Raw genomic sequence first — 55,066 nt, 5'->3', positions numbered from 1 at the left:
AGCTCGGGCTGCGTCGCGCGCAGCTTTACCGCAGCAGCCGCCTTTTCGCTGGCGATTCGGGCGGCGTAGGCGCGCGGCGATTCCCCGCGGTGCGGCGTCTCGTCGATGTCCGCCGGCAGCAGGGCGTCGGCGTCGAGCCCGGCCTGCTGCAACAGCGCCAGGCGCCGGGGCGAGGCGGAGGCGAGAACGAGCTTGGGACGGGCGATTGGAGGATTGGCTGTCAAGAATGTCGCTCCGCCAAAAGAAAATTACCGGAAACGATATGTTATACGCCCTTTGGTCAAATCATAAGGGGTCATCTCGACAAGCACCTTATCGCCGGTCAATACGCGGATGCGGTTCTTGCGCATCTTGCCGGCGGTATGGGCGATGATTTCGTGGTCGTTTTCGAGCTTGACGCGAAACATCGCGCTCGGCAGCAGTTCGGTGACGACGCCGGGAAATTCGAGCAGTTCTTCCTTGGCCATGTGGTTCCTTGTGAGGCGCTCTCCGCCGCGCGTTTTGCCGCGCGGCTTAGATAGCGCGTGAAATGCGAAAAACCCGCTGCCCCGGCCGGGGAGCGGACTTGGGCGCGGACCCTAGTCGAGAACGAAGGATTTGTGAACCGGGGAGTTGGGGGCGCGATTCCTTCTCCCGTTTACGGGAGAAGGTGGCCCGGCGAAGCCGGGTCGGATGAGGGCTCATCCAACACGCGCGAAATGTCATCAAGCGCCGCGCCTCCGATCACACGCTCATTCGACAAGCGCAACACACGCCACCCGTTGCTCAAGAACCAATCATCGCGCCTCTGGTCCCGCTTTCGCCGTTCGGTACTTTCGTGCGGCGGCCCGTCGAGCTCAATGATCAGGCGCTCAGACACACAGGCGAAATCCGCGATGTAAGGACCAATGGAACTTGGCGCCGAAACTTCATGCCGAGCAGCCCGCGCCCACGCAGATGTTTCCATAGAATCGCTTCCGCTATGGTCATTTCCTGACGAAGCGTGCGCGCTTGCCGGAGCCTTTCCCTTGGCGTGTCGTCACGCATTCGCGCCCTCATCCGACCCTCGCTGACGCGAGGGCCACCTTCTCCCGCAAGCGGGAGAAGGAAAAAACCGCGTCACTTCGGCTTGCCCTTCACCGTGCGCGTGCCAGGCTTGCCGCCCGAAGAACGTGGCGAGACGCGCGGCGGCGGCGTGAGCCGACCCAGAGGCCGCGCTTCGCCGCCGCCGAAATTATGCGGTCCCATGTCGGCGTCGGTCGGCTTATGGGCGCGGGTCGCGAGCTTTTCCTCTTCGTCACGGCGTATGGCGCCGCGCCCTCCCCGACCGAAGGAGGCGCGAAATTGCGGGCTCGCCTCGGCGAGCAATTCGGCGCGTTGCAGCCGCTGGATTTCATCGCGCATGCGCGCCGCCTCCTCGAAGGCGAGATCGGCCGCCGCCGCCTTCATGCGCTTTTCGAGATCGGCGATCGTCGCCGCGAGATTATGCCCCGGCGCGATGTCATAGCCGGTGTCGATGGTCACATGATCCTGCTCGGCGACCGAGCCGAGAATGTCGGCGATGCCGCGCTTGATCGACGCCGGCGTGATGTTGTTCTCGAGATTGTAGGCTTCCTGCTTGGCGCGGCGACGGTCGGTTTCGCCCATCGCGCGCTTCATCGAGCCGGTGATCTGATCGGCATAGAGGATGACGCGGCCGTCGACATTGCGCGCCGCGCGGCCGATCGTCTGCACGAGCGACGTTTCCGAGCGCAGAAAGCCTTCCTTGTCAGCGTCGAGAATGGCGACGAGGCCGCATTCGGGAATGTCGAGGCCCTCGCGCAGCAGATTGATGCCGACGAGCACGTCGAAGGCGCCGAGCCGCAGATCGCGGATGATCTCGATCCGCTCGATCGTGTCGATGTCGGAATGCATGTAGCGCACGCGCACGCCGTTCTCATGCAGATATTCGGTCAGATCTTCCGCCATGCGCTTGGTGAGCACGGTGACAAGCGAGCGATAGCCGATCTGTGCGGTCGCCCGCGCTTCGTCGAGAAGATCGTCGACCTGAGCGCGCGCCGGACGCACCTCGACGAGCGGATCGATCAATCCCGTCGGGCGAATCACCTGTTCGACGAAGACGCCGCCTGTCTGATTGAGCTCCCAGTTTCCCGGCGTCGCCGAAACCGAAACGGTCTGCGGCCGCATCGCGTCCCATTCCTCGAAGCGCAGCGGGCGATTGTCCATGCAGGACGGCAGACGGAAGCCATATTCCGCGAGCGTCGCCTTACGGCGGAAGTCGCCCTTGTACATCGCGCCGATCTGCGGAATGCTGACATGACTCTCGTCGGCGAAGACCAGCGCGTTGTCGGGAAGATATTCGAACAGCGTCGGCGGCGGCTCGCCCGGCCTGCGGCCGGTGAGATAGCGCGAATAATTCTCGACGCCGGCGCAGGAGCCGGTAGCCTCCATCATCTCGAGATCGAAGCGGGTGCGTTGCTCGAGCCGCTGCGCCTCCACCAGACGCCCGGAACGGTGCAATTCATCGAGCCGCGCGCGCAATTCTTCCTTGATCGCCTTGATCGACTGCAGCAGCGTCGGCCTCGGCGTCACATAATGCGAATTGGCGTAGACTTTGACGAATTCGAGGTCGACCGTTTTCTTGCCGGTCAGCGGATCGAATTCGGAAATCGACTCGACCTCGTCGCCGAAGAAGCTGATGCGCCAGGCGCGGTCCTCATAGTGGGCCGGGAAGATGTCGACGGTGTCGCCGCGCACGCGGAAGGTTCCGCGGGTGAAATCGGCGCCGGTGCGGCGGTAGTGCAGCGCGACGAGGTCGGTGACGAGCTGCCGCTGCTCCAGCTTCTCGCCGAGCGTCACCGAGAAGGTCATCGCCGTGTAGGTTTCGACCGATCCGATGCCGTAGATGCAGGAGACCGACGCGACGATGATGACGTCGTCGCGCTCCAGCAGCGCGCGCGTCGCGGCGTGGCGCATGCGATCGATCTGCTCGTTCACCGAGGATTCTTTCTCGATATAGGTGTCCGAGCGCGGCACATAGGCTTCGGGCTGATAGTAGTCGTAATAGGAGACGAAATATTCGACGGCGTTGTTGGGAAAGAAGCTCTTGAACTCGCCGTACAGCTGCGCGGCGAGCGTCTTGTTCGGCGCGAGAATAAGCGCCGGCCGCTGCACGCGTTCGATCACGCTCGCCATGGTGAAGGTCTTGCCGGAGCCGGTGACGCCGAGCAGCACCTGATCGCGTTCCTGCGCCGCGATGCCGTTGACCAGTTCCTCGATCGCCGCAGGTTGGTCGCCCTTGGGCGTGTATTCGGAGACGAGGTCGAACCTTACGCCGCCTTCGGACTTGGCCGGCCGCTCGGGCCGATGCGGCGTCCAGGGCTTTTGGTCGCGAATGTTCGGATCGCCAAGGCGCAGCAATTGCGCAAGACTGTCGGCGGTGGCCTCGACGCCGCCCCCGGCCTGAAACCCCTCGCCGAGCCCGTATTTCTCGATGTCTTCCTCATCGAGGCCCTGGATCGACGAGGCGTCATAGGCGGCCTGCGGCGCCTCGCCGAACCCGGGCGCGAGCGCCGGATTGAGGAGCTGCACGAGATGCGGCGCGAGCGGCGCGACCTCCGGCTTCGCCGCCTTGCCGCGCGTCGGCCGCGCCGGGTCTCTGGGCTTTCCGGGTGGTTTGGCCATGGCCGCAATATGGGTGAGACGGCGTCGGGATGGAAGCGGGAAGGCTCTACGCCCCCTCCCTGTCCCTCCCCCGCTGCGCGGGAGAGGGGACGCTAGCGATCGGCTTTAGCGAGTTCCCGATAAAACGCCGAATCTACTCCCTCTCCCGCTTCAGCGGGGGAGGGCTGGGGAGGGGGCAACCGCTCCGCCGCGCGCATCCAGACCGTTTCCAGCACGCCCTCGAATTGCTCGTAAACCTCCGCATTCGTCACACGCAAAACCGCATAGCCGTGCGCGGCGAACCAAGCGTCGCGTTTTGCATCGCGAGAGCGCTCCGCCTCGGTCGAATGAGTCGCGCCGTCGACCTCGACGACGAGCCTTGCGCCGTGACAGAGAAAATCCGCGATGTAGGGTCCGCACGGCGCCTGCCGACGGAACTGCGCCCCGGCGAGGCCGTGGCGGCGCAGCGCGCTCCAGAGTTTCCGCTCGGCGTGGGTCATCTCGCGCCGCAGTTTTCGTGCGTAAGCCGTTGTTCGGCGAGATTGCCGCATGAGCTTCGCCCCCTCCCCAACCCTCCCCCGCTAAAGCGGGAGAGGGAGTCCGACTCGGCGCCTTGTCAAGATTCCGCCAATGCCGATCGTTGGCTGACGCCCAATGTTTCGCAATCCCCCTCCCCGCTTCCCGAATCTGCTCCCTCCCCCGCGAAGCGAAGCGACGCGGGGGAGGGCTGGGGAGGGGGCTACTCAAACGCGCTCATTGCTCTTGAAGGCAGCGCCACAGGCGTAGTATGTGTACACTAATGGAGTTTTATACACATGCGCACCAATATCGTCATCGACGACAAATTGATGCAGGAAACGCTAAAGGCGACGGGCCTCAAGACCAAAAAGGAAGCCGTCGAACTCGCGCTGCGGACGCTGCTGCGCCTTCAGCGGCAAAAGCAAATCCGAAGCCTGCGCGGAAAGCTCGACTGGCGCGGCGATCTCGACGCTATGCGCACGGATAAGAAAACCGAAAAATGATCCTCGTCGATTCCAGCGTTTGGATCGACTATTTTCGTGGCGTCGCCTCGCCTCAGACCGACCGTCTGGATGAGCTGCTGGACGAGGAGTTGATCGCGATCGGCGATTTAATCTTGACCGAAGTGCTGCAAGGCTTCGATCGGGACCGCGATTTCAACCGCGCCCAGAAATTCCTGACCACACTGACGATCATAGAACTCGGCGGCAAGGAAATCGCCCTGCGCGCGGCAAAAAACTATCGCAAGCTGCGCGGTCTCGGCGTCACGCCGAGGAAAACCATCGACACGATCATCGCCACGCGCTGCATCGAAAGCGATCTGCCGCTGCTCTACAGCGACAGGGATTTCGATCCCTTCGTCGAGCGCCTCGGTTTGCGCTCGGCGATGGCGTAGCGACGCAGCGCCCGTTACTTGCGATGCTTAACGGTGACAGTTGGACAACGCCGTGGCTGCGCTATTTGCCTTGACGGGAGGCTGCGATGCGCCGAGGTCGATCGGGAATGAACAAGCTTTTCTTCGACACGCTCAAGATGAGCTTCGTCGCCAATCAGGTGATCGGCTTGCGGCTGATGAAGATCGCCACGGGCGGCGCGCGCGGCAGACGCGAGAGCAAGCTGATGGTCGTGGAAAAGATCAAAGCCGCCGCCGACGCCAGCATAGAGGCGGCGATGAGCGTCGCCGCCGGCCAGCCGCATCGCGCCGCCGACCGCGCCCTTGCGGTTTACGCCAAGCGCGTCAATCGCAATCTCTGGCGATTGTCGAAGCGCTGAGCGGCTACTCCGCTTCCTCCAATTCTTCCCGCTCCGCCTCCAGCAATTTGGCGCGCGCCTCCGCCGCCTCGCGCTGGCGGTTCCACATGCCGGCGTAATGGCCGCCAAGCGCCAGCAGCGCCTTATGCGTGCCGCGTTCGACGATGCGGCCATGATCCAGAAACAGGATTTCGTCGGCGTCAACGATGGTCGACAGGCGATGCGCGATGACGAGCGTGGTGCGGCCTTTGGCGACGCGCCTCAACGCCTCCTGAATTTCATGTTCCGTCAAGCTGTCGAGCGCCGACGTCGCTTCGTCGAGGATGAGGATCGGCGGACCTTTGAGAATTGTGCGGGCGATCGCCACGCGCTGCTTCTCGCCGCCGGAAAGCTTCAGCCCGCGCTCGCCGACCTGCGCCTCATAAGCTTCCGGCACGCTCTCGATGAAGCGGTCGATCTGCGCGAGCCGGGCCGCTTCGCGAACCTCTTCGTCGCTCGCGTCCCATCGTCCATAGCGGATGTTGTAGCCGATCGAATCGTTAAACAGCACGGTGTCCTGCGGCACCATGCCGATCGCCGCCCTCAGGCTTTCCTGCGTGACATCCAGTATGTTCTGCCCGTCGATGGCAATGCGGCCGCCTTGCGGCTCGTAGAAACGATACATCAGGCGCGAGATCGTCGATTTTCCGGCGCCGGACGGCCCGACGATCGCGATGGTTTGTCCGGGCTCGGCTTCAAAGCTCACGCCCTTGAGGATCGGCCGGTTCGGCTCGTAGTGGAACGAAACATTGTCGAAAACGATCCGCCCTTCGCGCACGACAAGCGGAGCCGCGCCGGGCGTGTCCAAGATCTCGGGGCTCTGCGCCAGAATCGAGAACATCGTCTCGATGTCGATGATCGCCTGCCGCACCTCGCGATAGAAGGTGCCCATGAAATTCAAGGGCTGCGCCAGCTGCCCCATCATCAGGTTGATCAGGACGAAATCGCCGACCGTATTGCGGCCTGCCTCGATGCCATAGACGCACATCACCATCATGGTGGTGAGTCCGATGATAAAGATCACTGTCTGGCCGGCGTTGAGCACCGCAAGCGAGACATAGGACTGCGTGCTCGCCTGCTCGTAGCGGATCATCGATTTGTCGTAGCGCTCAGCCTCACGCCTTTCCGCGCCGAAATATTTGACCGTTTCATAGTTCAGCAGGCTGTCGATCGCCTTCTGATTGGCGTCGGTGTCGCTGTCGTTCATCCTGCGCCGAATGGCGATCCGCCAGTTTGTCGCGAGCGTCGTATAGAGAAAATATCCGGCGAGAGTCGCGACCAGGACGAGCCCGTAACGCCAACCGAACTGGTAGAGAAATATGCCGAGCACCAGCGCCACCTCGAGCACTGTCGGGGCGCCCGTCGACATGATGAGACGCGACAGCGTCTCGATGCCGTTGCGCCCGCGCTCGAGCACGCGCGTCAGCCCGCCGGTTTTTCTGCCGATATGAAACCGCAGCGACAGCTCATGCATATGCACGAAGAGATCGGTCGCCAGCCGGCGTACGGCGTGCATCGCCACCGCGGCGAAAATGCCGTCGCGCAGCTGCATCAGCACGACGGTGACGATGCGCATGGCGCCCATCAGCAGCGTGAAATAGATCGCGGCGGCCGCCACCTTTCCCCAGGCGCCGACGCCGCCCTCGGCGAGCGCGTCCGTCGCCCATTTGAAGGCGTAAGGCGTCGCGGCGTTGAACAGCTTGCTGACGACGAGCAGCGCAAACACGGCGGCGACCCGAAGCTCGAGATCGCGGCGCCCGCGCGGCCAAATATAGGGCCACAAATGCCGTATCGTCTTGAAAAGAGAGGATTCCGACAATTGTTGCTCAGGAACAGGCGGAGGCGCGGCGTCGTCCGGATCGAGCGCGTGGGGATCGCTCGATTCGCCTTGATCGGGTCTAATCATATGTCTCCGAATGAATGGGCCGTCGTCGCGGCCTTTGGCGTCATGGCTGGCTTGGCGTCATATATGACGTTTAGAAGCAATGCGCACCCCGCGCGAGGCGCCGTCGAACGCTGCATGAGAATGCACATGCGAGAAATCAAGAATGTTTGCGTCTATTGCGGCTCCTCGATCGGCGCCGATCCGCGTCACACGGCGGCGGCGCGCGCGTTGGGCGTCGCCCTGGCGCGCGCTGGGGTCGGCCTCGTTTATGGCGGCGGGGCGATCGGCTTAATGGGCGTTCTGGCGAAGGCCACGGTCGCCGCCGGGGGCGTTGTCACGGGAATCATTCCCGAGTTCTTGGACCGAAGGGAGATTCCCTTTACGGGCGCGACGGAACTCGTCGTCGTCGACGACATGCACACGCGCAAGCGCCTGATGTTCGAGCGATCCGACGCCTTCATCGCGCTGCCTGGAGGCATCGGCACTTTGGAGGAGCTGACCGAGCAGCTGACCTGGATCCAGCTCGGCCGTCACACCAAGCCTCTGGTCATCGCCGACATCGGCGGCTTCTGGCGGCCGCTGCTGTCGCTTTTCGCTCATATGCGGAACGAGGAATTCTTCGGCGAAGTCGATAACGTGCGCTATCTCGTGGCCGAACGCGTCGAAGACATCCTGCCGATGATTTTCGCAGCGGTCCGCCATTCGCCTGACATCAGCGAGACAGCTATCACCGAACGGCTTTAGCGGTTTCACGGTCGTTGCGCTCGACCGACACCAGCAGCTTGTAGTTGATCGCGTCGACGAGCGCCTCGAAGGACGCGTCGATGACGTTGGCCGAAACGCCGACGGTGGACCACCGCTCGCCCTCGCCGTCGGCGCATTCGACGAGAACGCGCGTCACCGCGTCTGTGCCGCCCTGGAACACGCGAACGCGATAGTCGACGAGCCGAACGTCCTCGATGAAGCGCTGATAGGCGCCGAGATCCTTGCGCAGCGCGAGATCGAGGGCGTTGACGGGGCCGTTGCCTTCGGCGGCGGAAATGCGGCTCTCGCCATCCACATTGATCTTGACGATCGCCTCGGCGCCCTGGTCCTCGAAGCCGCCATTCCGGGCGAAGCGCCGATCGACCGCGACGCTGTAGCGTTCGATGTCGAAGAAATGCGGCGCCTCGCCGAGCACGCGCTTCGCCAGAAGAAAGAACGAGGCGTCGGCGCCCTCATAGGCGTAGCCTTGCGCTTCCTTCTCCTTCACCTCGTCGAGAAGCCGCGCCAGACGCGGATCGTCCTTGTCGAGGACGACGCCCAATCGGCCAAGCTCGGCCGCGATGTTGGAGCGTCCCGCCTGATCGGATACGAGCACGCGCCGCACATTGCCGACCGATTCCGGCGTGACATGTTCGTACGTGCGCGGATCGGTCAGCACCGCCGAGGCGTGAATGCCGGCCTTGGTCGCGAAGGCGCTGGCGCCGACATAGGGCGCATGGCGGTTCGGCGCGCGGTTGAGAAGCTCATCGAGCGCATGGCTCACGCGCGTCAGATGCGTCAGCTTCTCTTGCGTCACGCCGATCTCGAAGCGCTCGGCAAATTCGCTCTTCAGCAATAGCGTCGGAATGATCGTCGTGAGATTGGCGTTACCGCAGCGTTCGCCAAGACCGTTGAGCGTGCCTTGAATCTGCCGCGCGCCGGCGCGCACGGCGGCAAGCGAATTCGCCACCGCCTGTCCGGTGTCGTCATGGCAATGCACACCGACGCGGTCTCCTGGAATCTGCTTGACCACCTCCGCGACGATGCTTTCAACCTCGTGCGGCAGCGTGCCGCCGTTGGTGTCGCAGAGGACGACCCAGCGCGCGCCAGCCGCATGCGCGGCCCTCGCGCAGGCCAGCGCATAGTCGGGGTTGGCCTCGAAGCCGTCGAAGAAATGCTCGCAATCGACCGCGACTTCCTTGCCGCGCGCGACGGCGGCTTTTACGGATTGCGTAACGCTCTCGAGATTGTCCTCTTCCGTGGAACGTAAGGCGACGCGGACCTGAAAGTCCCAGCTCTTGGCGACGAAAGTGACGACGTCGGCGCTGCTGTCGAGGAGCGCCGCGACGCCCGGATCATTCTCTACCGAGCGGCCCTGCCGCCGCGTCATGCCGAAGGCGGCGAAGCGCGCGCGTAGTTTCGGACGCCGCGCAAAAAACTCGGTGTCGAGCGGATTGGCGCCGGGATAGCCGCCTTCAATATAGTCGATTCCGAGTTCGTCCAGCATGGCGGCGATCTGACGCTTGTCGTCGAGCGAGAAATCGACGCCCGTCGTCTGCGCGCCGTCGCGCAGCGTCGTGTCGTATAGCGTCAGCCGTTCCTTGGCCCGTTCCTTGGCCATCAATGCGCTCTCCCGGCGGCGGGCGCCGCCAGCTCCTTGGTCATCGTCGTATTGCCGAGCCATTGGCCGCCGATCTCGATCATATTGCGGGTCGTGGCCACATAGCCGCGCGCCGCGAAAAAGTCCTGCGCCGCGTCGGAGGCCTCGACCGTCAGCAGTGTCGTGCCGCGCGCGGCGGCGAGTTTTTCGATCGCCTCGGCGAGCGCCGACCCGACCCCCTTGCGCGCGATGTCGGGCCGCACATAGAGCATGTCGAACATCTTGTTGTCGCGCAGCGAAGCGAAGCCGGCGATGTCCCCGTCAACAAGCGCGACGATGCTCAGCGCGTCGGCGAGGCGCGACGCGAAGGCCGCTTCGTCGTCAGCCGCAGCCGCCCAGGCTTCGCGCTGCGCTTCATCATAGTCATCGGCTGCAAGCGCCTCGACGCTGGCGCGAAAGAGCGCCGCGAGCGTCGCGGCGTCTGCGGGCAGAAACGGCCGCAGACCGGGCGTTTGCGCGCTGCGCGCCATCACACGATCTCGAAGGCGCGCAGCAGATGCCAGGCGATGAACGCCGCGAGCGCCAGCACGATCAGCTTGAACGCGAGATAGAGCGCCCAGTGGCGCTTGAAGGGAAGCGTCTTTTTCCAGTCATCGTTGGACATATCGCGACCTCGCGGAACGAACCCTCTCCCGATGGGAGAGGGTGGCCGCGGCGCGGCCGGGAGAGGGGTTTCCCGCTATCGAATTTTGCGATTTGATCGATAAATGGCGGGCAAGAACATTTCCATCGCGCGCAGACTGCGGCGCGAGAGCACGGGTCCCGAGGAAATCCTCTGGCGTGAACTGCGCGCCTCGCGTTTCCATGGGCTCAAGTTTCGCCGTCAAGCTCCGATTGCGGGGTATATCGCAGACTTCTGCTGCTACAGCCTCGGACTCACCATCGAACTCGATGGCGGCCATCATGCAGATCAACCGCTTTCTGACGCCGCGCGCCGCGCTGCGATCGAAAGTCACGGTTATCTGGAATTGCGCTTCACGAATGACGAGGTGAAAGAACGATTGGATTGGGTTCTGCAGGAAATCCTTCGCGCCGTCGATATTGCTCGCGCACGCATGCCGCGAACGCCCCTGCCCCGCCTCGACTGAAAAAAGGTTCGCGTCACCCTCTCCCAGAGGGAGAGGGTCGGTCCAAAGGACCGGGGTGAGAGGCAACGATCCGGGGCGCAAAGGCGCGCGCAAACGAGCGGCGCGGCAACCCCTCTCCCGGCCGCTCCGCGGCTGCGCTCTCCCAATGGGAGAGGGTTGCGCGCCTTTTATTGAGAGAGAAGGCGCTGCCCGGCGACGCAGGTTACGCGCAGCGCCACCCTCTCCCATGGGGAGAGGGTCGGACCGGAGGTCCGGGGTGAGGGGCAACGATCCGGGACGCAAAGGCGCGCGCAAACGACCGGCGCGGCAACCCCTCTCCCGGCCGCTCCGCGGCCACCCTCTCCCCAGGGGAGAGGGTGGCGCGCGCTTGATTGAGAGAGAAGGGCTTGCCCGGCGACGCAGGTTACGCGCGGCCCCACCCTCTCCCAGAGGGAGAGGGTCGGTCCGAAGGACCGGGGTGAGGGGCAACGATGTTGGGCGCAAAGGCGCGCGCAAACGACCGGCGCGGCAACCCCTCTCCCGGCCGCTCCGCGGCCACCCTCTCCCAATGGGAGAGGGTTGCGCGCGCTTGATTGAGAGAGGAGCGCTCATCGCTTCACCTCCCAGGTCGTCGCGCCATCCTTGTGATCCTTGAGAATAATGCCCATGGCGGCGAGTTCGTCGCGGATGCGGTCTGACTCGGCCCAATTTTTTGAGGCGCGGGCGGCATTGCGCGCCGATACACGGTTGTTGATAACTTGCTTAAATTCGGTTTCAACACCCAATGCGGCGGACATGGTATCGGGGGCTTCAGATGCGCGCATTGTCCCGAATATTGTATTAATTGCGCTTCCCTTTCCCGTGAATCCGATTAGCTGAAGCGCGCCCAACAGCTCAGGATACGATCCGCGCTTGCCCAATGAGTGCAATTCAGCGAGTAGCTGCGCGGTATTCAAATCATCCGACAAGGCATTAACTGCCGACACCGGAGCGGCGAATTGATCGTCCGTATCCAATCCAAGTTCAAATATTCGTCCATACCACGACGAAAGCGCCTGTTCCGCCTCCTCCAGCGCCTTCACTGTCCAATCGATCGGCTGGCGGTAATGCGTCTTCAACATCGCAAGCCGCAGCACTTCGCCCGGCCACTTCCGCCCCCCAAACTTCTCCGTATGCAGCAGTTCGTGGATCGTCACGAAATTCCCCAGGCTCTTGGACATTTTCTCGCCCTCGACCTGCAGGAAGCCATTATGCATCCAGTAATTCGCCATCACGTCCTGACCGAAGGCGCAGCAACTTTGCGCGATTTCGTTTTCGTGATGCGGAAAGACGAGGTCGATGCCGCCGCCGTGGATGTCGAAGGTTTCGCCCAAGTGCGCCCAGGACATCGCCGAACATTCGATATGCCAGCCGGGACGTCCCCTGCCCCACGGGCTGTCCCAGCCCGGCTCGTTCTCCTTTGACGGCTTCCACAGCACGAAATCCATGTCGCCGCGCTTATAGGGCGCGACGTCGACGCGCGCGCCGGCGATCATTTCATCGAGCGAGCGCCGCGACAGGCGCCCGTAGCTCGGCATGGACGGCACGTCGAAGAGCACATGGCCGTCGGCCGCATAGGCGTGGCCAGAGGCGATCAACCGCTCGATGATCGCGACCATCTGCGCGATGTGCTCGGTCGCGCGCGGCTGCACGGTCGGCTCGAGACAGCCCAGCGCCTTCACGTCCTGCTGAAAGACCTTGTTGGTCTCTTCCGTCAGTTCGCGAATGGTGATTCCGCGCTCAGCGGCCCGCGCGTTGATCTTATCGTCGACGTCGGTGATGTTGCGAACGTACGTGACATGCTCGGCGCCGTAGAGATGGCGCAGCAGACGAAACAACACGTCGAAAACGATGAGCGGCCTGGAGTTGCCGATATGGGCGTAGTCGTAGACCGTCGGCCCGCAGACATACATGCGCACATGCGCGGGATCGATCGGACGGAATTCCTCCTTCGTCCGGGTCAGCGTATTGTAAATTTTCAGCGCAGGCGTCGACATGAATTTCCCCGCAAGGCCGCCGGCCGGGGCGTCGCTTCATGTCGTTTTGAGAGACGTGACGGCTCCGGCCAGCGTGATCGCTAGCTGATAATGGTCTTCCGACAAATGGTGAGCCGAGGCGTCATGGCGGCGACCATGCGCCAAAGCGCGCCGCCGCGTCAAGCGCGACACCGATTCGAGCCGCGGAGGTTTAACTCGGGTTTTACCGCTTTGCGCTAGCTCTGACGAGGGCCGTCTCGGTCATTTGGGACTCGTTCATTATGTGGAAATATGAGGCGCCGATCGCGCGGCGCGCGCTTGCGCCGCTGCTCGCGGGCGCGCTGTTCGGCGCCGGCTACGCCTGCGACGCACAGGCCGAGGCGAGCGCTGGCGCCGCCTATGTCATCTCCGATCAGGAGGGCTACGGCCTGACGGAATGCCTCACGCACAAGGCCGATTGCGGCAAGATCGTCGCCGACTCCTGGTGCGCGGCGCACGGGCATGGCGCGGCCAGAACTTTCGGCCGCGCCAACGATGTGACCGCCTCGGTCGACGTCCACGCTGCGCGCGCCTCTATCGAGCCGGATGCGGCGGTCGTCGCCTGCTTCGATTAGCGTCAGCGCAGAAACTCTCCGCATCGCGGGACTTCGTTCTGGCCGGCCCAGGGCTGAATGGCGACGGTCGAGGTCGAACTCTCGGGCGAGCCTTCGACGAGCTTGTCGGAATAGACCATATAGATCAGCACATTGCGCTTTGCATCGCAGCCGCGAACGATATGCATGCGCTTGAACAGCAGCGAACGCCGCTCGCTGAACGCCGTATCGCCCTGGCCGAACTTCTCCTTGAATTTGATCGGGGCGTATTGCCGGCAGGCGAGCGAAACCTCCGACGACTGCTCTGCGACCCCGAACAGGCCGGCGACGCCGCCTCTTTCATGCGCCGTATAGTAGCAGACAACGCCATCGATCATCGGATCGTCGATTCCGTAGGTCGCGAGCTTGTCGTTTGGCGTGAGAAGCTTGAAATCCACCGATTTGCGGAAGATGAGATCCGGTCCATTCTGCGCGAAGGCCGTCGCGGCGCCGAAACAAAGAAAGGCCGTCGAAATCAGAGCCAGCAATTTGGAACGCTTCATGTCGGCAACCTCCTAGATCACGCCGCCTTTGGGCGAAATCGCCCCAGACGGACAACGTGACCGATTTCGAAAGCTTAGAGCGCGCTCTAGGCGAAAAACCTCAATTCCACTTTTTCGCGCGCCGCGCTCGAGCGACGCCGTTGCCGATATGGGCGAAGCACCGCGGCAAGGGAAGGGCTTCGACCCTGGGCGCGGCAAAAAATTCAACGCGCGCCAAGCGGGTTGGCGGCGTCGGCCGGGCGCCTTGTTGCCGACATGATGGACGCGATTAATCGAGCGACATTTGCTCCGCGGCCTGGTTTGGTGAAAATGACGCGATTCGTCGCAAGCGACGCGCGCCGGAACATCCGTCATTAAGCGACCGCGCGAGCGTTTCTCGGCTTCTTGCCAGAATGTGAAGAGAGCCAAAAACTTCAATGAGGCCGCGACCATAAAGCTCTTTTTGACGAAAAGCGCCTTGAGGCGAACGAAACTCGCCGCCGCCGTCGGCGTCGCTTTCGGCCTCCTCGCCGTTTCGCCGGCAGCAGGGGAAAGTCCCTACTGTACGGAGTTGCGCGCGCAGATCGCCCGCGCCAGCGCCGGCAGCCGGGTTGGTCGATTCCAGGCCGCGGCGGCGAAGCAGCGCGGCGAATACGCCCGCGTCGCCGCGCGCGCTCGCGCGCTGGGCTGCGACCGGGGCCAGTTCCTCTTCTTCGGCGATCCGCCGCCGCCCCAGTGCGGACAAATCAACGCGCAACTGAATCAGCTGTCGGGCGCCGTGGCCGCCTATGAGCGGGCCAGCGCCGACGACGGCGGCCAGCGTCAGGCGCTTGCCGCTCGTTATGAGGCGGAGTGCCGCAATCCTCAGGCGGCGCAGGCGCGCGTCGCACGGCCACGCAATTTCTTCGAGGAGCTGTTCGGCGTCATGCCCGACGACAGCTCGGGAATGCGCGAAGCTCCGGTCGGTCCAGACCTGGATCAGGAGCCTTCGGACGGAACGCCGCGCGGGGGCCCAATGGCGATCTGCGTGCGCGCATGCGACGGCGGCTTTTTCCCGATCAACTATTCGGCGCGCAGCTCCAATCTCGACGATCTCGCGACGATGTGCCGGGCGCTGTGTCCCAACGCCGAGGTGAAACTCTACACGGCGTCGCAATGGAAGGGTCTCAGTTCCGCGCTTTCGATCGACGGCGAAGCTTATTCGAACCATCCCAACGCGCATAAATTCGAGACGACCTATGATCCGTCCTGCGGCTGCAAGCCGCCGGGGCGGTCTTGGGCCGAGGCGCTCGCCGACGCCGAGCGGCTTATCGCCGAGCGCAATGCGAAGGATCAGGTCGTCACCGCGGAGCAGGCCGAGCAATTGTCGCGCGCGCTGCCGCCCGGCGTTGCACGCGGTCGGAAAGCGAAGGGCTCCGCGCCGGCGGCGCCAGAATCGACGGCGACGGTGGAACCGGCGGCCCAGGCGCAGCCCAGCGCCGCGGACGGCGCGGCCGCTACGCCGGAAACCTATCGCGAAATCGTTGGAGCTGATGGAATTAAGCGCCGCGTGCGAGTCGTCGCGCCGGCATTGTGAGCTGATTTCTGCGCCGCGTCAGGGCATATGCGCCTTGACCGTCTCGATCAGCTGTTTGATCGAGAACGGCTTCGCCAGGAAGCCGAAATCGCCTTCGGGAAGGTTTTTGGCGAAGGCCTCTTCGGCATAGCCGGAAACGAAGATCACCTTCGCGACGACGCCGCGCTTGCGCAATTCGGCAAACATCGCGGGACCATCCATCTCCGGCATCACCACGTCGGAGACGATGAGATCGATCTTGCCGTCGACGCGCTCGACGACCTCGAGCGCCTCCATGCCCGTGGCCGCTTCGAGCACCGTGAATCCGCGCGAACTTAAGGCTCGCGCGCCGATCGAGCGCACGGCGTCCTCGTCTTCGACGAGGAGAACCACGCCCTGTCCCGTGTAGTCCGCAGCGACCTTGGGCGTATCGGCCTTCTGCGACGTCTCCTTCTCCTCCGGCGCGTAGCGCGGCAGGAAAATGCGGAACACCGCGCCCCGCCCGACCTCGCTGTCGACGAAGATGAAGCCGCCCGACTGCTTGACGATGCCGAAGACCGTCGAAAGGCCAAGCCCCGTGCCTTTGCCGACCTCCTTCGTCGTGAAGAAGGGTTCGAAGATCTTTTCCTTCACATCGGCGGGAATGCCGCTGCCCGAGTCCTCGACCTCAACCAGCACATAATCCGCCGCCGGCAGAGCCGCCTCATTAAAGGCGGCGCACTCCGAGGCGGCGACATTGCGCGTGCGGATCTGCACCCGTCCGCCTGTCTCCAGCATGGCGTCGCGCGCGTTGACGACGAGATTGATGATCACCTGTTCGAACTGGGTGATATCGGCCTTCACGAACCAGAGATCGCGACCCAGACGCAGTTCGAGCTCGTTCTTTTCGCCGACGACGCGGCGCAGCAAATTCTGCACTTCGGAGAGCGCGTCGCCGAGCTGCAGGACTTGCGGGCGCAACGTCTGCCGGCGAGAGAAGGCGAGCAGCTGCCGCGTCAGGCCTGCCGCGCGATTGGCGGTTTCCTTGATCTGGCGGATATCGCGGAAGGCGGGGTCGGTCGGCCTATGGCTGGAGAGCAGCAGATCCGAATAGCCGATGATCGCCGTCAGCATATTGTTGAAGTCATGCGCGATGCCGCCGGCGAGCTGGCCGACCGCATTCATCTTCTGCGACTGCGCGAACTCCTCCTGCAGCTTGCGCTGCTCGGTCGTGTCGAGCGCATAGACCATCGCGCCTTTCTTGCCGGCGTCCTCGGCGGAAGAGACGAAGAAACGCGCCGAACGGGTCGCCGCGCCGGCGGCGTCTTCCTCGAACACCACGTTGATCGGGCGCACTTCGCCTTTGCCTTCGATCGCGTCTTCGATCGCGGCGCGCAGGGCGGCACCGTCGCGTTCACCGAGCCCCGTCAGCACCGACCATGGCGCCGCGGCTGCGCCCTGGCCCGACTTCAGCGCTTGGGGCAGCAATTTCGCGAAGGCCGCGTTCGACGTCAGCACGCGGCCCTCGCCGTCGAGCGTCGCCATCGCCATCGGCGTCGAGTTGAAGAAGCGCGCGAAACGCACCTCCGCCGCGCGCAAATTCTCTTCCGGCTGCTCGCCGGAGGCGCGGTTGAGCACCAAGGTGCGCGAAGGGCCGGCTTCGCCGTTCTGGCCAAACGCGACCTGATGCAGCAGCCTCACCGGCAGCGACTTGCCGTTGCGGCATCGCAGGTCGAGGTCGATCTGCTCGGCGCGCACGTCGCCCGGCGCGCCCGAGATGGCGGCGAGAAGCGCCGCGCCGCTATGCGCGACGATGGAGGACAGCGTCGCGCCGCCAGATCCAACTTGCGTGAGATCGTAGCCCAGCCATCCGGCGAGCGTTTTGTTCATATAAGAGACGGCGCCGTCCGGACTGGCGGAAAAAAAGCCCGCCGGCGCGTGATCGAGAAAATCGATCGCGTGCTGCAGCTCCTGGAAGACGTTCTCCTGCCGCTGTCGATCGGCGGTCACGTCGGCCACCGCCCATAGACAGCACCGCCCGCTCGACGTCGTCGGCAGCGGCCGAACGCGAATCCGGTACCAGCCGACCGGCCCCTGCCCCGAGAGCGGCGGCGAAAGCCGCAGATCTTCGCTATGCGAAACGCCGGCGCGCGCCGCCTGGGCCAGTCGGTAGATCGCCTCCGAGACCTCAGGCGGCCCTGAGAACAGCCGCTCGACCGGCTGAACGCCGGAAGCGTCTTTCGCGTCGCACATCGCCGTATAGGCTTCATTGGCGTAAACGATGCGCGCGTCGCCTCTGGTGACGAGTAGCCCTTCTCCGGAAGCGTCGGCGATGAGCTTCGTCACGTCGTTGCCCGCGACTCGGCCGGAGAAGTGAATCAATCCGACCGCATAGGCGAAAAGAAAGAAGATTCCGGCGACGCCGAAAACCGCGAGCGCCAGAATGGTGACGCGCGGCGCGAGGTCCGAAGGCGTCAGGTAATAGGCGGCGACGCCCGCGACCAACGCGATGACGAGGGCGAGCGTCAATCCCACATTGGCGGGCCGCTCGCTGCGTCCCAAGTCGGACGCTTCGGTCCTGTCGCTCATTTCTTAACCACCCGCGTCATATATCGCCGATCGCGACGGCCATGCTGACGCCGGCGCGCCGATTATTAGTCTGCCGACGCCTACAGAATCATCTAAAACAATGGCCGTGAACGCCAATAATAGCAACGCCGGACGTGGGAAGGGCGCTGATTAGCCAAACATTAACCAATCATTAACCTTTTTTCGGCGCTTGCCAGGAAAGCTGTTAATTTGGCAAGGTTCACGCGCGTTCGAACGAGAGACTAGCCGTTCATGCCCGATAAATTCACTCAACTGCTGCCGGCGCTTGGAGCGCTCGTTGCGTTCCTCGTCGCTGCGGTGCTCGTGCTTTATATTTTCCGTCTGTTGTTCGGACGCCGCATCCGTTCGCCCGGCGGCCGCAATCGCGCGCGCCGGCTGGACGTCGTCGATGTCTACGACCTCGACCGCGAGCGCCAGCTCGTCATTGTGCGGCGCGACAACGTTGAACATCTGCTCCTGATCGGCGGCCCTACCGACATCCTCGTCGAAGCGACGATCAGCCGGCTTGAAGGCGCTGTCAGCCGCGGGCCGGAGCAGCGCCCGGGACCGCCGGCGGCGGCGAACTGGCCCGCCGGGCCCCCGACTCCGCCACGAGAGCTCGAAACGCCGCTGCCGAAGCCCGCGGCGGCGGGCCCCGTCAATCTGCCGCCTGACCTCTTCGCGCCGGCGCCTCCGAGGCCTGCTGCGCCGCCGCCTCCCCCGCCGCCGCCGCCAGCCGGACCGAGAGTTTCGAGTCCGGCCGCGCCGCAGCGCCCGGCTCCGCCCCGCTCGCCGACGCCGCCTTTCCTGGCGCGCGCTCAGCAGCGGCTGGCCCCGCGTCCGAAGGAGCCGCCGCCAGAAGCCGCGGCCCCGCCTCCGCCTCCTCTGCCGCCCGCGGCTCCTCCAAGGCCGGCAGAACCGCCGCCGGCGCCAAGGCCCGCAGCGCCGCCGTCGCCGGCCGCCGCCAGGCCTGCAGCGCCACCGCCTGCGCCGCCACCGCCGCCAAAGCCTGCGGCGCCACCGCCTCCTCCACCGCCGTCGGCGGCTCCGGCCGACGTGGATCCGCTGGACTCGCTTGAAGCGGAGATGGCGCGACTGCTCGGCCGCTCGGATCAGAAGGAATGAAAAAGGGCGTCGCCAACGGCGACGCCCTCACTTTTTCCCCAAGGCTTTCGGACTCAATCGTCTCGATAGACTTTTTCGCGCCGTTCGTGACGCTCCTGCGCCTCGATCGACAGGGTCGCGATTGGACGCGCGTCGAGGCGCTTGAGGGAGATCGGCTCCCCCGTTTCCTCGCAATAGCCGTAACTGCCGTCGTCGAGGCGCGTCAGCGCCGCGTCGATTTTGGCGATGAGCTTGCGCTGCCGGTCGCGCGCGCGCAGTTCGATGGCGCGATCGGTTTCGGACGACGCGCGATCTGCCAGATCAGGATGGTTTTCGTTTTCATTCTGCAGAGTGGCCAGCGTTTCGCGACTCTCTTGCAGAATGTCCTCCTTCCAAGCCAGCAGTTTGCGCCGGAAATATTCGCGCTGCCGATCGCACATGAAGGGTTCGTCTTCGGAAGGCTTATACGTTTCTTCCAGATCCACCGCCATCTCGCGAATCCTTAATTGGCCTATAGGCGACGCCTATATAGCCGCGACGGGCGCCACATACAATCATTCCCCGCGCCGCCCTCACTCCATGGCTCTGCGCAGATTTTCGTCGATCTTGTCCAGGAAGCCTGTCGTCGACAGCCATTTCTGATTGCAGCCGACAAGCAGGGCCAGATCCTTGGTCATGAAGCCCGACTCGACGGTCGCGACGCACACTTCCTCGAGGGTGCGGGCGAAGCGGATCAGCTCGTCGTTCCCATCGAGCTTGCCGCGATGCCCGAGCGCGCGCGTCCAGGCGAAAATCGAGGCGATCGAGTTGGTCGAGGTCTCATGCCCCTTCTGGTGCTCGCGATAATGGCGCGTGACCGTGCCGTGGGCGGCTTCGGCCTCGACGGTCTTGCCGTCGGGCGTCATGAGCACGCTCGTCATCAGACCGAGCGAACCGAAGCCCTGCGCCACCGTGTCGGACTGGACGTCGCCGTCGTAATTCTTGCACGCCCAGATGTAGCCCCCCGACCATTTGAGCGCCGAGGCGACCATGTCGTCGATCAGACGATGCTCGTAGGTGAGGCCGAGCGCCTGGAATTTCGATTTGAACTCGGCGTCGTAAATCTCCTGGAACAAATCTTTGAAACGGCCGTCATAGGCTTTCAGGATCGTGTTTTTGGTCGACAGATACACCGGATATCTGCGTGTGAGCCCGTAGTTGAACGTGGCGCGCGCGAATTCGCCGATTGACTCGTCAAGATTGTACATCGCCAGCGCGACGCCGGAGCCGGGGAAGTTGAAGACTTCCTTCTCGATGACGTCGCCGTCGACGCCTTCGAATTTGATCGTCAGACGACCCTTGCCCGGCACTTGGAAGTCAGTGGCCTTATACTGATCGCCGAATGCATGGCGCCCGATGATGATCGGCTGCGTCCATCCTGGGACCAATCGCGGCACATTTCTGCAGATGATCGGCTCGCGAAAGATGACGCCGCCCAAGATGTTGCGGATGGTGCCGTTCGGCGATTTCCACATCTCCTTGAGATGGAATTCCTTCACCCGCGCTTCATCGGGCGTGATCGTCGCGCATTTCACGCCGACGCCATGCTTTTTGATGGCGTAGGCCGCGTCGATCGTCACCTGATCATTGGTGGCGTCGCGATTTTGAATCGAGAGATCGTAATAAAGGAGATCGACGTCGAGATAGGGCCGAATGAACTTTTCTTTGATGGCGGCCCAGATGATGCGGGTCATTTCGTCGCCGTCAAGTTCGACGACAGGGCTTGCAACCTTGATCTTCCGCATGCGCCGGCTCCTCCTGTGCCGCGCGCCTTATAGCGTCGGCTAGAAGTTTTGGGTAGCAATTGGGAGGCCTTTCTCTAAGCGCCGAAGCGCCCTTCCCCCCGCGCGCTTTCCGCCCTAATTTGCCGCCGCTCGGGGCGAGGAGGAGAATTGGTCGGGGCCGGAACGGATCGCAGCAAGACGGCCCTTTGCGGGGGGCCGGCGATTGTGCTCGTGCGTCCGCAGCTCGCCGTCAACATCGGCATGTGCGCACGCGCCATGGCCAACTTCGGCCTCTCCGATTTGCGCCTCGTCTCGCCGCGCGAAGGCTGGCCGCGCACCGGCGCCTATCGCAAGGGCGCCTATGCGGCGGCGGCCGGCGCCGTGCATCTCCTCGAAAGCGCGAAACTCTACGAGAGCGTCCGCGATGCGATCGAGGATCTGTCCTTCGTCTACGCCGCGACGGCGCGCGGACGCGGCCAGATGAAGCCGGTGCTGACGCCGGCCCAGGCCATGCCGGGCACGGCGGCGCGCGTGACGGCGGGCGAGAAACATGGCGTGCTGTTTGGCCCCGAGCGCACCGGCCTCGACAATGACGACGTCGCGCTCGCCGACGCCATCCTCACCTTTCCGGTCAATCCCGCCTACGCCTCGCTCAATCTCGCGCAGGCGGTGCTGCTCACCGGCTATGAATGGTTCCGCGCCGCGCATGGCGACGCCATTCCCTTTGAGATCGAAGAACGCTCGCCCCCGGCGACGCGCGAAATGACGCTGGCCTTTTTCGATTTCCTCGAAGGCGAACTCGACAAGCGCGGCTTCTTCCGTCCGCTGACGAAAAAGCCCGTCATGTCGCGCAACCTGCGCAATATGTTCCACCGCATGGGCCTCACCCAGCAGGACGTGCGCACGCTGTGGGGCATGGTCGTGCGGCTCGTGGAGGGCCCGCGCCGGGAGCCGAAGAAGACGAGCCGGAAGAAGCAGGCGGAAGGCGCGGACTCCTGAGCCGCGTCCCCTGTGACGACGACCGCCCTAGTGAAGCGACCGCTTGCCTTCCCGCCGCGTGGGCGGCGGGGCGAGCGGGCTCGCCTGATGGTGCACGAGCCGCCAGCGCTCCCCGCTCCAACGAAACCAGTTGGTCGCGAGCAGCAACCCGCCGCCGACCTCCTCAATGCAAAAGACCCGGCCGTCGGCGCCCTCGATGAGCGTCTGTGGATCTCGCGTCGTGACCGCTTCCTGCGCCGGATTACGAAAAATATCGCGGTAGGAGGCCAGCACCGGCATGCGCCCGACGAGCGCCGGCCAGCCAGGGTGAACGCAGGAACAGCCCTCCTCCGCCCACAGATCGTTCAAAGCGCCAAGGTCACGTGCGGCGAAGGCCCGATAATAAGCAGCGTTGGCGTCGAGTAGCGAGGATTCATCCATCGGGTGACACGGCGAGATTCGATTGGGCATGGCAAATGCAAGACGGGGCCCAGAGAGATTGAACGATGGATGCGCTGACATGGTTCGGGCTTTTCGCCGTGAGCGCGATGCTGCTGGCCTATACTCTGGAAGAACGCAGCCATTGGTTCGTGCTGTGTTTCGCCGCCGCCTGCGCTTTGGGGTCAGTCTATGGATTTCTTCAAGGCGCTTGGCCCTTCGGCCTGGTCGAGGCGGTGTGGGCGGGGGTCGCGCTCAAGCGGTGGCGGTCGCGCCGAAGAGTCTCGCAAGACTGCGGCGAAGCGCTTAAATGTAATGTCGACGATGTCACAGAAGGCCCAATTTGTGATATCGCGCACTTCGCGCCGGCCTTGAACCGGACGCAGGAGACTCCCGATGTTCATCCAGACTGAAGCTACCCCCAATCCCGCGACGCTCAAGTTTTTGCCCGGCCAGGACGTTCTTGGCCAGGGCGCGATGGAATTCCGCTCGCGCGACGACGCCGCCCACGCGCCGCTCGCCGAGGCGCTGCTCTCCATCGACGGCGTCGAGGCGGTGATGTATGGCGCGGATTTCGTCTCGGTGACGAAGAACGGCGCCGAATGGCCGCATCTGAAGCCCGCCATTCTTGGCACGATCATGGAGCATTTCGCCTCCGGCGCGCCGCTCCTGACCGAAGGCGCGGCGCCGGCGCAGTCCAGCGGCGAGTTCTATGACTCGGCCGACGCGGAGACGGTCGCCACGATCAAGGAGCTGATCGAGACGCGCGTGCGCCCGGCGGTCGCCGGCGACGGCGGCGACATTGTCTTTCGCGGCTTCAAGGATGGCGTCGTCTACCTTGCGATGAAGGGCGCCTGCTCCGGATGCCCCTCGTCCACCGCGACGTTGCGGCACGGCATCGAGAACCTGCTCAAGCATTTCCTGCCGCAAGTGAAGGCGGTCGAGCCCGCGTAGGGGCGGCGTCTCCGGAGGCGACGTTGATCGCGCCTCGAAAAGCGTCATAATCAACGAATCATGCGAATCCTTGCGATTGACACCGCTCTGCCAGCCGTCTCGGCCTGCGTGCTGGACCATGACGCGGCGGCGCCGATCGCCGCCGAATCTGTGGACATGGAGCGCGGCCACGCCGAGGCGCTGCTGCCGCTGATCCGGCGAATCATGAGCAAAGTCGAGGGGGGCTTCGCCTCGCTCGACCGCGTCGCCGTGACGGTCGGCCCCGGCTCCTTCACCGGCATTCGTATCGGCCTCGCCGCCGGTCAGGCGATCGCGCTCGCCTGCAAAGCCGAGATCGTCGGCGTCTCGACGCTGGCCGCGCTTGCGGCGCCGCTGATTATCGATCCTTTCGACGGCGTCGTCGCGGCGGCGATCGACGCGCGCCACGACAAAGTCTACATCGCCGCCTTTGGCCCGGGCGGCCGCCCGCTGCTTACCGCGCGCCGCATGAACGCCCCTGAAGCGCTACGCGCGCTCGGGACCGGCCCGCTGCTTCTGACCGGCTCCGGCGCGCCGCTCCTTGCGAAGGAGGCGCGCGCCCGCGGCATTCCGGTCCGAATCGTGAGCGAGCGGCCTGCGCCCGAAATCGCCCTCGTGGCGCGTCTGGGCCTTGCCGCGCAGCCTGACACCGCGCCCGCGCGGCCGCTTTATCTTAAAGAGCCCGACGTCACCATGCCGGCCGCGCGCCCCGACGCCCAAAAGGACGCCGCGGGCTTGGGCGATGCGGCCGCCCGAGCCCGGGCCGCCGCCACGGCCCAAGCGTGAGCTAGCGCCATGACGCTGCTTTCGTCTTTCTTCGCCAAGCCGACTTTCGTCATCGAACCCATCGGGGCGGAGCGCGCCGATGACTGCGAACGTCTGCACGGGGCGTCCTTCGCATTTGGCTGGTCGAAAATCGACTTCGAGAATTATCTGACCGACGCCCATATCATCGCCGATGGCGCGGTCGCGGAGGGCCGCAAGGGTGAGCTTGGGGGCTTCATCCTCTCGCGGCTGACGCCGCCCGACGCCGAAGTCCTCACTTTCGCCGTGAACCCCGCGAGACGCGGCGCGGGACTGGGCCGGCGCATTCTCGAAAAACATCTCGAAAATCTCGAGCGCGGCGGCGCCCGGCTCGTCTTTCTGGAGGTGGCCGACGACAATGAGGCCGCGCTGAAGCTCTACGCACGCGAGGGCTTCAAAGAGATCGGCCGGCGGGAGAATTACTATCAGCGCGCCGACGGCGAACGGCGCGCGGCGATCGCTCTGCGGCTGGAGATCTGAGCGCGCGCGGCTTGCAGGACGCCTCTCGGTAAACTAGACTAACTTGGTTTAGTCCAGCCGAGACGCTCATGCGCATCGTCAACATTCACGAAGCCAAGACCCAGCTCTCCAAACTGGTCGATCTTGCCTCTAAGGGAAAGCCTTTCATCATTGCGAAGGCCGGAAAACCTTTGGTGAAGGTCACGCCGCTCGAGGCGGCAGCTCAGTCCAAGATCCAGCGGCTCGGCTTCATGGCCGGACAGGGAGTTATCCCAGAAGATTTCGACCGTATGGGCGAGATCGAGATCGGACGGCTATTCGAAGGCGACGCGTGAGACTGCTGCTTGATACCCAGATCATCCTATGGGCCGCAGTGTCGCCTGATCGCCTCTCAAAAAAGGCTCAAGCGGTCCTGCTCGAAGAGGCAAATGAACTCGTCTACAGCGTCGCAAGCCTGTGGGAAGTCGCCATCAAACGCAGCCTCAATCGGGCCGACTTTCAAGTCGACCCGCGTGCGCTGCGTCAGGGTCTCCTGAACAATGGATACGACGAGTTGCCCGTGCTCGGTCAACACGCGCTCGCGACGGATGCGCTGCCGTTGATTCATCGGGATCCGTTCGATCGACTGCTTATTGCTCAGGCGGTCGTCGAAGGCGTCACGCTGCTCACGGCGGATGCGCTGCTCCTGCGCTATGGCGGGCCGGTTCAGAAAATATGAGTGCAAGGCGCCTCTTGCGGCGCTAAGGGGCAAAAAAAGTCGTATACTGCGTCTGCTCGGATGGCGCGCCGAGTCGCCCGGGCGAACGATGGAGCCGAAAAATAGTCACAGACGTCAAAGAACTGATTGAGGCGCGATCCAACCCTCAGCGGTCCGAAGCTGCACGACTCTCCAAAGTTCTGGTCAAGTCATACGGCTGCCAGATGAACGTCTATGACGCGACGCGCATGGCTGACCTGCTCAGCCGCGAGGGCTACGCCGAGACCAAGAGCGAAGAAGACGCCGATCTCGTCATCCTCAACACATGCCATATTCGCGAAAAGGCTGCGGAAAAAATCTATTCTGAACTCGGCAAGCTTGCGATCGCCAAACGCGCGCTGAACGCGCAAGGCCGCGACATGAAAATCGTCGTCGCCGGCTGCGTCGCCCAGGCTGAGGGCGAAGAGGTGCTCAAGCGCCAGCGCGCCGTCGATGTCGTCGTCGGTCCGCAGAGCTATCACCGGCTGCCGGAGCTTCTGCGCCGGGCCAGGGAAGGCGCCCGCCTCGCCGATACGGATTTCGCCGTCGAGGACAAATTTCGTACCCTGCCCGCCCCGAACCGCGCGCAGATTCGCGCGCGCGGCGTTTCGGCATTCGTCACCGTGCAGGAAGGCTGCGACAAGTTCTGCTCGTTCTGCGTCGTGCCCTATACGCGCGGCGCCGAAGCGTCGCGTCCCGTCGCCGAGATCATCGCCGAGACCCTGCGGCTCGTCGACGCCGGCGTGCGCGAGATCACGCTCATCGGCCAAAACGTCAATGCCTATCGCGGTCCGGATGGAGACGGCGGGGAGGCAAGCCTTGCGCAGCTTCTCGACCGGCTGGCGCGGATCGAAGGGTTGGCGCGGCTACGCTACACCACAAGTCATCCGGTCGACATGGCGCAGGAGTTGATTGACGCGCATCGCGCGATTCCAAAGCTCATGCCCTATGTGCATCTGCCGGTTCAATCGGGCTCGGACCGCATTCTGAAAGCCATGAACCGCAAGCACGGCGCAGACGCGTATCTCTCGATCGTCGAGAGCCTGCGAAAGGCCCGCTCGGACATCGCCATGTCGTCGGACTTCATCGTTGGCTTCCCCGGCGAAAGCGACGCGGATTTCGAGGCGACGATGACGCTCGCCCGTACTGTGGGCTTCGCTTCAAGCTTTTCGTTCAAATATTCGCCTCGGCCCGGCACGCCCGCCGCCGACCGGGACGATCAAATCGACGAGACGGTGAAAAGCGAACGCCTCGCCGCGCTACAGGCTCTGCTTGACGAACAGCGGCACGCCTTCAACGCGGCGACCGTCGGCCGAGAGTTCGACGTGCTCTTTGAAAAGGCCGGTCGGCACGCGGGGCAAATTGGGGGCAAGAGTCCCTATATGCAGGCTGTGCATGTTGAAGGCCCGATGGAGCTTATCGGCCGCGAAGCCAGAGTGAAGATCATCGCGGCGGGCTCGAATTCCTTGGGCGGACGGCTCATGAGCGAGGAGGCGAAGGCTTGACGACGATCGACGACCCGTTGCTCGCCGCACGGGGACCGGAGCCTGTTGACCCGGAAGCGGAAATCACGCTCGCCTTTGAAAACAACCGTCACGCCTCGCTCGTTTTCGGCCTCTACGACCAGAATCTCGCCAAGATCGAACGACGCTTGCGGGTCGCCTCCTTCGCCAATGGCAATCACGTCACGCTCAAAGGCAAGTCCGAGGCCTGCGAACATGCGCGACGCGTGCTGGAGGCCCTTTATGAGCGCGTTGCGCTGGGTCAGACGATCACGCTGGGCGACGTCGACGGCGCCATAGAAGAATCAGCGCGCCAACGCAGCCTGTTTCCGGATTCGGAGCCGTCACGCGGCGCTTTCGAGCAGATCCTGACCCGCAAACGCGGGTCGGTGCGCGCGCGCAACGCGGCGCAGGACCAGTATTTGCGCGCGCTCAAGCGCTACGAGCTGGTCTTCGCGGAGGGACCTGCGGGCACCGGCAAGACCTGGCTCGCGGTCGGACACGCCGTGCAGCTGATGGAGCAAGGCGCGGTCGAACGGCTCATTTTGTCGCGTCCCGCCGTCGAAGCTGGCGAGCGTCTCGGCTTTTTGCCCGGCGACATGCGCGATAAGGTCGATCCTTATCTCCGCCCGATCTACGACGCGCTGCATGATTTCATGGATGCGCGGATGGTCGAGCGTGGCATGCAGACCGGACTCATCGAAGTCGCGCCGCTCGCGTTCATGCGCGGCCGCACGCTGACGCGGAGCTGCATCCTGCTCGACGAGGCGCAGAACGCCAGCTCGATGCAGATGAAGATGTTTCTCACCCGGCTCGGCGAAGGCTCGCGGATGATCGTCACCGGCGATCCGTCGCAGACCGATCTGCCTCCCGGGCAGAAATCCGGCCTCTCGGAAGCCGTAAGCCTGCTCGCCAATCTCGACGTCGTCGGTCGCGTGAGATTTTCGGAAGGCGACGTGGTGCGTCACGATCTTGTGCGGCAAATCGTTGGAGCCTATGAGCGCGCCGCGCGCGCCAACAAGCAGACGCGCGGGGAACCCTGACTTTGGAGATCGACGTGAATGTCGCGGCGCCTGCATGGCGGCGCGTCGGGGATCTGGAAAATTTGACGAAAGAATGCGTTCGTCAGAGTCTCGCCATAAGCGGGGCTGCGCTCGCTCCCGAATGTGAAATCAGCGTCACATTTTGCAACGACGCGGCGATTCAGCAGCTCAACGCCGAGTGGCGCGGCAAGGATCAACCCACGAATGTCCTGTCTTTTCCGACGCCTGGCGCGCTCGAGCGCAAGCCTCTCCTTGGCGACGTGATCGTCGCCTTCGAAACCGTCGCCAAAGAGGCGGAGCAACAGGGCAAGCTTTTGCGCGCCCACACGGCGCATATGGTCGCACATGGATTTCTGCATCTGATCGGATATGATCACGAGACCGCCGCCGAGGCCGAGCGGATGGAAGCGCTGGAGCGTAAGATCGCGACGGCGCTTGGATTTCCCGACCCCTATGCGGATGATGCAGACGGGCCGGCCGGCGGAGCGAATTGAACAAAGCGCATGTCGACGCGATACGATAACGCCGACGATCCCCTTCCATTAAGACGCACTGGCGATGGACCGCGCCTGAGCCTCGTCGACAGGCTGCGCGGGCTGCTCGGTCTTGCGCCGGCCTCGGTGCGCGAGGACATCGAAGACAGGCTTGAAGAGTCGGCGTGCGACGTGACCCCGCATGAGCGGGCGCTCTTGAAGAACGTCCTCGGTCTGCACGACATGCGCGTCGACGACGCGATGATCCCCCGCGCCGACATCGTCGCCATCTCGCTGGATGCGCCGTTGCGCGAAGCCTTGGAGCTGTTTCGCACCGCCGCCCATTCGCGCCTGCCGGTTTACGCCGATACGCTCGACGATCCGCGCGGGATGATCCATATCCGCGATTTCGTCAATCATATCGCCTGCTGCGCCGATCGGCGCGAAGACTCCGACGCGACGACCGTCGAACCGAGAAAGATCGATTTCGACACGCCGCTGTCGCAGGCGAATTTGCTCAAGCCGGTGCTCTTCGTGCCGCGCTCCATGCCGGCGCTCGATCTTTTGATCCGTATGCAGGCGACGCGCACGCATCTAGCGCTCGTCATCGACGAATATGGCGGCACCGACGGCCTCGTCACCATCGAGGACATCATGGAAATGATCGTCGGCGACATCGAGGACGAACATGACGTCATCGACGAGTCCGGCTTCGTCGAGCTTGAGAACGGCGATTTCATCATCGACGGGCGCGCCGATCTTGATGAAGTGACGGCGCGGCTCGGCGTCGACTTCCGACTTGAAGATACGCCCGCCGAGGTGACGACGCTCGGCGGTATGGTCGCGTGGCTCGCCGGCCGCGTCCCGATGCGCGGCGAGATCATCGCGACGCCGGTCGACTCCCACGAGTTTGAGATCGTCGACGCCGATCCGCGGCGCGTCGGCAAGCTGCGCGTGCGGTCGCGCCGGCCGGCGTGAGACATCCTTCGCACGCGCACAAAATTGTCTGCTAAATCCGCTGTAAAGTCGGTCTGCCGATTCGCGGCGGTTCGAGGATCGATGGCGCAGATAGCCGAAATCGCCAGCGCGCGCGCGTCGGCGCCGACTCTTTTGCAGCGCATTGTCCTTGCCCGCGGCTGGACGCGCCGCGCGATCGCCTTCTGCGCCGGCGCGGCCGGCGCGCTGGCGCTGGCGCCTTTTGATTTCATCCCGGCCATGTTCGTCCCGCTCACCCTCGCCGTCTGGCTCATCGACGGCGCGGCGGACGGCGAAGATGCGCCGCGCTTTGCCCTTGCGCCGATCGTCTCGGCGGCCGGCGCCGGCTGGTGGCTGGGCTTCGGCTATTTCGTCGCGGGCCTCTGGTGGATGGGCGCCGCGATGCTCGTCGAAGCCGACCAATTCGCCTGGGCGCTGCCGCTCGCCGTGCTCGGTTTGCCGGCGGTTCTCGCGATTTTTCCGGCCGCGGGTTTCGCGCTCGCGCGCCTCTTGTGGTCGCCCGGCGGCGCCCGCGTCTTCGCGCTGGCCGCGGGACTGGGCGCCGCGGAGTGGCTGCGCGGGCATCTGTTCACCGGCTTTCCCTGGAATGATTTCGGCATGGCGCTCACAAGCGCCGGGCCGATGGCGCAAACGGCCTCTCTCGTCGGCCTGCACGGGCTCGACATTATCGCGATCGTGATTTTCGCCGCGCCCGCGACGCTCATCGATCGCGCGCCCCGCGGCGCGCGCCGCATTGGCGGGACGATGCTCGCCGCGGCGGCGCTCGCCATGCTGATGTTCGCCTATGGCGTGTTTCGGCTGGGCGCCAACGAAACGGAATATGTCGACGGCGTTGCGTTGCGACTGATGCAGCCCAATCTCTCTCAGGATGCGAAATTTCGTCCCGAGAACGGCGCGAAAATCTTGCGTCACTATCTCGACCTCTCGGAACGCGCGACAAACGCGCGGCCGTCCGGCCTCGCCGAGGTCACCCATCTCATCTGGCCGGAATCGGCGTTTCCCTATGTCATTTCACGCCACCCGGAAGCGCTGGCGGCGATCGCCCGCGCGCTCAAGGGCGGCGTTCTTCTGACCGGCGCGGCGCGGGCCGAACGCGATGACGACGGAGGGCGGAGCAGAATCTTCAATTCGATCGAGGCGCTAAAGGGAGAGTCGATCGTCGCCTTTTACGACAAGGTGCATCTCGTCCCCTTCGGAGAATATCTGCCGCTGGAGGATTTGCTGCGGCCGCTTGGAATCAATCACCTCGTTCCGGGGATATGGGACCGCGGCGCGGGGCCACGCCTTCTCGCGGCGCCCGGTCTGCCGCCAATTGCGCCGCTCATCTGCTACGAAGCGATTTTCCCGGGCGAAACGATCCCGCGCGGGGCCGCCGATCGCCCCCTTCTGTTCCTCAACGTCACCAATGACGGATGGTTCGGCCGCACGACCGGCCCCTATCAGCATCTGGCCCAGGCCCGCCTGCGCGCGATCGAAGAAGGGCTGCCAATGATCCGCGTCGCCAATACCGGCGTTTCGGCGATCATCGATGCCTATGGGCGCATCCTCCAGTCGCTGCCGCTCGGCGAAGAAGGCCTCATTGACGGACGTCTGCCGAGGGAGGCGGCGCCCACCGTCTTCGCCACCTATGGCGCGCTGGCGTTCCCAGCGCTCCTCGCCGCAGCGACGGCCTTGGCCTTGCTCGGCGTCGCGCGGCGCTGGCCATAAAGTCGCTCTGCTTCGTCGGGCGTTCGATGATTCGCCCGCGGCGAAAAGACGCCGCTTGCATGGGGGCGACGCTGGCCTCGGCGCCTGGACCTTGCACTTTTCACGGTTCTACGGGCCACGCAGCTATCGGAGCAGGCCGGGAAATGTAGACTGTCCTTGCCGGGAAGATCGCCGCCCGACCGCGCTTAGCTGAAATCTTCTTGAAATTCATGCACCTACCTGCGATGTAGCTTGCGCGCCCGACGACAATTCGGCTACAACTGAGCAGGAGGCGGTAAAGTTGAAGAAGGCGCCAGATCCGATCGATCGTCACGTCGGCAGCCGCGTTCGCATGCAGCGCATTCTCATGAAAATGAGTCAGGAGAAGCTTGGAGAAGCGCTCGGAATCACTTTTCAGCAAGTGCAGAAATACGAGAAAGGCGCCAATCGTATCGGCGCGAGCCGCCTGCAACAGATTTCGAAGACGCTGAACGTGCCGCCGTCCTTTTTCTTCGAAGGCGCGCCAGCGAGCGGCGCGCCAGCGCCGACCGGCGGATTCGCAGAGGAGTCCTCGTCGCAATATGTCGTCGATTTTTTATCGACGACGGAAGGCCTGCATCTCAATCGCGCCTTCGCCCGCATCCGCGATCCCAAGGTGCGAAAGCGCGTGCTCGATCTGGTGACGACGCTCGCAGAGCAGTCGGAGCCGGCGCGGGAATAAGAGAATGTCGTTCTCCAAAACGAACGATTTGGCCTTTTCGGCTTGACGCACCGAACGCGCGCTGGCAGATGACTCCCCCTGCTCCGCAGTTGTTCAACTCTTCCTCAAAGCCATCGGAGATTTGGAAGTGACCCGGAAAAATTATCTTTTCACGAGCGAGTCCGTTTCCGAAGGCCATCCGGACAAGGTTTGCGACCGTATTTCAGATGAAATCGTTGACGAGTTTTTCCGTGAAGGTTCCAAGGCGGGCATCGACCCCTACGCCATTCGCGTGGCCGCGGAGACTCTCGCGACCACAAACCGCGTGGTCATCGCCGGAGAAGTGCGCGGGCCGCATATTCCCTTCGATCGCATCATCGAGATCACGCGCGGCGCGATTCGCGCCATCGGCTATGAGCAGCGTGGGTTCCATTGGAACACCGCCAATGTGGAAGTGCTGCTGCACGAGCAGTCCGTCGATATCGCACAGGGCGTGGACGCCGCCGGCAACAAGGACGAAGGCGCGGGCGACCAGGGCATCATGTTCGGCTACGCGGTGCGCGAAACGCCCGAACTGATGCCGGCGCCGATCTATTATTCGCATAAGATTCTGGAGCTGCTCGCCCAGGCCCGCCATAGCGGCAAGGAAAAAGGCCTCGGTCCCGACGCCAAGAGCCAGGTCACGGTGCGCTACGCCGACGGCAAGCCTGTCGAGGCGACGCAGATCGTGCTGTCGCATCAGCACGTCGACGAGACCCTGTCGCCGGCCGACATTCGCAGCCTCGCCGAGCCTTATATCCGCGACGCGCTGCCCGACGGCTGGATCACCAACACGACCGTCTGGCACGTCAATCCGACTGGTAAATTTTACATTGGCGGGCCCGACGGCGACGCCGGCCTCACCGGCCGCAAGATCATCGTCGACACCTATGGCGGCGCCGCGCCGCACGGCGGCGGCGCCTTCTCCGGCAAGGATCCGACCAAGGTCGATCGTTCGGCCGCTTACGCCGCCCGCTATCTCGCCAAGAACGTCGTCGCGGCGGGGCTCGCCGACCGCTGCACGCTGCAACTGTCCTACGCGATCGGCGTCGCCGAGCCGCTCTCGATCTATGTCGATCTGCATGGCACCGGCCATGTGTGCGAGGAGAAGGTGGAAGAGCTGCTGCCTCAGCTCATTCGCCTCTCGCCGCGGGGGATTCGCGAGCATCTTCAGCTGAACCGACCGATCTATGCGCGCACCTCCGCCTACGGCCACTTCGGCCGGACGCCTGACGCGGACGGCGGCTTCTCCTGGGAGAAGACCGATCTCGTCGACCAGCTCAAGTCGCATTTCGCCTAAGTTCGGCCGGTTCGAGCGGCTCGGAAGGCGAACGCCGCAGCGGGAAATTTCCGTCACGACATGGCTCTGTTTGTGGCGCGGGCGTGCAAGCCAGCGCCACAAAATTGGGCGACGTTTCTAGTGATCGCGGCCATTTAGCGCTTATGAGCGAGACCTCTCAGCAACGCGGCGCTCACGCCCGTCTCTATGGCCGCTCGAAAGGCAAGGCGCTCCGAAAGCGTCAGGCGGCGCTGATCGATGAGCTCTTGCCGCGTCTGTCGCTCGACCTTGCGCAGCCGCCGGAGTCTACGGCCCGCGAAAGGCGCCTCGAGATCGGCTTTGGCGGCGGCGAGCATCTGATTGCGGCGGCGAGCGACAGCCCGCAGGTTGAATTCATCGGCTGCGAGCCCTTCCTCAACGGCGTGGCGAAGCTCCTCGCCCGGATCGACGAGCGTGGACTGACGAATATCCGCCTGCATCAGGGCGACGCCGCAGATGTGCTCGACTGGCTGCCGGAGGACAGCCTGTCGCGCGTATATCTTTTCTATCCTGACCCCTGGCCCAAACGACGCCATCACAAGAGGCGTTTCGTGGCGCGTGAAAATCTCGACCGTCTGGCGCGGGCGATGCATGGGGGCGCGGAGCTGCGCTTTGCGACGGACATTGACGACTATGCCGCCTGGACCCTGGCGCGGCTGCGCGCGCACCCAGCCTTCCGCTGGCGCGCGCAGCGCGCCGAGGACTGGCGAACGCCTTGGTCAGGCTGGACCCGAACCAAATATGAAGCCAAAGCCATGGCCGAAGGCCGCGATCCGGTCTATCTGACCTTCGTCCGGGCGCTGCGCTAAGCCGCCTCCAAGCTGCAAAGCCTCAAAAATCACACGGCAGACGATGACGACAGGGGGAGAATCGCATGGTTGAGACGGCGGGAATGGCTAACGCGCCGACGACGCCGGTCGAAACGACCACGGATCGTTTCCGCGCCGACGTCCTCGACGCTTCGATGCGGCAGATCGTGCTCGTCGATTTTTGGGCGCCATGGTGTGGCCCCTGTCGCCAGCTCGCGCCCGTCATCGAGCGTCTGGTGGCCGCCTCGGGCGGCAAGATCGCGCTCGTCAAAATGAATATCGACGCCGATCCGCTGATCGCCGATCAGCTTGGCGTCAAGTCAATTCCGGCCGTCGTGGCGTTTCAGCGCGCACGACCGATCGATGGTTTCGTCGGCGCGCTGCCCGAAAGTCAAATCAAGGGCTTTCTGGAGCGGCTGATCGGCCCGATCGAGGACGAGGGCGATGCGCTCGAAGCGGCGCAGGCGATGATCGCGGACGGCGATCTCGCCGGCGCGGAGTCGCTGCTGAGCGAACTCGCCGGCGGCGAACCGCCCAACGCCAGGGCCGCCGCCACCTTGCTGCGTCTTTACATCGACTCGGGACGCTTCGATGAGGCCGGGGCGCTCTTTGAGGCCCTTCCTGACGCCATTCGCCGCGACAGCGGCGTCGCGGCGGCTGGGGCGACGCTACAGATCGCCCAGCAGGCCCAAGATCTCGGCGAGATCGAGGAACTGAGAAATCGCGTCAATTTCGATCCCAACGACCTGCAGGCCTATTTCGATCTCGCGCTCGCGCTCAACGCCAAAGGACTGCGCGAGGAAGCGACGGATGCGCTGCTTGAAATCATCCGCCGCGACCGTAGTTGGAATGACGATGGCGCAAGAAGGCAGCTCATCCAGTTTTTTGAGGCGTGGGGACCGATGGACAAGGCGGCCGTGAACGCACGGCGGCGACTGTCCACGCTGCTCTACTCCTAGGGAGGCGTTCGCCGATATGAGCCTGAACCGTCCCTACGCCGACATCGACGAATTGCCGAAGGTTCTGCCGCTTTTCCCGCTTTCAGGCGCCATATTGCTGCCGCGCGGCGAACTGCCGCTCAATGTTTTTGAGCCGCGCTATCTCGCGATGGTCGACGACGCGATCGCCAGCACGCGGCTGATCGGCATGATCCAGCCGCTGCCGGGCGACGAGACGGTCGCCGAAGCGACGCAGCTCTATGATGTCGGCTGCGCCGGACGGATCACGCGCCTGGCCGAGACCGGAGACGGCCGCTATCTCATTACCCTCACCGGCGTCGCGCGGTTTCGCGTTCTCGAGGAGCTTAGGGTTCGGACGCAGTACCGGCAGTGTCAGGTCGGATATGATGAATTCTTGGAGGATTTGACGACGGGCGCCGGCGCCGACGCGGTCGACCGCGAAAGCATGGTGTCAATGTTGCGCAACTTCGCCGAATGTTCGAAACTTGAAGTCGACTGGGCGAGCATAGACGCGGCGCCGACGGAGACGCTCGTCAATGCGCTCGCGATGATGTGTCCGTTCGGCGCCAACGACAAACAGGCGCTGATCGAAGCCATCGATCTGAAAACCCGCGCGGAAACGCTTATCGCGCTCGCGAAGCTCGATCTCGCGCAACGAACCGGCGACCGGCCGCAGTGGCATTAAGGGAAATTGACGACCATGACTGACGAACGCGATTCCGGCGCCGAGAGATTTGAATCCGCTGTGGAGCCGACGCGGATTGATCCGCGCCTGCTCGAAATCCTCGTCTGCCCGCTGACGAAGACGACGCTCGAATATGACAGCGCGCGCCAGGAGCTCATCTCGCGCTCGGCGCGGCTTGCCTATCCGATCCGCGACGGCATTCCGATCATGCTACCCGAAGAGGCGCGCCAGATCGACTGACCGGCTCGTCCGCTATGGACGAAACCGCGCCATCCAAGCTTCTGGCGCTTCTCGATCTCGAGGAGGTCGGACCAGACCTCTTCCGCGGCCATAGCCCGGCCTCGTCCGGCCGTCAGGTCTATGGCGGTCAGGCCGTGGCTCAGGCGCTCGTCGCCGCGACGCGGACGACCCCTGCGGACCGCCCCGTTCATTCGCTGCACGGCTATTTCGTCCTCGCCGGCGATCCGTCGATCCCCATCGACTTCGCCGTTGAACGCGTGCGCGACGGCAAGAGCTTCACGACGCGGCGCTGTAACGCCACGCAGCGCGGACACACGATTTTTTCAATGGAGGCGTCGTTCCAGCGGCGCGAAGAAGGTCTTACGCACGCCGCCCACATGCCGGACGCCCCGGACCCGGAGAGTCTCGACGACGTGCACGCGCTCGTCGAGCGTTTTCGCGCCTTCCTTCCGGAACAGGCCGAGAGCTGGCTGCAGCGGCGAAGCGCGCTCGACATGCGCGTCGTCGCGCCCGACGACGTATTTTTTCCCGAACGTCGCGCGGCCGGCCAGATGATCTGGTTTCGCGTGCGCGGCGCGGCGCCAGACGACCCCGCCATTCACACGGCGCTGCTCGCCTATCTTTCCGATATGACGCTGCTCAATACGGCGCTGCTGGTTCACGGCCTTACGATCTTCGATCCGAAGATCCAGGTCGCGAGCCTCGACCATGCACTATGGATACACGGGCCGATGCGAGTCGACGAATGGCTGCTCTATGCGCAGCAAAGCCCGTGGGCCGGCGGCGCGCGCGCCTTGACGCGCGGCCAGATCTTCACCCGCGAGGGACGCCTCGTCGCCTCGGTGAGCCAGGAAGGCCTGGTGCGCCAGCGCGACTCGACGCGATCCTGAGCAGCTGCCTACACTGTAGGCAGCTAAAGGAAGACTGCGTAATATCTAGGCATATAGCCGGGCGGCGGCGCCCTCAGCGAGAGCGCGCGGGCGCACCAGGGCCGCCACTGACTCGAGCGCATAGCCTAGGCCCGCAAAGGCGATAGCCAACCCGCTGCTAGCTGCGGCATAGCCTGTGTCACGGCAGATACGCTTCCGGTCAGTAGATTTCAGTCGTCAGCGCGGCTGGCACGGCATTTGAAAGCGGCAAGTCGCCGACGCGGCGGCGTCCTCCCGCGAATTGCAATCAAGAGACGCCGCCGTCACGCGAGCGAACGCTCGCCAACGAGGTCGATAACCAACAGGATTGGCAGATGAAAATCGTGACAGCGATCATCAAGCCGTTCAAGCTCGATGAGGTCCGCGACGCGCTGACCAACATCGGCGTGCACGGCCTTACCGTGACTGAGGTCAAGGGCTACGGACGTCAGAAGGGACATACGGAAATTTATCGCGGTGCCGAGTATGCGATCAGTTTCTTGCCAAAGCTAAAAATCGAAGTCGCTGTCGACGCCGCCCTCGTCGAACAGGTGATCCAGGCAATCTCCAACACCGCGCGCACCGGACAGATCGGCGACGGAAAGATTTTCGTCACGCCGCTCGAGCGCGCCATCCGCATCCGCACCGGCGAAACCGACGCCGACGCGCTTTGATCGCCTCCCCGCAACATCAGGAGCTCTCACACATGAAACTTCCTTCGCCTCGAAGCGCTTCTGTCGCTTCGGTCATCGCGGGAGCGGCGATTTCGGCATCCTTGGCGTTTCCGGCCTTCGCCGCCAACGACCCGACCCCCAATCCCGGCGACACCGCCTGGATGCTGACGTCGTCGCTCTTGGTGCTGATGATGTCGATTCCGGGCCTTGCGCTGTTCTACGGCGGCTTGGTGCGCGCCAAGAACATGCTGTCGATCCTGTCGCAAACTTTCGCGATCGTCGCGCTCGTCGGCGTGATCTACACGGTTTATGGCTATTCGCTCGCCTTCGGCGACGGCGGTTCGCTCAGCAACTATATCGGCGGCTTCGACAAGCTGTTTCTCAAGGGCGTGACGGCCGCTTCCAATGTGGCGACCTTCACTCCCGGCACCGTCATTCCGGAATATGCCTATTTCGTCTTCCAGATGACCTTCGCGATGATCACCCCGGCGCTGATCATCGGCGCCTTCGCCGAGCGCATGAAATTTTCGGCCGTTCTGCTGTTCGTCGCCTTTTGGGTGACGGTCATCTACTTCCCCATCGCGCATTGGGTGTGGGGCGTCGCCGATCCGAACGCGCTCGTCGACGCGGCGACCCAACTCGCCGCAGCCGGCGACGAGGCGGCGAAAGCGGCCGCCCAGACGAAGATCGATGAGATCAACGACGCCGTGGGCTGGCTCGCTGGCAAGGGCGCGCTGGACTTCGCGGGCGGCACCGTGGTGCATATCAACGCCGGAATCGCGGGCCTCGTGGGCGCGATCATCGTCGGCAAGCGCATCGGCTACGGCAAAGAGGCTTTGCCGCCGCATTCGCTGACCCTGTCGATGGTCGGCGCCTCATTACTGTGGGTCGGCTGGTTCGGCTTCAACGCCGGCTCGAATCTCGAGGCGAACGGCGCGACCGCGCTCGCATTCGTCAACACCATGGTGGCGACGGCGGCTGCGGCGCTCTCCTGGATGATCGTCGAGTGGCTGGTGAAGGGCAAACCGTCGATGCTCGGCCTCATCACCGGCGCGGTCGCCGGCCTCGTCGCCGTGACGCCCGCGTCGGGTTATGCTGGTCCGGTCGGCGCCATTGTCCTTGGCCTCGCCGTTTCGCCGATCTGCCTCTTCTTCGTTGACTTCGTGAAGAAGATGGCGGGCTACGACGACGCGCTCGATGTCTTCGGCGTGCACTGCATCGGGGGCATCACCGGCGCCTTGGCGACCGGAATTCTGGTCAGTCCCGATCTCGGCGGCGTCGGCATCACCGACTACACCAATCTGGAATCCTTCGCCGGAACTTATGACATGGTCGCGCAGATGAAGGCCCAGGGAATCGCCGTCATCGCGACGCTTCTGTGGTCCGGCATCGGTTCGGCGATCCTCTTCAAGCTCGTCGACATCATCATCGGTCTGCGGCCGACGCCCGATCAAGAGCGCGAAGGCCTCGACATCAGCGATCACGGCGAGCGCGCTTACAACTACTAAGTCTAGTCTCCTGGCACGATGCGAAACGGCGCCCACGGGCGCCGTTTCATTTTGTAAGTTGGCGAAGCGCAAACCTACTCGAGAAAGAGCGCGCTTCCCTTCTCCCATAGGGAGAAGGTGGCCCGGCGAAGCCGGGTCGGATGAGGGGTAGAACCTTTCGATACATGTGTTCGCAGGCGACCACGCGATCCGGCGACTCAAGAAGGCGCCAAAGTTTCAAACCCCTCTCCCGGTCGCCTCCGGCGACCACCCTCCCACAGGGAGAGGGTTTGCGCGCGTGTTGCCCTTGTCATTGCGCCGATGCAACATGCGCCCATCAGTCGATAGGGGCCAGGACGGATGTTTTTTGAAATGCGGCGCGCGGGTCTGGCGTTTCTTGTTCTCCTCGCGGCTTTCGCCTTTCCCGCGCGCGCGGCCGAGCGCGTCGTCAATCTCACCTTCGTCGTCTTCAGCGACATCTACGAAATGGCTGAGAGAGACGGACGCGGCGGGTTCGCCCGGATCGCCGGCGGGCTGAAAGCCGAGCGCGCCAAAAGGAAGAACGTCATCGTCGCGCACGCCGGCGACACGCTGTCCCCTTCGCTCACCTCGAGCGTCGACAAGGGCGCGCATATCATGGACCTTCTCAACCGCATCGGCCTTGACGTCTTCACGCCCGGCAATCACGAGTTCGATTTCGGCGAAGCGGTTTTTCGCCAGCGCATGGGCGAAGCGAAGTTCCCTCTGCTCGCCGCGAATCTGCGGGACGCCTCCGGCCGCTCCGCGCCGGGCTTCGCCGACAGCAAGATCATCGACGTCGACGGGGTGAAGGTCGGAATCTTCGGTCTGACCGACGACGAGGCGGCGAGACGGTCCAGTCCCGGTAGCCTGAAACTTCTGCCCGCGATCGAGACCGCGAAACGCCAGGCCAAGGCGCTTCGCGACGCCGGCGCCGATCTGGTCGTCGTCGTCACGCATTCCGAATGGCAGGACGATCTGCGCCTCGCGAAACTCGGGCCGATCGACATCGTTCTGTCCGGGCATGACCACAATCTTCTGGTCGCCTATGACGGCCGCGCCGCCATCGGCGAGACCCAGGCGGACGGCGTCAATCTCGTCGCGATCGATGTTGAGATTCGGATCGCCGACGATGGCGTAAAGCGCTGGACGCCCAGGTTCCGCATCATCGACACGGCCGACGTGACGCCAGACGCCGCGATTGCAGAACGCGTCGCGCAATATGAAGCCGAGGTCGACAAGGCGCTCGACGTCGACATCGGGCGCACAAAGACGCCGCTCGACAGCCGAAAGGCGAGCGTGCGCAGTGAAGAGACCGCGATCGGCGACTTTTTCGCCGACGCGATGCGCGCCGCCGCCGGCGCCGACGTTGCAATCATCAACGGCGGCGGCATTCGCGGCAACCGCAGCTACGCTCCCGGGACAACGCTGACGCGCAAGGACATCGCCAAGGAGCTGCCGTTCAACAATCAGCTTGTGACTCTGGAGCTTTCAGGCGCCGATCTGCGCGCCGCGCTGGAAAACGCCGTCTGGCTGATCGGCAAGGACGCCGGCCGCTTCGCTCAGATCTCCGGCGCCCGCATCGTCGTGCGGCGCAACGCGGTTCCTGGCTCGCGGCTCGTTTCAATCGAGGTCGGCGGCAAGCCGCTCGACGACACGAAGCTCTACAAGGTCGCGACGATCGACTTCCTGGCGCGCGGCAAGGACGGCTATGCCGCGCTTGCGCGGGGGAAACCGCTGGTCAGCGACCTCGAGGGTCCGCTGCTGACGAACGTCATCATCGGCGCCATCGAAAAAGCCGGTGCGATTGCGCCCGTCGTCGACGGCCGCATCAGGATCGAATGATCAAAATCCACCGAGGCAGACATATTTGATCTCGATGTAATCGTCGACGCCGTAGCGCGATCCTTCGCGTCCAAGGCCCGAATGTTTCACACCGCCAAATGGCGCCGCTTCGGTCGAGATCAGCGTCTCGTTGACGCCCACCATGCCGAATTCCAACTGCTCGGCGACGCGGATGACGCGGGCGACGTCGCGACTGTAGAAGTAGGCGGCGAGACCGTAAGGCGTGGCGTTGGCGAGACGCACCGCTTCAGCCTCGCTTTCAAAGGAAATCAGCGGCGCGACGGGACCGAAGGTCTCTTCGTTGAAGATGAGCGCGTCGGCCGGCACATTGGCGAGCACCGTGGGTTGAAAGAAAGAGCCGCCGAGCGCGTGGCGGGCGCCCCCGGTGAGAACCTTTGCGCCGCGGGAGACGGCGTCGGCGACGTGACGCTCGACCTTTTCGACCGCTGCTTCTTCAATCAGCGGACCGATGGCGACGCCCTCCTCCGTCCCTTCGCCGACTTTCAGCGCGGCGGCCGCCGCCGCGAGTTTTTCGGCGAAGGCGTCGATGATCGACACATGCACGAGGATGCGGTTCGCCGAAACGCAGGTCTGACCGCTGTTGCGGTATTTGGTGGCGACGGCGCCCTCGACGGCGCGCTCGAGATCGGCGTCTTCAAAGATGATCAGTGGCGCGTTGCCGCCAAGCTCCATCGAGCATTTCTGGATGTTCTCGGCCGCTTGCCGCAGGAGAACTCTGCCCACTTCGGTCGAACCGGTGAAGGTCAGCTTGCGCACGAGGGGATTTTGCGTGAATTCGAGCCCGACCGGCGCGGGGTCTTTCGCCGTGACCACATTGATCACGCCGGAAGGCACGCCGGCGCGTTCGGCAAGCTCCGCCAGCGCCAGCGCGGAGAAGGGCGTCAGCTCGGCAGGCTTCACCGCCATGGCGCAGCCGGCGCCAAGCGCCGCGCCAACCTTGCGCGCGAACATGGCGGAGGGGAAGTTCCACGGCGTAATCGCCGCGGTGACGCCAATCGCCTGTTTGAAGACGAGCAGGCGACGATCGGTCGGACCCGGTATCACGTCGCCATAGATGCGCCGGCCCTCCTCCGCGAACCACTCGATGAAGCTGGCGGCGTAGGCGATTTCTCCGCGCGCCTCGCCGAGCGGCTTGCCCATTTCCGCGGTGATGATGCGCGTCAGCCGCTCCTGATCGGCCATGATCAGCTCGAACCAGCGGCGCATGATATGCGCGCGCTCCTTGGCGGCGCGATCGCGCCAGCCCGGCAGCGCCCGCGCGCAAGACTCGATCGCCCGGCGTGTCTCGGCCACGCCCATGTCGGGAACTTGGCCGAGGACCGCGCCCGTCGCCGGATTGTTGACGGCGAAGGTTACGCCGCTGTCGGCGCCGACCCAAAGCCCGCCGATGAATGCTTGCTCGCGAAGGCCTAGGCTGACAGAGTTCATTTCGACTTCCCCCTGGGCGCGCGTCGCGCATTTTTGCTACAAAGGGCCAAAGCGGCGTGACGGTCCTTAACGGGCCGCTCGCGAACCCGCAAAAAAACCGACATAATCGCGGCTCATGGGCAAGCGCCCTTCCTCCGCCTGAGGTCACATTTGGCTCGTTCCACAATCGTCGATCTGACGCGCATTCGCCTGTCCCGTCGCTCTGTTATCGGCGCCGCCGCCGCCGCATTGGTCGCGCCGCGCGTTCTGGCCAAGCCCGGCGCGCCGACCGGCGCCCCCAACCGCTTCGGTCCTCTCGCCCAGGGCGAAGTCGAGAGCCACGGCCTTTCGACCTTCGGCGACCTTGGCGAGCCAGCCGACTTCAAATATTTCGGCTACGTGAATCCAAAAGCCCCCAAGGGAGGGACTTTGGCGCTGTCGCCGGCAAGCTCGACTTACGACAGTTTCAACGCCTATGTGCTGCGGGGCAATCCGGCGACGGGCATGACGCTCGTCTTCGACAGTCTGATGAATCAGAGCCTCGACGAGCGCGACGCCTACTATGGCCTCGTCGCCAAAAAGGTGCGCATCTCGCCTGACAAGCTCACTTACGCTTTTCTGTTGCGTAAAGAGGCGCGGTTCCACGACGGCTCGCCGCTCACGGCGCATGACGCGGCCTTTTCGCTCAACATTCTCAAGAGCAAGGGCCATCCTGTCATCAGCCAGATGCTGCGTGACCTCGAAAGCGCCGAAGCCGAGGCGGACGACGTTCTGGTGCTGCGCTTCGCGCCTGACCGCACGCGCGATCTGCCGCTCAGCGTCGTGGGTCAGCCGATCTTTTCGCGCGCCTATTACAAGGACCGCGACTTCGCAGCGACGACGATGGAGCCGCCGCTCGGCTCCGGGCCGTACAAGGTCGGCGCCTTCGAGCAGGGTCGTTACATCGCCTATCATCGGATGCCTGGCTATTGGGCGAAGGACCTGCCGATCGCAACAGGCCAGGCAAATTTCGACGTCGTGCGCTTCGAATATTTCGGCGACAGCCAGGTCGCCTTCGAAGCCTTCAAGGCCGGCGCATTCACCGAGCGAGAGGAAAACATCGCGCGCGTTTGGGCGACGGGCTATGATTTTCCGGCGTTCAAGGACGGGCGCGTCAAGCGAACGACGACGCCCAACAACAATATTCCGCAGATCCAGGGATGGTTCTTCAACACGCGCCGCAAGATTTTCAAGGATCCGCGGGTGCGCGAAGCGATCGGCTACGCCTTCGATTACGAATGGACAAGCCGCAACCTGATGTATGACGCCTATAAGCGCATCTCGTCCTATTTCGAGAACTCCGAGCTTGAAGCGAAAGGCTTGCCGAGCGAACAGGAAAAGGCGCTGCTGGAGCCCTATCGCGCTGATCTGCCAGCGGAAGTTTTTGGCGAGCCCTTCGTCGCGCCGGTTTCTGACGGCACGGGTCAGGATCGCGTCCTGCTCAAAAAGGCGAATGATCTGTTCGTTGCGGCCGGCTGCACGCGCAAGGATGGCGTTCTATGCTTGCCCGACGGAACGCCGCTGGAATTCGAGTTTCTCGACAATTCCAATGTCTTCGAGCGGCACACCCAGCCCTTCATCAAGAATTTGAAGCTTCTCGGAGTCAACGCCCACATCCGCGTCGTCGACGCCGCGCAGTACAAGCAGCGACTTGAAAACTTTGACTTCGACGTCGTTCATGACGTGCTGATGATGAGCTGGAACCCCGGAGAGGAGCTTCGCGCTTATTTCAGCTCGAAGACCGCCAATGTGCCCGGCTCGCGAAACCTGCCGGGCGTCTCCAATCCGGCGATCGATTCGCTCGTTGAAAAGGCGCTCCAGGCGCAAACGCGCGAAGAGCTCGTCACCTGCAGCCGTGCGCTCGACCGCGCTTTGCGCGCGGAACGCTATTGGGTTCCGCACTGGTATAATCCGGTGCATCGCTTCGCCTATTGGGATCTCTTCGGCCAGCCCGAGCGCCCGCCGAAGTTCGACACCGGCGTGCTGTGGACCTGGTGGTGGGACGAGGATAAGGCGCAAAAAATCAACTTCACGGGACGCTAAGAGGATTTCCCGGCGCAGTCCGTCGGGAGCCGAAATGCGGCCGATGCAAAAGAACGCGAGACGTTAATGGGAGCCTATATCGCCCGCCGCGTGCTGCTGATGATCCCGACGATCCTCGGCATCATGCTCATCTCTTTCGTCATCGTGCAGTTCGCGCCGGGCGGTCCTGTGGAGCGCATCATCGCGCAACTGCAAGGCTTCGATGTCGGCGCGACCGGACGCTTTTCCGGCGGGGGCGGCGACGTCGGACAGGGCGGCGCGAGCCAAACCGGAACGATGGCCGCTGAAACCGCCTCAAAATATCGTGGCGCGCAGGGGCTCGACCCGAAATTCATCGCGGAACTCGAAAAGCAGTTCGGCTTCGACAAGCCGGCGTGGGAGCGATTCCTGCTGATGGTGAAGAATTATGCGATGTTCGATTTCGGGCGCAGCTACTTTCGCGACGAGAGCGTCCTCAAGCTGATCGGCGAAAAGCTTCCCGTCTCGATTTCACTCGGCCTCTGGATGACGCTTCTGTCTTATTCGATTTCAATTCCGCTCGGCATCGCCAAGGCGGTGCGCGATGGAACGAAATTCGACATGTGGACGTCCAACGCCATCATCGTCGGCTACGCCATTCCGAGCTTTCTTTTTGCGATGCTGCTGATCGTGCTCTTCGCCGGCGGCTCCTTCTGGCAGATATTCCCGCTGCGCGGCCTGACCTCGGACGATTTCTGGCAGCTGTCGCTGTTCGACAAGGTGAAGGACTATCTGTGGCACATCATTCTGCCCGTCTCCGCGATGACGCTGGGGGCCTTCGCAACGCAGACGTTTCTGACAAAGAACTCTTTCCTCGACGAGATCCGCAAGCAATATGTGCAGACGGCGCGCATGAAGGGCCTGACCGAGCGGCGCGTGCTCTATGGACATGTGTTTCGCAACGCCATGCTGATCGTCATCGCCGGCTTTCCCGGCGCCTTCGTGCATGCCTTTCTCACCGGCTCGGTGCTGATCGAGACGATCTTTTCGCTTGATGGGCTCGGCTACCTGTCTTTCGAGAGCATCGTCAATCGCGACTATCCGGTCGTCTTCGCCAACCTCTACATCTTTGCGCTGCTCGGACTCGTGGTGAATCTCCTTTCCGATCTCACCTATACCTGGATCGATCCGCGCATCGATTTCGAAACGCGCGAGGTGTGACGGTGAGCGCAGCAGCCGACGCCGAAACTCACCTCGCCCCGCCCCTTCATCGCGAAGGCTGGCTGCGGCTGACGCCGCTCGACCGGCGACGCCTCGACAGTTTCAAGGCGAACAAGCGCGGCTATTGGTCATTCTGGGTCTTCATGACGCTGTTCATCATGGCGCTCGGCTCGAATTTCCTGGCGAACGACCGGCCGATTCTGGCCTGGTACAAGGGCCAATTGCTGTTCCCCGCCTTCGTGTCCTATCCGGAAGAAAAATTCGGCGGCTTCCTGGCCCGCACCGATTATCGCGATCCTGTCATCGCCGACGAAATCAAAGCGCATGGCTGGATGCTTTGGCCGCCGATTCGCTTTTCCTATGACACGCATAATCTCGAGCTGCCGACGCCCGCGCCCTCGCCGCCGACCTGGATGCTGACGCAGCAGCAATGCGAGGTCGCCGCGGCGAAAGGTCTGCGGCCCGGCGAGCCCAATCGCGGCTGCGCCGCGCTCGAATATAATTGGCTCGGCACCGACGATCAGGGCCGCGACGTCGTCGCGCGCCTGCTTTATGGATTTCGCATCTCGGTGCTGTTCGGACTGATCCTGGCGACGATCTCCTCGATCGTCGGCGTCGCCGCGGGGGCGATTCAGGGCTACTTCGGCGGGCGGGTCGATCTTGTGTTCCAACGCTTCATCGAAGTTTGGTCGTCGCTGCCGCAGCTCTATCTGCTCATCATCATTTCATCCTTCTTGACGCCTGGCTTTTTCGTGCTGCTCGGCATCCTGCTGCTCTTCTCCTGGGTGTCGCTAGTGCATGTCGTTCGCGCCGAGTTCCTGCGTGCGCGCAACTTCGAATATGTCAACGCGGCGCGCGCGCTTGGGCTGAGCAATTTCAGCATTATCGTCAAGCACCTGCTGCCGAACGCCACCGTGGCGACGCTGACCTTCCTGCCCTTCATTCTCAACTCGTCGATCACCACGCTCACGGCGCTGGACTTTCTGGGGTTTGGCCTGCCGCCGGGCTCGCCCTCGCTCGGCGAACTGTTGCTGCAGGCGAAATCCAATCTCCAGGCCCCATGGCTGGGACTGACCGGCTTTGCGATCATCGCGCTGATGCTGTCGCTTCTGGTCTTTGTCGGCGAGGCGGTCCGCGACGCCTTCGACCCGAGGAAGAATTTCCGGTGACACCTCACGGCGCCGCAGCGTCTCCCCTCCTCAACATTCGCGATCTCTCGGTCACCTTTCGGCAAGGCGGGCACGAGACCAAGGCGGTCGATCACGTCTCCTTCTCTCTTGAGCGGGGCAAGACGCTGGCGCTCGTCGGCGAATCCGGCTCCGGCAAGTCGATTAGCGCTCTGTCGATCGTACGCCTGCTCCCCCCTGGCGCGATCGCGTCCGGCGAGGCGCTGTTCGACGGCGATAATATGCTCACGGTCGACGACAATCGTCTGCGCGCCATTCGTGGCGCGGGCATCACAATGGTGTTTCAGGAGCCGATGACGTCGCTCAATCCGCTGCACATGATCGAGCGGCAGATTGCGGAGATTCTCGAACTGCATGGCATGCGCGGCGAAGACGCTGTTCGGAACCGAGTCATTGAGCTTCTGGGCGAAGTCGGCATTCCTGATCCTCAGGCGCGGCTGAGCGCCTATCCGCATCAGCTCTCGGGCGGCCAGCGTCAGCGTGTCATGATCGCCATGGCGCTCGCCAACAAGCCAGATCTGCTGATCGCCGACGAGCCGACCACTGCGCTCGACGTCACTGTTCAGGCGCAGATTCTCGCGCTGCTCGAGCGGCTTCAAAAAACCTACGGCATGGCGATGCTGTTCATCACCCACGACCTCCGGCTCGTGCGCCGTTTCGCCGACACGGTCTGCGTGATGCAGCAGGGCCGCATCGTCGAGCAGGGCGAGGTGGGAGAGGTATTCACATCGCCGCAACATCCCTACACCAAGGCGCTGCTCACGGCGGAGCCCAAGGGCGCGCCGATTATCGAAAATACGCAAGCGCCCGTCGTCGCATCGGCCGAGCAACTGCGCGTCTGGTTTCCGATCCGCCGCGGCTTCATGCGTCGGATCGTCGGCCATGTGAAGGCGGTGGACGGCGTCACCCTTTCGGTGCGCGAGGGCGCAACCGTCGGCGTCGTCGGCGAATCGGGTTCCGGCAAGACGACGCTGGCGCTGGCGATGCTGCGGCTCATTCGCTCGGAAGGTCCGATCGTCTTCCTCGGAGAGCGCATCGACGGCAAAAGCGTCGACGCCATGCGTCCGCTTCGGCGCGACATGCAAATCGTCTTCCAAGACCCTTACGGCTCTCTCTCGCCGCGCATGTCGGTCGCGGAAATCGTCGCCGAAGGACTGACTGTTCAGCGGCCCGAACTTACGCTCAATCAGCGCCGCGAAATCGTTGCGCGCGCGCTGCAGGAAACCGGGCTTGATCCATCGACGATGGACCGCTACCCGCACGAATTTTCCGGCGGCCAGCGGCAGCGTATCGCCATCGCCCGCGCCATCGTGCTCGAACCCAAATTCGTCGTGCTCGACGAGCCGACCTCGGCGCTCGACATGTCCGTGCAGGCGCAAATCATCGATCTCTTGCGCGACCTGCAGCGTCGCCGCTCGCTCGCCTATCTCTTCATCAGTCACGATCTGCGCGTCGTGAAGGCGCTCGCCGCGCATCTCATCGTCATGCGCTATGGCAAGGTGGTCGAGGAAGGGCCGGCGAGTCAGGTGTTTTCCCAGCCCAAGAGCGAGTATACGCGCGCGCTCTTCGCAGCGGCCTTTCGCAACGAGGCGGAGCCCATTCCGGGCAATTCAGTCGCCGGAAAATGATCCCGGAATCGCCGTGGCGCCATTTGAACTTTCGCCAGCCCGCGCAGGGTCGCGGAAGGCGACGACCGTGACGCTCTGCGTCAACACGACTTCGCCGCGCTGATTATAGGTCGCCATGTCCATCGAAACGAAGCCACGATCGGCATAGCGGCGCGGATGCACAATCCGCGTGACTTCAGCTTCCACTCTCAGGGAATCGCCCGGCCGCACCGGGAGTTTCCAGGCGATATGCGCCTCAACGCCGACGAGCCCGCCAGCAAAAGGCGGGTCGGCTGAGTCGATGAGGAGTTTCACACTCAGCGCGCCGGTTTGCCAACCGCTGGCGACGAGCCCGCCGAACATACTGTCTTTGGCCGCCTCTTCGTCGAGATGAAAATACTGCGGATCGCTGTCCCGCGCGAAGCGGATGATGTCCTGCGCGGTGATCGTGACGCTCGCCGAGCGTAACCGCTGCCCAACGCGAAGATCTTCCAGATAAAGCCTTTTCGTCATGCAAAAATGTCTCTCGGCAACCGCTTCACGCTCGTGACCGGTCCAGCCCCCGCCGCCTCGTTGCGCGCGCGCACGACGTCGAGCGGTTCGCTGGAGACTTGCATATGCGTGGCGTTGGCGTGAAGCAGCGTCACGGGGTCGCGCATGACGCCAACGTGCCCCTTCCAAAAGACGATGTCGCCGCGCAGGAGCGGGACGCCGGGATCGAGCCGCGCGCCGAGCGCAGCTTCCTGCATATCGGTGTCGCGCGGCGCCTTGACGCCGGCCATCAGCAAGGAGACCTGCACCAGTCCCGAGCAATCAACGCCCATCCAAGACTTGCCGCCCCAGAGATAGGGCGCGCCGATCAGCGTCTCGGCGACCGCTACGAAATCCGGCGTTTTCGCCTCGCGCGGCGCGAGATGTTTGCGATAGATGAATCCGAGCTCCGGCGTCACGCCAAAGCCGCCGCGCTCCTCGGCGATCGCGACTTCGGCGCCGAGCGGCAGCGCGTTGAGGGGCGGCAATTTGATGTTCGGACCGGGATAAATGAAGGTCCGCGGAACACGGACGCGATGCGTCGGCGCGCTCAATTCGCGCCACAGCGTATTCGCGGCAATCCAGCCGACATAATTGTCGCGCGCAAGTTGCGCCCACGCCCAGCCTTCCTCCTCATCGTAAACGGTGACGCGCTCGCCATAGATCGCCTGAGTGTCGACGGCGGCGTCGGGACGTGGTTCACGCCGAAGGTCGACGACGCAGTCCCTGACCTCCATCGCGACGCCTTCCACATAGCGGTCGGCGCTCACGCGTCCCTTGAGATAGGCGGCGGCGACTTCTGGGCGCGCGGGCGTCAGTCGCCGATCGAAGTCTTCGCTCACGGCTTCGCCTTCCTCTGCTCGGCGCGCGCCTCGATCAATTCATAAAGCAGGCGCGCCGCCTGCGCCTCGCCGCCTTCCGGGCGGCCGGGCTTCGTCGTCGGATTCCAGCAGTAAACGTCGAAATGCGCCCAGCGCTTGGGATCCGCCACGAAGCGCCTCAGAAACAGCGCGGCGGTGATCGATCCCGCAAAGGGGCCGCTCGTGACATTGACCAGATCGGAGATCTTGCCATCGAGACCGCTGTCGTAACTGTCCCATAGAGGCATCCGCCACACCGGATCATTCACGGCGCCAGCCTGCCCGGCGATCTCTTGGGCGAGCCCGTCATCGCCCGTATAGAACGGCGGAATCTCCGGACCGAGCGCGACGCGCGCGGCGCCCGTCAGCGTCGCGAAATCGAACAGCAGATCGGACGGCGTTTCGCTCGCATAGGCGAGCGCATCGGCGAGAATGAGCCTGCCCTCGGCGTCGGTGTTGCCGATTTCGACGCTCAGGCCTTTGCGGCTGCGGTAAATGTCGCTCGTTCGAAACGCCGACGCCGAAATCGAATTTTCGACGATCGGAAGCAGCACGCGCAAACGGACCGGCGCATTGCCGTCAAGCAGCATCGCCGCAAGCGACAGGGTCGTCGCGGCGCCGCCCATGTCCTTCTTCATCAGCGCCATCGCGCTCGAAGGCTTGATGTCGAGACCGCCCGTATCGAAGCAGACCCCCTTGCCGACGAGCGTGACGCGCAGACCGTCCTCCGGGCCGTACTCAAATTCGACGAGCCTCGGCGCCTGCGCGGCCGCGCGCCCGACGGCGTGAATCAGGGGGAAGTTTTCCGCGAGCAAAGCGTCGCCGACGATGACGCGGGTCCTGGCGCCATGTTTCGCGCCGAGAGCGAGCGCCGCTTCGGCGAGCGCCTCCGGCCCCATGTCATTGGTCGGCGTATTCACGAGATCGCGCCCGAGGGCGACGGCTCCGGCGACGCGCTCGATGCGCGCGCGATCGACGCCCTGCGGCGCGCACAGACGCGGGGCTTCGCTCTTTGGCGCCTTGTAGCGCGAGAAGGAATAGGTCGACAGAAGGAACGCCAGCGCGGCCTGCGCCGGCGCGTCGACGCCATCGCCAAACCGGTAGAGCCCCTTGGGCAGCGCAGTCGCGAGCTTTCCGGCAAAGAATGGATCGCGCGCCTTTGGCGCCCTGCCCTCCGCGCCGAAAAAGGCCCGCGGCGCGCCGTCGGCGTCGGGCGCGAAAAGAAGCGAGCCGGGCTTCGCCTCAAATCCCGCAAGCTCCGCGAGACGCGCTGTAGGCTCAGGAAGCTTCGCGCGGCGTTCGGGCCAGTCTTCCTTATTAACGAAATCGATGGCGGTCGCTTCGGGCGACCAGTCTTCAAGCTTCATCCGCTTCCGCCGCTTTCTGCGCTCCCGACGATCGGCTTCTACCTCTACCGGGCGCCCGCATCACACAAAAGGGAAAGATCGCTCATCTCAAGCGGCGTGGCGGGCGAAGGGCGGCGCGCCGCGCCCAAGTCAGCCAACAATGTACGCATAGTGTACAAAACTTAGCCGCCTGGCGCCTCACGACTGGCCAGGCTCAAACTCGACGCCAAGATGGAAAACGATTATTTTCTGCGCAGAATGGCATGCCAATTGCTGAGACAATGTTCAATTCGCCAACCATGAGGGCATGTCTGCGCAAATGAAGATCATCACGGCGATTATTAAACCCTTCAAGCTCGACGAGGTGCGCGAAGCGCTGACGGAAATCGGCGTGCACGGAATGACCGCGACAGAAGTGAAAGGCTATGGCCGACAGAAGGGCCATGCCGAAATCTATCGCGGCGCCGAATATATCGTCGCATTCCTGCCCAAGGTTAAGATCGACATCGCACTCCCTGAAGCGCTCGTCGATCGCGCCATCGAGGCGATTAGACTCGCCGCCTACACCGGCCATATCGGCGACGGCAAAATTTTCGTCTCGCCGCTGGACCGCGCCATGCGCATCCGCACCGGCGAGACCGACTCCGACGCGCTCTAAGCGCGATCTCCCACCATCAATCAGGACCAGGGCATGCACAGCTCGTTTACGCGCGCGGCTATAACATTCGTCGGCGCGAGGATTCCGCGAGTCCGGTGGGATCGTTTTGGCGCGGCGCTCGCCGCAACCCTTGTGGCCGGCCCAGCCCTCGCCCAGGACGGCGGGAGCAAGATCGACGCCGCCGACACCGCCTTCATGATCGCCGCCACCGCGCTGGTGCTGATGATGACGTTGCCGGGGCTCGCGCTCTTCTACAGCGGCATGGTGCGCAAGAAGAATGTGCTCGCCACCATGGCGCAGAGCCTCATCGCCACCGCGCTCGTCTCGCTGCTGTGGATCGGCGTCGCCTACAGCCTCGCCTTCAGCGGCGAGGGCGCCTATATCGGCGATGCGTCTCGGGCGCTTCTCGCCGGCATCGGGCTCGACACGGTGAGCCCATTCGCCAAGACGATCCCCGAAATCCTGTTCATGCTCTATCAGATGACCTTCGCGGTGATCACCTGCGCGCTGGTCGCCGGCTCCGTCGCCGAACGCATGAAGTTTTCCGCCTTCATGCTGTTTTGCGCGCTGTGGCTGTTCATCGTCTATGTGCCTTCCGCGCATTGGGTCTGGGGCGGCGGATTTCTGCAGAAGCTGGGCCTCCTCGATTTCGCCGGCGGGACGGTCGTGCACATCAATGCCGGAATCGCCGGCCTCGTCTGCGCGCTCGTCCTCGGCAATCGCGTCGGGTTCGGGCGCGAAAACCTCTCGCCCTTCGATCTCTCGCTCGCCGTCGTCGGAACCGGATTGCTCTGGGTCGGCTGGTTCGGCTTCAATGGCGGCTCGGCGCTTGCGGCCAATTCCCGCGCGGTCTTCGCCATTGTGGCGACGCATCTCGCAGCCTGCGCCGGCGCGCTGGTGTGGAGCGGCCTGGAGTGGCTCCAGCGTGGCAAGCCGTCGGTGCTCGGCGTCATCTCGGGCGCCATCGCCGGTCTGGGCACGATCACGCCGGCCTCGGGCTATGTCCTGCCTTGGCACGGCGTCGTCATCGGGATGATCGCCGGCGGCGTCTGCTATTGGTTCTGCGCGGTCGCGAAATACAAATTTCGCTATGACGACACGCTCGATGTTTTCGGCGTGCATGGCGTCGGCGGCATCATGGGCACGCTGCTCGCCGGAGTCTTCGCCACGCGCGCGATCACGGCTTCGGAAGGCGACCCGGGCGTCGCGGGCCTGTTGGAAGGCGATCCGCATCAGCTTTACGTGCAGGCGATCGGCGTCCTCGTCACGATCGTCTGGGGCGTGATCGGCACCTTGGCGACGCTGAAAATTGTCTCGATGATCACGCCGCTTCGCGTGAATTACGACGATGAACGCGAGGGCCTCGACATCGCGCTGCATGGTGAAGCGCTGCATCAGTAGCGAGCCGCCGGAACGCAGGCCCCTATTGCGTCATGGCCGGGCCTGTCCCGGCCAAATCGCGTCGCAATGTCACTTCAGATCGGGGCGACATCTAAGGTATTATAATACCAACAAACCCCAGCGCCCAGTTTTCTAAGCATTGTGGAGACTTTGCCGCGCAAAAACCGCTTGACCCCTCCTGCCGCATCGCCTATCCACGCCCATCCGAACACACCGTTCACACGGAATTCTCATCCCATGTTTGGCAACACCTATTCGGCGAAGCCCGCCGACATCGAAAAGAAGTGGGTGCTGATCGACGCCTCCGGGCTCATCGTCGGCCGCCTCGCCTCCATCATCGCGCTGCGTCTGCGCGGCAAGCACAAGGCGACGTTCACGCCGCATATGGACGACGGCGACAACATCATCGTCATCAACGCCGAAAAGGTGGTTTTGACCGGCCGCAAGCGCGACCAGAAGGTCTATCACCACCACACGGGCTTTCCCGGCGGCATCAAGGAACGCTCGGCGAAGTTCCTTCTCGACGGGCGCTTCCCGGAGCGAGTCCTGGAGAAGGCGGTGCAGCGCATGCTGCCGCGAGGCCCGCTGGGCCGCAAGCAGTTCGGCAATCTGCGCGTCTATAAGGGCGCGGAACATCCGCATGAGGCGCAGAGCCCACAGACGCTCGACGTCGCCGCCCTGAACGTCAAGAATAGCCGGAGCGCCTGATCATGGCCGAGACCACTCTTTCCTCGCTTTCCGACCTTCAGGGGAGCGTCGCCACGGCGCCCGAGTCGCCGCGCTATGTGCAGAAGCTCGACAAGCAGGGCCGCGCCTATGCGACCGGCAAGCGCAAAAACGCCGTCGCCCGCGTCTGGATCAAGCCGGGCCCCGGCAAGATCACCGTCAACGGCCGCGACGTCGAAGTCTATTTCGCCCGTCCGGTGCTGCGCATGATTCTGGCCCAGCCCTTCGGCGTCACCAAGCGCGCGGGTCAATATGACATCGTCGTTACGGTCGCCGGTGGTGGACTTTCGGGTCAGGCCGGCGCGGTGCGCCATGGCCTCGCCAAGGCGCTGACCGCTTACGAGCCGGACCTGCGTCCCGCGCTCAAGAAGGAAGGCTTCCTGACGCGCGACTCCCGCGTCGTCGAGCGCAAGAAATACGGCAAGCGGAAAGCCCGCCGCAGCTTCCAGTTCTCGAAGCGCTAAGCTCCGCGGTCTTCAAGGCAAGCATTTCCAAAGCGGCGCTTCGGCGCCGCTTTTGTTTTTGATCAGTAGACGCAGATCTTGAAGTCGCTTCCAGTCCAGCAGGCGGGATCGGCCTTGGAGCGCTGCGCTTCTCCCCAACGGGAGTTGATCCCATCGCGGGTCAGTCCTCGCACTTCAGCGACGCCCGGCGAAATGACGGAGACGTTGATCACCGTCGCGCCGCCAAACGCGGGCTTTCCGGTTGGCGTAATCGAAAAGCTGCCGCCATTCTCAACCGAAAAATCGCACTTCCCCTGATAGGGCGGCGCGCCGGCGCCGACGACGATGCATCTTGCGGATCGCGCCACCGCCTCCTCGAGCAAAAGTTGCTGCATCATAACGATCGAAACAATCAAAACCGCAATTCTCTTCATGAAAGTCTTCCATGGTAGCGTCCGCCGCAGGCGCCAAACTCAATCAACGATCGTCGAACGCCATAGTTCAATGCGGCGGTCATTCGAGATCCGACTCCCTATGTCTTTCGTGCAGACCCGCGACGCCTAGGAGTCCCGCGCCGGCGCCGAAGATGAGATAGAAGGCGGGCGCGACGGGCGTGTCGAAAAAGCCGATCAACCACGCGACGATAAACGGGGCGAAGCCGCCAAAGATCATCACGGCGAGATTGTAGGGGATCGCAAGGCCCGCTGAACGCATATGCGTGGGAAACTGCTCCGCGAGCGCCGTCGAAAACGCCCCGCAGATGCCCGACATCATGACGCAGAAGGCTATTTGCGCCAGCGCCAGCGCCAAAACCGACCGTTCGGCCTGAAGCCAGACGTAGAGAGGATAAGCGCACAGTAGAAGCAAACCATTCGACGCCAGCAGCAGCGGCCGACGGCCGACGACGTCGGAGAAAACGCCCA

The 55,066-nt window shown here is 63.8% G+C and carries 58 protein-coding genes and 2 pseudogenes (2 of these 60 only partly in view); 37 read left to right on the top strand and 23 right to left on the bottom strand.

Annotated features, from left to right (window positions below; all coding sequences use genetic code 11):
- The 5 genes and pseudogenes from ACR65W_RS17370 to ACR65W_RS17350 all read right to left on the bottom strand — a co-directional run.
- A protein-coding gene (locus ACR65W_RS17370) for a Maf family nucleotide pyrophosphatase (RefSeq protein WP_434500432.1) crosses the window boundary here: on the bottom strand, positions 1–224 show its 5' portion. 415 nt of this gene lie to the left of the window's left edge; 224 of the gene's 639 nt are visible here — the first part of the coding sequence; the start codon lies at positions 222–224; its stop codon lies beyond the left edge, outside the window.
- A 24-nt stretch (positions 225–248) separates the two neighbouring features.
- A complete protein-coding gene (gene infA, locus ACR65W_RS17365; RefSeq protein WP_014890360.1) occupies positions 249–467 on the bottom strand; it encodes a translation initiation factor IF-1 in 219 nt (72 codons plus the stop codon).
- A 170-nt stretch (positions 468–637) separates the two neighbouring features.
- Positions 638–1,026: pseudogene (locus ACR65W_RS17360) on the bottom strand (endonuclease domain-containing protein).
- A gap of 72 nt (positions 1,027–1,098) precedes the next feature.
- Positions 1,099–3,663: an excinuclease ABC subunit UvrB gene (gene uvrB, locus ACR65W_RS17355; protein ID WP_434500433.1), complete on the bottom strand. Its 2,565-nt coding sequence runs from the start codon at positions 3,661–3,663 to the stop codon at positions 1,099–1,101.
- A 92-nt stretch (positions 3,664–3,755) separates the two neighbouring features.
- Positions 3,756–4,193: an endonuclease domain-containing protein gene (locus ACR65W_RS17350; RefSeq protein ID WP_434500434.1), complete on the bottom strand. Its 438-nt coding sequence runs from the start codon at positions 4,191–4,193 to the stop codon at positions 3,756–3,758.
- A gap of 264 nt (positions 4,194–4,457) precedes the next feature.
- Here ACR65W_RS17350 and ACR65W_RS17345 point away from each other — a divergent pair, with 264 nt between their 5' ends.
- The 3 genes from ACR65W_RS17345 (at position 4,458) to ACR65W_RS17335 (ending at position 5,433) form a co-directional block, all read left to right on the top strand.
- The gene (locus ACR65W_RS17345; protein ID WP_434500435.1) at positions 4,458–4,664 is read left to right on the top strand and encodes a type II toxin-antitoxin system VapB family antitoxin; all 207 of its coding nucleotides are present in this window, start codon (positions 4,458–4,460) and stop codon (positions 4,662–4,664) included.
- Positions 4,661–5,056, top strand: a complete 396-nt coding sequence (vapC, locus tag ACR65W_RS17340; RefSeq protein WP_434500752.1) for a type II toxin-antitoxin system VapC family toxin — start codon at positions 4,661–4,663, stop codon at positions 5,054–5,056. Before ACR65W_RS17345 ends, vapC begins: the two co-directional genes overlap by 4 nt.
- 107 nt (positions 5,057–5,163) lie before the next feature.
- Complete coding sequence (locus ACR65W_RS17335; protein ID WP_434500751.1) at positions 5,164–5,433, top strand: hypothetical protein; 270 nt, start codon at positions 5,164–5,166, stop codon at positions 5,431–5,433.
- A 4-nt stretch (positions 5,434–5,437) separates the two neighbouring features.
- Here ACR65W_RS17335 and ACR65W_RS17330 read toward each other — a convergent pair whose 3' ends face one another.
- Positions 5,438–7,357, bottom strand: a complete 1,920-nt coding sequence (locus ACR65W_RS17330; RefSeq protein ID WP_434500750.1) for an ABCB family ABC transporter ATP-binding protein/permease — start codon at positions 7,355–7,357, stop codon at positions 5,438–5,440.
- Between the two features lie 126 nt (positions 7,358–7,483).
- Here ACR65W_RS17330 and ACR65W_RS17325 point away from each other — a divergent pair, with 126 nt between their 5' ends.
- Entirely contained in the window at positions 7,484–8,080 is a 597-nt protein-coding gene (locus ACR65W_RS17325; RefSeq protein ID WP_434495781.1) for a TIGR00730 family Rossman fold protein, read from the top strand.
- On the opposite strand, the gene cimA is transcribed toward ACR65W_RS17325, so the two are convergent.
- From cimA to ACR65W_RS17310, 3 genes are read right to left on the bottom strand one after another with little or no spacing between them, the layout of a single operon-like run.
- On the bottom strand, positions 8,064–9,701 hold the full coding sequence (cimA, locus tag ACR65W_RS17320; RefSeq protein WP_434500749.1) for a citramalate synthase: 1,638 nt from the start codon (positions 9,699–9,701) through the stop codon (positions 8,064–8,066). The two genes, ACR65W_RS17325 and cimA, sit on opposite strands and share 17 nt — an antisense overlap.
- Positions 9,701–10,210, bottom strand: coding sequence for a GNAT family N-acetyltransferase (locus tag ACR65W_RS17315; RefSeq protein ID WP_434500748.1), 510 nt, complete (start codon positions 10,208–10,210; stop codon positions 9,701–9,703). Before ACR65W_RS17315 ends, cimA begins: the two co-directional genes overlap by 1 nt.
- Entirely contained in the window at positions 10,210–10,344 is a 135-nt protein-coding gene (locus tag ACR65W_RS17310; RefSeq protein ID WP_269750296.1) for a hypothetical protein, read from the bottom strand. The genes ACR65W_RS17315 and ACR65W_RS17310 overlap by 1 nt, the downstream gene beginning before the upstream one ends.
- A 103-nt stretch (positions 10,345–10,447) precedes the next feature.
- Here ACR65W_RS17310 and ACR65W_RS17305 point away from each other — a divergent pair, with 103 nt between their 5' ends.
- A complete protein-coding gene (locus tag ACR65W_RS17305; protein ID WP_434500747.1) occupies positions 10,448–10,828 on the top strand; it encodes an endonuclease domain-containing protein in 381 nt (126 codons plus the stop codon).
- A gap of 587 nt (positions 10,829–11,415) precedes the next feature.
- On the opposite strand, the gene cysS is transcribed toward ACR65W_RS17305, so the two are convergent.
- Positions 11,416–12,843, bottom strand: coding sequence for a cysteine--tRNA ligase (cysS, locus tag ACR65W_RS17300; RefSeq protein WP_434500746.1), 1,428 nt, complete (start codon positions 12,841–12,843; stop codon positions 11,416–11,418).
- A 260-nt stretch (positions 12,844–13,103) separates the two neighbouring features.
- Between cysS and ACR65W_RS17295 the strand changes: the two genes are divergently transcribed.
- The gene (locus tag ACR65W_RS17295; RefSeq protein WP_434500745.1) at positions 13,104–13,436 is read left to right on the top strand and encodes a hypothetical protein; all 333 of its coding nucleotides are present in this window, start codon (positions 13,104–13,106) and stop codon (positions 13,434–13,436) included.
- A 2-nt stretch (positions 13,437–13,438) separates the two neighbouring features.
- On the opposite strand, the gene ACR65W_RS17290 is transcribed toward ACR65W_RS17295, so the two are convergent.
- Positions 13,439–13,957, bottom strand: coding sequence for a CreA family protein (locus ACR65W_RS17290; RefSeq protein WP_434500744.1), 519 nt, complete (start codon positions 13,955–13,957; stop codon positions 13,439–13,441).
- 457 nt (positions 13,958–14,414) lie between these two features.
- Between ACR65W_RS17290 and ACR65W_RS17285 the strand changes: the two genes are divergently transcribed.
- Entirely contained in the window at positions 14,415–15,512 is a 1,098-nt protein-coding gene (locus ACR65W_RS17285; RefSeq protein ID WP_434500743.1) for a DUF2865 domain-containing protein, read from the top strand.
- An 18-nt stretch (positions 15,513–15,530) separates the two neighbouring features.
- Here the strand turns inward: ACR65W_RS17285 and cckA are convergent, their stop codons facing one another.
- The 5 genes from cckA to ACR65W_RS17260 all read right to left on the bottom strand — a co-directional run bounded on the left by cckA (position 15,531) and on the right by ACR65W_RS17260 (position 20,947).
- Complete coding sequence (gene cckA / locus ACR65W_RS17280) at positions 15,531–18,059, bottom strand: cell cycle histidine kinase CckA (RefSeq protein ID WP_434500742.1); 2,529 nt, start codon at positions 18,057–18,059, stop codon at positions 15,531–15,533.
- A 150-nt stretch (positions 18,060–18,209) separates the two neighbouring features.
- On the bottom strand, positions 18,210–18,530 hold the full coding sequence (locus ACR65W_RS17275) for a hypothetical protein (protein WP_434500741.1): 321 nt from the start codon (positions 18,528–18,530) through the stop codon (positions 18,210–18,212).
- Positions 18,531–18,717: 187 nt separating this feature from the next.
- The gene (locus ACR65W_RS17270; RefSeq protein WP_434500740.1) at positions 18,718–19,080 is read right to left on the bottom strand and encodes a hypothetical protein; all 363 of its coding nucleotides are present in this window, start codon (positions 19,078–19,080) and stop codon (positions 18,718–18,720) included.
- Positions 19,081–19,237: 157 nt separating this feature from the next.
- Positions 19,238–19,654: an RNA polymerase-binding protein DksA gene (dksA, locus tag ACR65W_RS17265; RefSeq protein WP_014890379.1), complete on the bottom strand. Its 417-nt coding sequence runs from the start codon at positions 19,652–19,654 to the stop codon at positions 19,238–19,240.
- Positions 19,655–19,735: 81 nt separating this feature from the next.
- On the bottom strand, positions 19,736–20,947 hold the full coding sequence (locus ACR65W_RS17260; protein ID WP_434500739.1) for an NADP-dependent isocitrate dehydrogenase: 1,212 nt from the start codon (positions 20,945–20,947) through the stop codon (positions 19,736–19,738).
- Between the two features lie 147 nt (positions 20,948–21,094).
- Between ACR65W_RS17260 and ACR65W_RS17255 the strand changes: the two genes are divergently transcribed.
- Positions 21,095–21,925 (top strand): RNA methyltransferase, encoded by an 831-nt coding sequence (locus tag ACR65W_RS17255; protein WP_434500738.1) that lies wholly within the window; start codon positions 21,095–21,097, stop codon positions 21,923–21,925.
- A gap of 27 nt (positions 21,926–21,952) precedes the next feature.
- Here the strand turns inward: ACR65W_RS17255 and ACR65W_RS17250 are convergent, their stop codons facing one another.
- Positions 21,953–22,345: a nuclear transport factor 2 family protein gene (locus ACR65W_RS17250; RefSeq protein ID WP_434500737.1), complete on the bottom strand. Its 393-nt coding sequence runs from the start codon at positions 22,343–22,345 to the stop codon at positions 21,953–21,955.
- Between the two features lie 65 nt (positions 22,346–22,410).
- On the opposite strand from ACR65W_RS17250, the pseudogene ACR65W_RS17245 reads away from it, so the two are divergent.
- The 21 genes and pseudogenes from ACR65W_RS17245 to ACR65W_RS17145 form a co-directional block, all read left to right on the top strand.
- Positions 22,411–22,623: pseudogene (locus tag ACR65W_RS17245) on the top strand (hypothetical protein); the annotation flags it as partial.
- A gap of 115 nt (positions 22,624–22,738) precedes the next feature.
- Complete coding sequence (locus ACR65W_RS17240; protein WP_434500736.1) at positions 22,739–23,296, top strand: NifU family protein; 558 nt, start codon at positions 22,739–22,741, stop codon at positions 23,294–23,296.
- A 60-nt stretch (positions 23,297–23,356) separates the two neighbouring features.
- Entirely contained in the window at positions 23,357–24,100 is a 744-nt protein-coding gene (gene tsaB / locus ACR65W_RS17235) for a tRNA (adenosine(37)-N6)-threonylcarbamoyltransferase complex dimerization subunit type 1 TsaB (RefSeq protein ID WP_434500735.1), read from the top strand.
- 9 nt (positions 24,101–24,109) lie between these two features.
- Entirely contained in the window at positions 24,110–24,598 is a 489-nt protein-coding gene (locus ACR65W_RS17230) for a GNAT family N-acetyltransferase (protein ID WP_434500734.1), read from the top strand.
- Positions 24,599–24,666: 68 nt separating this feature from the next.
- Positions 24,667–24,912 carry a type II toxin-antitoxin system Phd/YefM family antitoxin gene (locus tag ACR65W_RS17225; RefSeq protein ID WP_434500732.1) on the top strand — a complete coding sequence of 82 codons (246 nt, stop codon included), beginning with the start codon at positions 24,667–24,669 and terminating at the stop codon, positions 24,910–24,912.
- Positions 24,909–25,295 (top strand): PIN domain-containing protein, encoded by a 387-nt coding sequence (locus ACR65W_RS17220; RefSeq protein WP_196400750.1) that lies wholly within the window; start codon positions 24,909–24,911, stop codon positions 25,293–25,295. The genes ACR65W_RS17225 and ACR65W_RS17220 overlap by 4 nt, the downstream gene beginning before the upstream one ends.
- 101 nt (positions 25,296–25,396) lie before the next feature.
- Positions 25,397–26,818, top strand: a complete 1,422-nt coding sequence (miaB, locus tag ACR65W_RS17215) for a tRNA (N6-isopentenyl adenosine(37)-C2)-methylthiotransferase MiaB (protein WP_434500754.1) — start codon at positions 25,397–25,399, stop codon at positions 26,816–26,818.
- On the top strand, positions 26,815–27,858 hold the full coding sequence (locus ACR65W_RS17210; RefSeq protein ID WP_175093082.1) for a PhoH family protein: 1,044 nt from the start codon (positions 26,815–26,817) through the stop codon (positions 27,856–27,858). Before miaB ends, ACR65W_RS17210 begins: the two co-directional genes overlap by 4 nt.
- 2 nt (positions 27,859–27,860) lie before the next feature.
- Positions 27,861–28,352: an rRNA maturation RNase YbeY gene (ybeY, locus tag ACR65W_RS17205; RefSeq protein WP_434500731.1), complete on the top strand. Its 492-nt coding sequence runs from the start codon at positions 27,861–27,863 to the stop codon at positions 28,350–28,352.
- Positions 28,353–28,361: 9 nt separating this feature from the next.
- Positions 28,362–29,309, top strand: coding sequence for a hemolysin family protein (locus ACR65W_RS17200; RefSeq protein ID WP_434500730.1), 948 nt, complete (start codon positions 28,362–28,364; stop codon positions 29,307–29,309).
- Positions 29,310–29,390: 81 nt separating this feature from the next.
- Positions 29,391–31,034 (top strand): apolipoprotein N-acyltransferase, encoded by a 1,644-nt coding sequence (gene lnt / locus ACR65W_RS17195; protein WP_434500729.1) that lies wholly within the window; start codon positions 29,391–29,393, stop codon positions 31,032–31,034.
- A 280-nt stretch (positions 31,035–31,314) separates the two neighbouring features.
- Positions 31,315–31,734, top strand: coding sequence for a helix-turn-helix domain-containing protein (locus ACR65W_RS17190; RefSeq protein ID WP_434500728.1), 420 nt, complete (start codon positions 31,315–31,317; stop codon positions 31,732–31,734).
- A gap of 127 nt (positions 31,735–31,861) precedes the next feature.
- Positions 31,862–33,052, top strand: coding sequence for a methionine adenosyltransferase (gene metK, locus ACR65W_RS17185; protein WP_434502886.1), 1,191 nt, complete (start codon positions 31,862–31,864; stop codon positions 33,050–33,052).
- A 143-nt stretch (positions 33,053–33,195) separates the two neighbouring features.
- Positions 33,196–33,879 (top strand): tRNA (guanosine(46)-N7)-methyltransferase TrmB, encoded by a 684-nt coding sequence (gene trmB / locus ACR65W_RS17180; RefSeq protein ID WP_434497938.1) that lies wholly within the window; start codon positions 33,196–33,198, stop codon positions 33,877–33,879.
- Between the two features lie 65 nt (positions 33,880–33,944).
- Positions 33,945–34,838 carry a tetratricopeptide repeat protein gene (locus tag ACR65W_RS17175; RefSeq protein ID WP_434497937.1) on the top strand — a complete coding sequence of 298 codons (894 nt, stop codon included), beginning with the start codon at positions 33,945–33,947 and terminating at the stop codon, positions 34,836–34,838.
- Between the two features lie 16 nt (positions 34,839–34,854).
- On the top strand, positions 34,855–35,523 hold the full coding sequence (locus tag ACR65W_RS17170; protein ID WP_434497936.1) for an LON peptidase substrate-binding domain-containing protein: 669 nt from the start codon (positions 34,855–34,857) through the stop codon (positions 35,521–35,523).
- A gap of 15 nt (positions 35,524–35,538) precedes the next feature.
- Positions 35,539–35,763, top strand: a complete 225-nt coding sequence (locus ACR65W_RS17165) for a Trm112 family protein (protein WP_434497935.1) — start codon at positions 35,539–35,541, stop codon at positions 35,761–35,763.
- A gap of 14 nt (positions 35,764–35,777) precedes the next feature.
- Positions 35,778–36,653 carry an acyl-CoA thioesterase gene (locus ACR65W_RS17160; RefSeq protein ID WP_434497934.1) on the top strand — a complete coding sequence of 292 codons (876 nt, stop codon included), beginning with the start codon at positions 35,778–35,780 and terminating at the stop codon, positions 36,651–36,653.
- A 353-nt stretch (positions 36,654–37,006) separates the two neighbouring features.
- Complete coding sequence (locus tag ACR65W_RS17155) at positions 37,007–37,345, top strand: P-II family nitrogen regulator (RefSeq protein ID WP_014890399.1); 339 nt, start codon at positions 37,007–37,009, stop codon at positions 37,343–37,345.
- Positions 37,346–37,377: 32 nt separating this feature from the next.
- Positions 37,378–38,853: an ammonium transporter gene (locus tag ACR65W_RS17150; protein ID WP_434497933.1), complete on the top strand. Its 1,476-nt coding sequence runs from the start codon at positions 37,378–37,380 to the stop codon at positions 38,851–38,853.
- A gap of 351 nt (positions 38,854–39,204) precedes the next feature.
- Entirely contained in the window at positions 39,205–40,695 is a 1,491-nt protein-coding gene (locus ACR65W_RS17145) for a bifunctional metallophosphatase/5'-nucleotidase (RefSeq protein WP_434497932.1), read from the top strand.
- Here the strand turns inward: ACR65W_RS17145 and ACR65W_RS17140 are convergent, their stop codons facing one another.
- Positions 40,696–42,144, bottom strand: a complete 1,449-nt coding sequence (locus ACR65W_RS17140; RefSeq protein WP_434497931.1) for an NAD-dependent succinate-semialdehyde dehydrogenase — start codon at positions 42,142–42,144, stop codon at positions 40,696–40,698.
- A 150-nt stretch (positions 42,145–42,294) separates the two neighbouring features.
- On the opposite strand from ACR65W_RS17140, the gene ACR65W_RS17135 reads away from it, so the two are divergent.
- The 4 genes from ACR65W_RS17135 (at position 42,295) to ACR65W_RS17120 (ending at position 48,199) form a co-directional block, all read left to right on the top strand.
- Positions 42,295–44,205, top strand: coding sequence for an extracellular solute-binding protein (locus ACR65W_RS17135; protein WP_434497930.1), 1,911 nt, complete (start codon positions 42,295–42,297; stop codon positions 44,203–44,205).
- A 66-nt stretch (positions 44,206–44,271) separates the two neighbouring features.
- Complete coding sequence (locus ACR65W_RS17130) at positions 44,272–45,384, top strand: microcin C ABC transporter permease YejB (protein ID WP_123176602.1); 1,113 nt, start codon at positions 44,272–44,274, stop codon at positions 45,382–45,384.
- Positions 45,381–46,553, top strand: coding sequence for an ABC transporter permease (locus ACR65W_RS17125; protein WP_434497929.1), 1,173 nt, complete (start codon positions 45,381–45,383; stop codon positions 46,551–46,553). Before ACR65W_RS17130 ends, ACR65W_RS17125 begins: the two co-directional genes overlap by 4 nt.
- The gene (locus ACR65W_RS17120; RefSeq protein ID WP_434497928.1) at positions 46,550–48,199 is read left to right on the top strand and encodes an ABC transporter ATP-binding protein; all 1,650 of its coding nucleotides are present in this window, start codon (positions 46,550–46,552) and stop codon (positions 48,197–48,199) included. Before ACR65W_RS17125 ends, ACR65W_RS17120 begins: the two co-directional genes overlap by 4 nt.
- Here the strand turns inward: ACR65W_RS17120 and ACR65W_RS17115 are convergent.
- The 3 genes from ACR65W_RS17115 to ACR65W_RS17105 are packed head-to-tail and all read right to left on the bottom strand — an operon-like array spanning position 48,182 to position 50,936.
- Positions 48,182–48,691: a MaoC/PaaZ C-terminal domain-containing protein gene (locus ACR65W_RS17115; protein ID WP_434497927.1), complete on the bottom strand. Its 510-nt coding sequence runs from the start codon at positions 48,689–48,691 to the stop codon at positions 48,182–48,184. The genes ACR65W_RS17120 and ACR65W_RS17115 overlap by 18 nt on opposite strands.
- On the bottom strand, positions 48,688–49,551 hold the full coding sequence (locus ACR65W_RS17110) for a C40 family peptidase (RefSeq protein ID WP_434497926.1): 864 nt from the start codon (positions 49,549–49,551) through the stop codon (positions 48,688–48,690). Before ACR65W_RS17110 ends, ACR65W_RS17115 begins: the two co-directional genes overlap by 4 nt.
- A complete protein-coding gene (locus ACR65W_RS17105) occupies positions 49,548–50,936 on the bottom strand; it encodes a leucyl aminopeptidase family protein (RefSeq protein WP_434497925.1) in 1,389 nt (462 codons plus the stop codon). The genes ACR65W_RS17110 and ACR65W_RS17105 overlap by 4 nt, the downstream gene beginning before the upstream one ends.
- Positions 50,937–51,234: 298 nt before the next feature.
- Here ACR65W_RS17105 and ACR65W_RS17100 point away from each other — a divergent pair, with 298 nt between their 5' ends.
- The 4 genes from ACR65W_RS17100 (at position 51,235) to rpsI (ending at position 54,164) form a co-directional block, all read left to right on the top strand.
- Positions 51,235–51,573 carry a P-II family nitrogen regulator gene (locus tag ACR65W_RS17100; RefSeq protein WP_434495809.1) on the top strand — a complete coding sequence of 113 codons (339 nt, stop codon included), beginning with the start codon at positions 51,235–51,237 and terminating at the stop codon, positions 51,571–51,573.
- Positions 51,574–51,606: 33 nt separating this feature from the next.
- On the top strand, positions 51,607–52,974 hold the full coding sequence (locus tag ACR65W_RS17095; protein WP_434497924.1) for an ammonium transporter: 1,368 nt from the start codon (positions 51,607–51,609) through the stop codon (positions 52,972–52,974).
- Between the two features lie 237 nt (positions 52,975–53,211).
- Positions 53,212–53,682, top strand: a complete 471-nt coding sequence (gene rplM, locus ACR65W_RS17090; RefSeq protein ID WP_196400730.1) for a 50S ribosomal protein L13 — start codon at positions 53,212–53,214, stop codon at positions 53,680–53,682.
- 2 nt (positions 53,683–53,684) lie between these two features.
- Positions 53,685–54,164, top strand: a complete 480-nt coding sequence (rpsI, locus tag ACR65W_RS17085; protein WP_175093061.1) for a 30S ribosomal protein S9 — start codon at positions 53,685–53,687, stop codon at positions 54,162–54,164.
- A gap of 62 nt (positions 54,165–54,226) precedes the next feature.
- On the opposite strand, the gene ACR65W_RS17080 is transcribed toward rpsI, so the two are convergent.
- The gene (locus ACR65W_RS17080; protein WP_434497923.1) at positions 54,227–54,577 is read right to left on the bottom strand and encodes a hypothetical protein; all 351 of its coding nucleotides are present in this window, start codon (positions 54,575–54,577) and stop codon (positions 54,227–54,229) included.
- Positions 54,578–54,656: 79 nt separating this feature from the next.
- Positions 54,657–55,066, bottom strand: partial view of an MFS transporter gene (locus ACR65W_RS17075; protein WP_434497922.1) — the 3' end only. The gene runs 889 nt beyond the window's last position; only the last 410 of its 1,299 coding nucleotides appear in the window; the start codon falls outside the window, past its right edge; the stop codon is at positions 54,657–54,659.

The sequence above is a fragment of the Methylocystis sp. genome (assembly GCF_051062815.1).
Classification (GTDB): domain Bacteria; phylum Pseudomonadota; class Alphaproteobacteria; order Rhizobiales; family Beijerinckiaceae; genus Methylocystis.
Note: the sequence above shows the minus strand (reverse complement) of the source record. Positions and strands in the feature narration are given on the sequence as shown.

What these genes read in the sequence shown, in the direction of transcription:
- ACR65W_RS17150 (WP_434497933.1), top strand. Translation starts at nt 37,378, where the DNA reads ATGAAACTTCCTTCGCCTCGAAGCGCTTCTGTCGCTTCGGTCATCGCG.
- ACR65W_RS17345 (WP_434500435.1), top strand. Translation starts at nt 4,458, where the DNA reads ATGCGCACCAATATCGTCATCGACGACAAATTGATGCAGGAAACGCTA.
- cysS (WP_434500746.1), bottom strand. Translation starts at nt 12,843, where the DNA reads ATGTCGACGCCTGCGCTGAAAATTTACAATACGCTGACCCGGACGAAG.
- cimA (WP_434500749.1), bottom strand. Translation starts at nt 9,701, where the DNA reads ATGGCCAAGGAACGGGCCAAGGAACGGCTGACGCTATACGACACGACG.
- ACR65W_RS17165 (WP_434497935.1), top strand. Translation starts at nt 35,539, where the DNA reads ATGACTGACGAACGCGATTCCGGCGCCGAGAGATTTGAATCCGCTGTG.
- ACR65W_RS17250 (WP_434500737.1), bottom strand. Translation starts at nt 22,345, where the DNA reads ATGGATGAATCCTCGCTACTCGACGCCAACGCTGCTTATTATCGGGCC.
- ACR65W_RS17350 (WP_434500434.1), bottom strand. Translation starts at nt 4,193, where the DNA reads ATGCGGCAATCTCGCCGAACAACGGCTTACGCACGAAAACTGCGGCGC.
- ACR65W_RS17095 (WP_434497924.1), top strand. Translation starts at nt 51,607, where the DNA reads ATGCACAGCTCGTTTACGCGCGCGGCTATAACATTCGTCGGCGCGAGG.
- ACR65W_RS17175 (WP_434497937.1), top strand. Translation starts at nt 33,945, where the DNA reads ATGGTTGAGACGGCGGGAATGGCTAACGCGCCGACGACGCCGGTCGAA.
- ACR65W_RS17310 (WP_269750296.1), bottom strand. Translation starts at nt 10,344, where the DNA reads ATGTCCAACGATGACTGGAAAAAGACGCTTCCCTTCAAGCGCCACTGG.
- ACR65W_RS17305 (WP_434500747.1), top strand. Translation starts at nt 10,448, where the DNA reads ATGGCGGGCAAGAACATTTCCATCGCGCGCAGACTGCGGCGCGAGAGC.
- ACR65W_RS17275 (WP_434500741.1), bottom strand. Translation starts at nt 18,530, where the DNA reads ATGTTCAACGTTGTCGCGCCGCACAATGACGAGCTGGCGCTCGCGGTC.
- ACR65W_RS17290 (WP_434500744.1), bottom strand. Translation starts at nt 13,957, where the DNA reads ATGAAGCGTTCCAAATTGCTGGCTCTGATTTCGACGGCCTTTCTTTGT.
- ACR65W_RS17170 (WP_434497936.1), top strand. Translation starts at nt 34,855, where the DNA reads ATGAGCCTGAACCGTCCCTACGCCGACATCGACGAATTGCCGAAGGTT.
- ACR65W_RS17315 (WP_434500748.1), bottom strand. Translation starts at nt 10,210, where the DNA reads ATGGCGCGCAGCGCGCAAACGCCCGGTCTGCGGCCGTTTCTGCCCGCA.
- ACR65W_RS17295 (WP_434500745.1), top strand. Translation starts at nt 13,104, where the DNA reads ATGTGGAAATATGAGGCGCCGATCGCGCGGCGCGCGCTTGCGCCGCTG.
- infA (WP_014890360.1), bottom strand. Translation starts at nt 467, where the DNA reads ATGGCCAAGGAAGAACTGCTCGAATTTCCCGGCGTCGTCACCGAACTG.
- ACR65W_RS17240 (WP_434500736.1), top strand. Translation starts at nt 22,739, where the DNA reads ATGTTCATCCAGACTGAAGCTACCCCCAATCCCGCGACGCTCAAGTTT.
- ACR65W_RS17100 (WP_434495809.1), top strand. Translation starts at nt 51,235, where the DNA reads ATGAAGATCATCACGGCGATTATTAAACCCTTCAAGCTCGACGAGGTG.
- ACR65W_RS17230 (WP_434500734.1), top strand. Translation starts at nt 24,110, where the DNA reads ATGACGCTGCTTTCGTCTTTCTTCGCCAAGCCGACTTTCGTCATCGAA.
- ACR65W_RS17130 (WP_123176602.1), top strand. Translation starts at nt 44,272, where the DNA reads ATGGGAGCCTATATCGCCCGCCGCGTGCTGCTGATGATCCCGACGATC.
- cckA (WP_434500742.1), bottom strand. Translation starts at nt 18,059, where the DNA reads ATGAGCGACAGGACCGAAGCGTCCGACTTGGGACGCAGCGAGCGGCCC.
- ACR65W_RS17200 (WP_434500730.1), top strand. Translation starts at nt 28,362, where the DNA reads ATGTCGACGCGATACGATAACGCCGACGATCCCCTTCCATTAAGACGC.
- lnt (WP_434500729.1), top strand. Translation starts at nt 29,391, where the DNA reads ATGGCGCAGATAGCCGAAATCGCCAGCGCGCGCGCGTCGGCGCCGACT.
- ACR65W_RS17155 (WP_014890399.1), top strand. Translation starts at nt 37,007, where the DNA reads ATGAAAATCGTGACAGCGATCATCAAGCCGTTCAAGCTCGATGAGGTC.
- ACR65W_RS17160 (WP_434497934.1), top strand. Translation starts at nt 35,778, where the DNA reads ATGGACGAAACCGCGCCATCCAAGCTTCTGGCGCTTCTCGATCTCGAG.
- ACR65W_RS17225 (WP_434500732.1), top strand. Translation starts at nt 24,667, where the DNA reads ATGCGCATCGTCAACATTCACGAAGCCAAGACCCAGCTCTCCAAACTG.
- rplM (WP_196400730.1), top strand. Translation starts at nt 53,212, where the DNA reads ATGTTTGGCAACACCTATTCGGCGAAGCCCGCCGACATCGAAAAGAAG.
- trmB (WP_434497938.1), top strand. Translation starts at nt 33,196, where the DNA reads ATGAGCGAGACCTCTCAGCAACGCGGCGCTCACGCCCGTCTCTATGGC.
- ACR65W_RS17115 (WP_434497927.1), bottom strand. Translation starts at nt 48,691, where the DNA reads ATGACGAAAAGGCTTTATCTGGAAGATCTTCGCGTTGGGCAGCGGTTA.
- ACR65W_RS17335 (WP_434500751.1), top strand. Translation starts at nt 5,164, where the DNA reads ATGAACAAGCTTTTCTTCGACACGCTCAAGATGAGCTTCGTCGCCAAT.
- rpsI (WP_175093061.1), top strand. Translation starts at nt 53,685, where the DNA reads ATGGCCGAGACCACTCTTTCCTCGCTTTCCGACCTTCAGGGGAGCGTC.
- ACR65W_RS17140 (WP_434497931.1), bottom strand. Translation starts at nt 42,144, where the DNA reads ATGAACTCTGTCAGCCTAGGCCTTCGCGAGCAAGCATTCATCGGCGGG.
- vapC (WP_434500752.1), top strand. Translation starts at nt 4,661, where the DNA reads ATGATCCTCGTCGATTCCAGCGTTTGGATCGACTATTTTCGTGGCGTC.
- ACR65W_RS17260 (WP_434500739.1), bottom strand. Translation starts at nt 20,947, where the DNA reads ATGCGGAAGATCAAGGTTGCAAGCCCTGTCGTCGAACTTGACGGCGAC.
- ACR65W_RS17325 (WP_434495781.1), top strand. Translation starts at nt 7,484, where the DNA reads ATGCGAGAAATCAAGAATGTTTGCGTCTATTGCGGCTCCTCGATCGGC.
- ACR65W_RS17105 (WP_434497925.1), bottom strand. Translation starts at nt 50,936, where the DNA reads ATGAAGCTTGAAGACTGGTCGCCCGAAGCGACCGCCATCGATTTCGTT.
- tsaB (WP_434500735.1), top strand. Translation starts at nt 23,357, where the DNA reads ATGCGAATCCTTGCGATTGACACCGCTCTGCCAGCCGTCTCGGCCTGC.
- ACR65W_RS17145 (WP_434497932.1), top strand. Translation starts at nt 39,205, where the DNA reads ATGCGGCGCGCGGGTCTGGCGTTTCTTGTTCTCCTCGCGGCTTTCGCC.
- ACR65W_RS17330 (WP_434500750.1), bottom strand. Translation starts at nt 7,357, where the DNA reads ATGATTAGACCCGATCAAGGCGAATCGAGCGATCCCCACGCGCTCGAT.
- ACR65W_RS17080 (WP_434497923.1), bottom strand. Translation starts at nt 54,577, where the DNA reads ATGAAGAGAATTGCGGTTTTGATTGTTTCGATCGTTATGATGCAGCAA.
- dksA (WP_014890379.1), bottom strand. Translation starts at nt 19,654, where the DNA reads ATGGCGGTGGATCTGGAAGAAACGTATAAGCCTTCCGAAGACGAACCC.
- uvrB (WP_434500433.1), bottom strand. Translation starts at nt 3,663, where the DNA reads ATGGCCAAACCACCCGGAAAGCCCAGAGACCCGGCGCGGCCGACGCGC.